Origin of the sequence: Actinoallomurus sp. NBC_01490 (assembly GCF_036227085.1) — a bacterium.
GTDB lineage: Bacteria > Actinomycetota > Actinomycetes > Streptosporangiales > Streptosporangiaceae > Actinoallomurus > Actinoallomurus oryzae.
Window position 1 is genome coordinate 10,695,445 of sequence record NZ_CP109433.1, and the last position, 55,993, is coordinate 10,751,437.

Sequence of the window (55,993 nt, forward strand, 5' to 3'; positions counted from 1 at the left end):
GGAGCGCCGCTCGCCGCCTTGTGATCGGAACCACCGCAGCCGGCCAGGGTGAGGCTCAGCACGACGCCGGACGCCACGACGGCCGCTCGCGTTCCCGGGCTGAATGACATCGATTCCTGCTCCTCGATGACGTCGGTGACGCGGCCGGCCCGGGAACGCCGTCGCTCCCGGGCCGGCCTCTTCGATCTTCGTCAGCCGGTGAACTGCGGCTGGGCCTTGACGGGAGTCGCGGGACGCGCCTCGCCGCTCGGCGGGGTGACGGGCTTGGGGGCCTCGCTGGTCTTGGTCGGCTTCGGGGACGGCTTGGGCTTCTCCGACGGCGGGGCCGAAGGCCTGGTGCCCTTGCAGTGCTGCTTGAGCAGGCCGATCGCACCGTGCCGCTGCCAGACCGGCAGGTTCCGCCGATCGGGTCGGTAGGCGGTGACGATCACCTTGGTGGCGTGCGTCGGGAGCAGCACGGTGCCGCGGGCGGGCACGCTGATCTTGCCCTGGCTGTGGCCGCCCTTGTTGTCGGCCCATGTGGCGGGCACGGAGCCCCAGCCGTTGGGGTTGCTGAGCAGCCAGGTCGCCTGGCCGTCCTTGCCGCAGAGCGAGCGGAGCCGGAGAGAGGGGTCGCTGTCGCTACAGGCCCAGGCGGGAGCGGCGGCCATCGTGGTGACGGCGACGGCCGCGGCGGCTCCGGCCAGAGTCAGACTCGCCTTTTTCAGGCGCATGGGAGAAATCCTCCTGCCAAGGAGTGGATTGAGACGCCGTGAGACGGAAACATCATCGGCGCATCCGGCACACTATCCCCCCACAAGCCACTTATGCCGCTTAAGTAACAAACCCTTACAGTCCAGTCATATTGCGCGCGATTCGCAGCAGTTCCACCACCAGCCTCTTTGCCCACGGTGACCGCCGGGCTCCCGCCCTGAGGACGGAAGATGGCGAGATGGGATACTTGGCGGCGCCATGATCTCTTTGCATGATCCCTCTGCTCGGGGTTTCCACAGCGACAACTGCGCCGGCGTCCATCCGGAGGTCCTCGCCGCGATCGGCACGGCCAACGGCGGTCACCAGCCCTCGTACGGCGGCGATGTCTACACCGCACGGCTGCGCGAGATGTTCAAGGAGCACTTCGGCGATCAGGCCGAGGCGTACCCGGTCTTCAACGGCACGGGCGCCAACGTGATCGGCCTGCGTGCGCTGACCGAACCCTGGTCGGCGGTGATCTGCGCCGAGACCGCCCACATCCACCTCGACGAGGGCGGCGCGCCGGAGAAGACGGCCGGCCTGAAGCTGCTGCCGGTGCCGACCCCGGACGGCAAGCTGACCCCCGCCCTGATCGACCGGCAGGCGTACGGATGGGGTGACGAGCACCGCGCCCAGCCACGCGTCGTATCCCTCACCCAGAGCACCGAGCTCGGAACGCTCTACACGGCCGAGGAGATCGGCGCGATCTGCGCGCACGCCCATAGGCTCGGCATGCTCGTGCACGTCGACGGCACCCGGCTCGCGAACGCCGCCGCAGCCCTCGACCTGCCCTTCCGCGCCTTCACCACCGACGCGGGCGTGGACCTGCTGTCGTTCGGCGGCACCAAGAACGGCCTGCTGTACGGCGAGGCCGTGGTGGTGCTCTCCCCCGAGGCCGCCCCGGGAATGCCCTATCTGCGCAAGGCCGCGATGCAGCTCTCCTCGAAGATGCGGTTCGTGTCCGCCCAGTTCATCGCGCTGCTGGAGGACGACCTGTGGCTCCGCAGCGCCCGGCACGCCAACGCGATGGCCGCCCGCCTGCATGAGGCCGTACGCGACCTGCCGGGCGTCACGGTCGTGCGCGTCCCGCAGGCGAACGCGGTGTTCGCCCGTCTCGACCCGCGGGTCGCCGAGCGGCTGCGCGAGCGGTTCCGCTTCGAGACGTGGGACCGGGCCACCGGCGAGGTCCGCTGGGTGTGCTCCTTCGACACGACCGAGGACGACGTCGACGCGTTCGCCGCCGCCCTCGGCGGAGAACTCCGCTGAGGACGACGGCCGGACCGCGCGTCAGGCGGCCTTTTTCAGACTGCCCGTCCCCGTGGGGTTCCACAGTCGCCGGCGTCGGTACCGCGGTGTCCACGCGAGCCGGTTGATCGCCCGTACGGGTGCGGGCAGGTGAGCCAGGAACCGGCGGCGGTCGGCGCGTGACATCCCGTCGATGATCCACGGCACGTACGCGGCGGCGCCCTTCACCCCCTGACGGCGGGCCATCGCGCTCCCGAACTCCTTCCAGTCGGCGGGCGTCATCACCTCCTGGATCAGCGGCAGCGCCTCGTCCTCCTCGTGTTCGAGGTGCCGGTCGAGCACGGTCGTGAGCGTCTCGACGCGCTCGGCCAGGTCGGCGGCGTTCGCCTCCAGTGCCCCGCCGAGCTCCTCCAGCAGCGGATCGAGCCGGGCGTGCTCGGCCTCCATCTCGGCCAGCAGCGCCGGCGCGCCGGGCCGGTCCCCGGCCAGTTCGGCGAGGCGGGGCCACAGCCACTCGTCCTCGACGGCGTGGTGGACGTGGAGCTGGGCGGTGAAGTTGTCCCAGCCCTCCCGTACCTCCTGTGTGACGGCGCGCCCGTCGGCGACCGCGGCCTCCAGGCGCACGAGGTCACGGCGGAACGCGTCGTGCGTGACGTACATCATGGTGAAGTCGATCTGGTCGGTCACGGAATCTCCTGAAGTTCGCCGTCGGTGAGGGGAAGGCCGTGCGGGTTGGGCGACGGCTCGCGGACGCGCCGGAGGGCCAGGCAGGCGAGCACGCCGGCGAAGAGCACGCCCGCGGCGACGAGCATCGTGGGCCGCATCGCGTCGACGAAGCCGTGCCCGAACACCTGCCCGGCGACCGTCTCGATGCGATGGGCCAGGTCCGCGGGCGCGCCGGCGGGCGGCTTCATACCGCTCTGACCGCCCGCCTCCAGGTGCCGGCCCGCGTGGTCGAAGCCCTGGAGGAACGGGCCGCGGGCGGACGGCGGGAGCTCGGCGGCGCGCTGGTGCGCCTGTTCCCGCAGCGCGGTGGCGAGGCGGCCCTGGAGCACGGCACCGACGACGGCCCCAGCGAGCACCGACCCGACCTGCCGCAGCGCGTTGTTGACGCCGGAGGCCGCGCCGGACAGCTCGGCCGGCACGTTGCGCATGACCTCCGAGGCCATCGGCGTGAACGTGCAGCCGGCGCCCAGACCGGTGAGGAACAGCGGCGCCAGGACGCTCACGCTGCTCCCGCCGGCGTCCGCGACCACGGCCACCCACACCAGCCCGCCCGCGAACGCCGTCATGCCGCTCATCAGCAGGTACTTGGCGCCGAGACGCTCGGAGAGCACCCCGGCCGGCCCGGCGCTGACGACCGACCCGGCGGCCAGGACGAGCATCACGAGCCCCGCCCGCTGCGCGCTGAACCCCAGCACCGACTGCAGATAGATGGTCAGGGGCAGGGACAGCCCGACGATGCCGAACGACACCGTGATGCCGACGACGTTGACGACCGAGAAGCCGCGGTCGCGGAACAGGGAGAAGGGGACCAGCGGCTCGTCGTCCTGCCGCCCGCGCTCGTAGCCCACGAACGCGGCCAGGAGCACGACCGACGCGGCGATCGTCGCCCAGATCCCGGTGTTCCAGTCGTACTTCTCCCCCTCGATCAGGCCGAACGCCAGACAGAACAGTGACGCGGAGGCGAGCAGCACGCCGGGCAGGTCGAAGCGGTGCCGGACCGTACGCCGCGCTCCCGGCAGGACCAGCAGGCCGGCGGCGATCACGACCACCCCGACCGGCACGTTGACGAAGAAGATCCAGCGCCAGTCGAGCCGGCTGACCAGCAGCCCGCCGAGGCTCGGCCCGGCCACCCCGGACAGGCCCGCGGTGGCGCCCCAGATGCCGAGCGCCGCACCTCGCTTCCCGGCCGGGAACACCTCGATGATCACCGACAGCGTCTGCGGAATGAGCATCGCCGCGCCGGCGCCCTGCACCGCGCGGAAGGCGATCAGCTCGCCCGGCCCCTGGGAGAGGCCGCAGGCCAGGCTCGCCAGGGTGAAGACGGCGACACCGGACAGGTAGAGGGTCCGCTTGCCCCGCAGATCACCCAGGCGCCCGGCGGTGATCAGCAACACCGCCAGCGCCAGCGCGTACGCGTTTCCGACCCAGAGGATCTGATCCAACGAGGCGCCCAGCCGGTCGACCATGTCCGGGATCGCGATGTTGACGATCGTCAGGTCCAGCAGCGTCATGAAGAACCCGAGCGCCAGCACCGCCAGGATCGCCCACGGATTCCCCCGCCATTTGTTCATCGGTTCCTCTTTCTCGAGACTCCGCAGCACAAGAGAGTCCGAGGGCCGGAGAGTGTGACGTCTCTCGACGTGACACGCATCACGTGGCCGGGGATGTCACATTTGGGGGGTGGAACGCCTCTCAGGGGGTGAGTGCACAGGAGGCGCGCGCATGAACCCTTCAAGCGGGGCGAATCGACCCGGGACGACTCCGGCGGAGCCGGGGGACGCGGCGACCGGGATGTTCGTGGACCACCGCGAGCTGCTGTTCTCCGTCGTCTACAACATGCTCGGTACCGTCGCCGACACCGAGGACGTGCTGCAGGAGACGTGGCTCGCGTGGTCGCGCGCCTGGCCCTCCCCGTCGATCAGCAGCCCGCGGGCGTACCTCGTGCGCATCGCGGTGAACCAGGCGCTGGCCCGGCAGGCGACCATCAGCCGCCGCCGGGAGAGCTATGTCGGCCCCTGGCTGCCGGAGCCGCTGGTCACCGACACCGCGGAGGACGCCGCGGAACAGACCGTACGGGGCGAGTCGGTCTCCCTGGCGATGCTCGTCGTACTGGAGACCCTGACGCCGCTGGAGCGGGCGGTCTTCGTGCTGCACGAGGTCTTCGGGTACGCCCACACAGAGATCGCCGAGATCCTGGACCGCTCACCGTCGGCCGTACGGCAGCTGGCCCACCGCGCCCGCTCGCACGTCCAGGCGCGCCGCCCGCGCTACCAGACCGACCCGCAGGTGCAGCGGCAGGTGACCGAACGCTTCGTGGCCGCGGCGTTCGGCGGCGACATCGGTGCCCTCATGGAGCTCCTGGCGCCGGACGTGACGATGTGGACCGACGGCGGCGGAAAGGTGGGCGGCCTCCGCCCGATCCAGGGCCGGGAGAAGGTCGCCCGCCTCATCGCGAACGTGACGTCGCGTCTGCCCGAAGACCTGGCCGTCCGCTACCGGGCCGTGAACGGCGACCCGTCCGCGGTGGTCTTCAACGAACACTCCCCGTTCGCGGTGATGGTCCTCGACCTGGCCCCGGGCGATGACCGGGTCCGCGGCATCTACGGCGTAACGAACCCGGACAAGCTGGCGCACATCGACGAGGACTGAGACGCGACGGGGAGGGTCAGACGCCGGGGGGCGGCGCGGAGGCGGCGATCGCCCGCGCGCGTCCGACCATGTCGTTCGCCCAGGCACCGGTCTGCTGGGCCGCCGGGAACTGCACCGTGTGGTACAGCCCCCCGGGGCCCGTGACGGTGATCGTGACGAACCCGGTGTAGCGCTTCTCCTTCATGAGCAGGAACAGCAACCCGAGCAGGCAGAAGATGAAGAAGAGGATGGCCAGCACGATCGCGACCGCCGGAATGCCCTCGGTGACCTGCGTCGAGTCCTGCACCGTCCACGTGGTTCCGTGAAGGGGATACCGCCCCTGAGGCACGATGACATGAGTCGGGGTGACCGAAATGTCACCGATCGACAGCAGCACTGGTTCATTGTCCGGCGGCGGCATCATGCCCGGCGGCGGAGGAGGGTAACCCATAGGGCATACAGTACGGCCTACAGCACTCCGGTCCTGCGTCTTTCCGCGGCCATTTCAGGGCAAGCTCGTCGCCGGAGGGGCCGTCGGCCGTCTTATGGCCGCCGAGGCGGTGCCCGTCAGCCCAATGACACCGCCCCGGCGGAGAACCGATGCGGTCAGGAACGCGCCTTGTCCTGCTTCCAGGACAGAGGGCCGGGCAGGTCGTATCGCTGCCGGCGCGACCTGGAGTTCCACGACCAGCGCCCGAACTTGATGGTCCACGACGAGAGACCGTTCTCGGTGAAATTAAAGATCAGTGGGCCGAATTTCTTACGCTTGCGGAACATCAGACCCATTGCCGTGCTCCCTCCAAATGTCAGACGCCCCGGCCGATGCCCCCTATACGGAGCACTAAACATGCCCCATACCGGGACCCCGAAAAAGGCGGCGTCGCCTGACCGGACCGGCCATGGTCACCATCCCGGAGGGAGCACGTCCGGTCGCCTGGTCCACCACCAGCGGGTCTCCTCCCCTTCCGCGAGGGGACGCCAGTACTGGGCGAGCTCGGCGCCGCCGTCATCGTGGGTGACGGCCTGGTACCGCCGGTCGAGCTCGTCGAGGCAGACGCGCACCTTCGCCCGCAGGCCCGGCGGCATGGCGTCCAGCACCTCCTCGATGCCGTCACGGACGGTCAGGTCATTGAGGTACTCATAGACCATGTAATGGTCCAGGCCCTGCCAGTCATCCTCCATATGCCCGGCCAGGATGCTCCAAAAGCGCAGGCGATCGAGCACGCCATAGGTAGGTTTCGTGGCCTGGAATTTCCGGCGGGCGTTCTCCACCTGCAAGCGCTGAAGGTCAAGGAAGGCGATGACCCGGCGATCCTCGGGTGTGAGCCGGCGCACCAGCCGATCGATCTCGTCCATGTCGGGTCCTGCTAGCTCGCCGTTCCGTCCGGATGCTCGGCGTCCTCCACGGTGGGCATCAGCGGAGAGAGCAGGGAGTCCGCGTGCTCGGTCAGCGTACCCCGGACCAGACGGAAGACTCTGAACACGTTCGCGTGCTCCGCGTCCTCGTCGTCCCAGACGTGGAGCAGCCCGAACGCCCCGGGAGCGATCTCACCGACCCGCCGGAAAAGGTCGATGATCCGCGTTCCCCATTCGCCCCGGTGGTTGGGCACACCCGCGACATGCAGAAAGGGAAAGCCGTTCATCCACCGCAGATCGAGCAGCCCGTACTCTCCCAGATCAGCGAGAAGTCGACGGATATCCTCCACCTGCGAACGCAGCCGCGCATCATCGTCGTCGAGGCCGGCCGTCTCCCGGATGTGCACCCACCCGTGATACTCGAACATCAGCCAAGGCTAGGGGACCTGGCTAGTGTTTCCCGGGTGACGGAGGCATCTGAGGATCTGGCCTTGCCGATCGCCCTGGCCGAGGTGGCGCAGGTCGGTTTCGAGTGGGAGTGGGACGAGGAGACCGACGAGGCCCGCGGCTGTGATTTCGAGCCGTACCAGCGGTTCGAGGCACCCGAGAAGACCGCGTGGTGGTTTCGCCTGTGGACCGGTAACGAAGAGGCCGACGGCAGCGAGTTCCGCTTTTTCGGCGCCACGGGGGCGGGCGACTACGCCGGATTCTGGCTGGTACGGCCCGGCGCGCCGATCACCGAGCAGCCGGTCATCTACCTCGGCTCCGAGGGCGAGCGCGGCGTGATAGCACGCGATCTGGGCGAGCTGCTCTGGCTGTTCGCGGCCGGTTTCGGCCCGCTGGAGGCGTTCACCGACCCGGATGGCAAGGCGGAACCGAACGAGGCCTTCCAGGCGATCGCCGAACGGCACGCGCCGGGAAGACGCCGTTCCGCCACGGAAATCGTGGCGGCGCGAACGGAGTTCCCGAACTTCTCTGAATTCATCGACGCGATGTGCCGCTGACAAAGGCGCGGGACGCCATGCCTGTCGCTTCTCGTGGCGAGGGGCGGCGCGCGGGAACCTACGCGAGTTGGCGTATCGCCGACGCCGTCATCTTCGCCCCCTGATGTAGTTCGAATCGCTACCGGCAGCCGACGACCGGACCCGGCGGTGGGGGCAATGTGGTTGAGGACTGGACGCGAAAGGAATGCACGAAAAGAAGGCAGGTACCGATGGACGCCGTTACACCGGTCGAGCAGCCGCGCGTGAGGCTGCTGCGGATCGTGCTCTATCTCGACGCGGCGGTCTTCTTCGGTGCCGCGCTGTTCAACTTCGGTCTCAAGGTCCCGCTGGGCTTCACCACGTTGCGCTTCACCGACGCGATCTGGCAGGCGGGAACGGGCGAGGCCGTCATCGCCGCGGTGCTGCTCGCAGCAGGGCTGACCGGAGGCCGCCGCTCTTCCTGGACGGCGTTGGTGATGTCGGCGCTGGGCATGGCCTTCGGGCTGTCGTCCGACCGAGTGCAGGGAGCCGCCCGCGACCTCCATGTCCTCATGATCGCGCTCGCCGTCCTCGTACTGGCGCTGCTGCTGGTCACCGGCCGGCGGTCCGTGGCGGACCGCGCCGCGTCCGCCGAGGAGGCGGGATGACCATCGACGGGCCGGACCGCCGGCGACGACAGCCGCCTGTGGCCGCGGGAGTGTTGATGGCGCTCGCGGCAGCGGCATTCGTCGTCGCCTCCGTCATCCATTTCGGAGCCGACATCCCGATCGGCTTCACCACCGTCAGCGATTCCTTCTCGGGCGCCGCCACTCCGGAGGCCGTCATCGCGGCCGTGGTGGCGATCGGAGCGACGGCCGTCCTCACCCGGCGGACGAGAAGCAGAGGAGTCGCGCTGGGGACGACGTCGTTCGCACTCCTGGGCACTGCCTACGGGCTGACCGTCACGCTGAACAGCACCCGTACCGGCGACGTCGCCTACCACCTCGGCATTCTGACCACACTGCTCATCATCCTCGGCCTGCTGCTCGCGCCCGGCAGGCCGGACGCCCGGGCGACCCGGGATGACGTTCGTTCATCGTCGTAACGGCCCTCTTCGAATCCCGCTTGGGTGATCCCGTCCGCGACCAACCGTCCACATTGACATGGATTCCCGGGAGCGGTCCCAGCCCGGCTTCTTAGGCTGACGGGCGTGAGAAACAAGATCTCGCCGATCCTCACGATCCTCTCCATCGCGCTGACGACCGTCTCGGCGTGCGGCACCGGACATCGACCCACACGATCGCCGGCCACCACGGCATCACCGTCGTCGAGCTCGGCTCAGTCGCTGGCGGACTTCTGCGGTGACCTGAACGCCTTCAGCACGGCGGCCGGCCCCACGTTCGACCTTGAGGCGTTCGGGATTCTGAACAAGCACCAGAAACCGTCACGTAAGGCGTTGAGCAGCTCCGTCACCCTCATCCTGCTGATAGGGCCACGGCTGATGACGAAGCTGCCGAGCGGAATACATGATGATCTGCGACTCGTCCTCGGCGCCGCATCCGAGGCAGCGAAGAAGCTGGCGACCGACACACCACCCGACAAGGCGGTAGCCGCCCTGACCACCGCCAAGGCGTCGGCGGCACGAAAAAAGATCACCGACTACAGAGGACCCTGCTGACACGTGGGGACACGCCCTGCGATGACGTGGTCACGTGCGGGTAGCGTGGTCAATGTGCGGATCGAGGACTATGCCCTCATCGGGGACACGCGGTCGGCCGCCCTGGTCGGTCGCGACGGGTCGATCGACTGGCTCTGTCTTCCCCGGTTCGACTCCCCCTCGTGCTTCGCCAAGCTCCTCGGCGACGAGTCGAACGGGTTCTGGCGGTTGGCCCCCGCCGGGCACGAGATGGCCGCGCGACGCGCGTACGCCGGCGACACGTTGATCCTCGAGACCGTATGGGAGACCTCCACCGGGGTCGTCAAGGTCATCGACTTCATGCCTCCCCGGCACGCCAACCCCCACCTGGTCCGGATCGTGGAGGGCGTGTCCGGGACGGTGGACATGACCGCAGAGATCAGCATCCGGTTCGACTACGGCAGGATCGTCCCTTGGGCCCGGCGCATCGGCGGCCGCCTCCACGCCATCGGCGGGCCCGACTCGGTCTGGATCGACGCCCCGCCCCACCTGGAAGACAGCGGTGACCGGCACACCGGCACCTTCACGATCGCCGCGGGGCAACGCCAGGCGTTCGTGTTCACGTGGCACCCCTCGCACCACCCGGAACCCGACCACATCGATCCCAGCGAGCAACTCACCGAGACCAGGCTGTTCTGGGAGGAATGGGTCTTCCGCTGCTGGCTCCCGAGCCGCTGCCGCGCCGCCGTGGTCCGCTCCCTCATCACCCTCAAGGCGCTCACCTACAGCCCGACCGGCGGCATCGTGGCGGCTCCCACCACATCGCTCCCCGAGCATCTCGGCGGGGTCCGCAACTGGGACTACAGATACTGCTGGCTGCGCGACGCCGCGATGACACTCGACGCCCTGACCGAATCCGGATACATCACCGAGGCGAGCGCCTGGCGTGACTGGCTGCTCCGCGCCATCGCGGGCCGCCCGGAGGATCTCCAGATCATGTACGGCGTGGCAGGCGAGAGGCGCCTGCCGGAGCAGACGCTCGACTGGCTTCCCGGCTACGAGGGCTCCAGGCCGGTGCGGATCGGCAACGACGCGGCCGGCCAGCTTCAGCTCGACGTCTACGGCGAGGTGCTCAACTGCTTCTACCGGGCCCACAAGCTGGGGATGCCACCCGACGACTACGCCTGGTCCACTATCTGCAGACTGATCGACTTCATCGAGCGCTGCTGGGACCAGCCCGACGAGGGCCTGTGGGAGATCCGCGGCCCGCGGCGGCACTTCGTCCATTCGAAGGTCATGGCCTGGGTGGCGGCCGACCGGGCCGTACGAATGGCCCGAAAGCTCGGCCACACCGATCCCGTCGAGCGCTGGCGGGCCATGCGGGACCGCATCCACGCCGAAGTCTGCGACAAGGGATTCGACCTCGAGCGCGGCACGTTCACCCAGTCGTACGGCTCTCGCGAACTCGACGCGGCCCTGCTCCTCATTCCGATCGTCGGCTTCCTGCCACCGGAAGACCCCCGGGTCATCGGCACGATCGACGCGATCAAACGCGAGCTGACGACCGACGGCCTCGTGCTGCGCTATCCGACCTCCGAGAGCAACGACATCGACGGGCTACCGGGAGCCGAAGGCGTCTTCCTCGCCTGCAGCTTCTGGCTTGCCGAGGCGCTCGCCCTCATCGGGCGCAAGCACGAGGCCATGGAGCTGTTCCAGCGTCTGCTGACCCTCACCAACGACGTGGGCCTGCTCGCCGAGGAGTACGACCCCGTCCACGCGCGCCAGCTGGGCAACTTCCCTCAGGCGTTCACCCACATCAATCTGATCCATACGGCCCAGGTGCTCAGCTAGTTTCACCGGGCTGATCGACAACTGGCGAATGCCCTAATCAGCTGCCCTAATCAGCGCGGGCGACGCCCACCGGACATGACACTCCCGTGCCGTCGACGCCGCAGTAGCCGTTCGGGTTCTTGGCGTCCGACAGGTACTGCTGGTGGTAGTCCTCGGCGAGATCGCCGACCATCCTGAGCCGGTCAACTCCGTCGTTTGTAGCGGTTGGTCCGGTACTGGTCCACCCAGTTCTTGTTGCTCCGCCAGATACCGTCATCTCCCTTGACCGCACGCAACCGACCACGGATGGCAGCCACTCGCAAGGCGTTCTCGCTGAGATCCGGTGCCGAGAGCGCGGCAAGAGGGACGAGGCGCGCAGGACCGGCCACCGCCGGGATGACGAACCTATGCAGGTTCGCAGTGACGCTCCGAGCGATCAGCTCGCCGAGAGGGCCGTGATCATCGCAGTCGGATCGTCGCATGGCCTTGAGGTACTTCTCGCGATCTCGCTTGTAGATGATCGCGGGCGGATACCCCAGACGGCCGAGGAGCAGGTTAAGCAGCAGGCGGCCGGTTCTGCCGTTCCCGTCCAGGAACGGATGGACGCGCTCGAAGGCGTTGTGTACACGCGCCAGCGCTTCAGGGAACGGTTCTTCGGTCGGCTCCCGTAGAGCGTTCACGTCATCGGTCCATTGACGCATGAGGGGATCGACCTCATTCCAGGGAGGCGGCTTCATCCCCCCGGGAAACTGGGCGATCTCGTGCCGGCGGAAGCAACCGGGCCCCTCGGCGTCCGTGGCGTGGGGGTGCGGGTCCACAGTCCATACGGGCGTCATCGCCATGTGATGGACCGAGCGGACCTCATGAAGTGTCAAGAGCTCGCCGTTGTTCCACTCCCCTGGTTCAAGTGCCTGTCCGTAGACCCAGCGCGCCGCATCCCCGTATCCGCGTACCTCCATGTAGTCGCGGAGGGGCTTGGAACCCACGGCCTTGCCCTCGTCCAGAAGGCACTCCACCTCTCGCAGAACAAGAGTGTTCCCCTCGATGGCGGTGCTGTTGTGTGCCTCCTGGTGCCAGATATCGGACCAGATGTCCTCTGCCTCAGTGGGCGTCGGCAGCCCACCGAGTCGCTCACGCAGTTCGACGACGGCTTCTTCCAGCCGCTGATACACCGTGACACGCGATGGACGCCCCCGCGGCATCGGCAACCCCAATTTTGTTCGGCTTCGGCGAAACTAAATGTACCGAACACTTTGGGACCACGACGGCCCGATCGACAGGCTCAGCCGTCCAGCTTTACAACCCCGACCGGGCAGGACACCCCGGTGCCATCGACGCCGCAGTAGCCGTTGGGGTTTTTATCGCTTGAAAGATACTGCTGGTGGTAGTCCTCGGCGAAGTAGAACTCCCCGGCCGGCTGGATGTCCGTGGTGATGTCGCCGTAGCCCGCCGCCGTCAGGACCTTCTGGTACGCCTCCTTGGACGCGAGGGCCGCCTCGCGCTGGGCGTCCGAGTGGGTCAGGATCAGCGAGCGGTACTGAGAGCCGACGTCATTGCCCTGCCGCAGGCCCTGGGTCGGGTCGTGGCCCTCCCAGAACACCTTCAGCAGCTGCTCGTACGTCACCGCCGACGGGTCGAACACCACGCGCACCACCTCGGCGTGGCCCGTCAGGCCCGAGCAGACCTCCTCGTACGTCGGGTTCGGGGTGTAGCCGCCCGCGTAGCCGACCGAGGTCGACACGACGCCCGGCACCTGCCAGAACTTGCGCTCCACGCCCCAGAAGCAGCCCGCTCCGAACTCGGCGATCTCCATGCCCGGGGGGTACGGCGGGGCGAGAGGGGCGTCGAGGACGGTGTGGCGCGGCGCGACCGGCATGACCTGGTCGCGGCCCGGCAACGCCTGCTCCGGCGTCACCATCGAGGTCTTTCCGAATCCGAACACCCTCCCAAGGCTATCCGGCCGACCCCGGCCCCCCAAGACATCACCAATAACAAATATGACTCCTTACGATACGATGACGTCCGTGTCTGAAATGCGGCGTGGGGTCCTGTACGGGGTCGCGGCCTACGTTCTCTGGGGACTGTTTCCGCTCTACTGGCCACTCCTGAAGCCCGCCGGTTCGATCGAGATCCTCGCGCACCGCATGATCTGGTCGCTCGTGGCGGTCGGTGTCATCCTCGCCGCGCGGCGCCACTGGCGCTGGATCAAGACCCTCAGGGCCGGACGGGTGGCGCTCCTCGCCCTCGCGGCCACGGTCATCACGGTCAACTGGGGCACCTACATCTACGCCGTGAACAGCGGGCACACGATCGAGGCCGCGCTCGGCTACTTCATCAACCCGCTCGTCAGCGTCCTTCTCGGCGTCCTGGTGCTGAGGGAACGCCTGACGCGGTGGCAGTGGGCCGCGGTCGGCACCGGCACGGCGGCGGTCGTCGTCCTCGCGATCGATTACGGCCGCCCGCCCTGGATCGCGCTCATCCTGGCCGGTTCGTTCGGCACGTACGGGCTGCTGAAGAAGTTCGCCGCGACGCCGTCGGCCGAAAGCCTCACGGTCGAGACGGCCGTCCTCCTCCTGCCCGCCCTGGCCTATGCGATCTTCCAGCCGCACCCGACGTTCACCGGCCACGGCGTCCCGCACATGGTCCTCCTCGCCGGCGCCGGCGTGGTCACCGCGGTACCGCTGCTGCTCTTCAACTCCTCCGCCACGCGCGTGCCGCTCACCGTCATCGGCATGCTGCAGTACCTCGCCCCGGTCCTGCAGTTCCTCATCGGCCTGGTGGTCCAGCACGAGGCGATGCCGGCCAGCCGCTGGATCGGCTTCCTGCTCGTCTGGGTGGCCCTGGTCCTCCTCAGCGCCGACGCCGTACGCACCGCGCGGAGGAGCCGCCGGGCCAAGCCCGAGCCCGAACCCGTCGCCGTCTAGGCGCGATCGTCCGCCGTGTTCAGGAGGCGGGCCGTGTCGGCGGTGAAGATCGGGCTGTAGGACCGCCACTCCTCGCTGCCGCCCTCCTGGTACCCGCCGATGACGCCGACGACGTGCCCGGTCTGCGTGTGCCCGTCGTAGTCGCTCAGCCAGGGGCTGCCGCTGGTGCCGCCGTAGAACCCGTGGCAGTCGAACCGCATCTGGGTCCTGCTCTGCCGGTACGCGCGGCCGGCGCAGCCGACCGGGCGGTCGGCCGGATAGTTCTCCTTCGCCGGATAGCCCGACACGACGACCTGGATGCCGGGCCCCTGGTTGATCTCCAGGGTGTTCGCCCCGACCACGTCGGCGATGCGGCGGCCGCCCATGATCTGTACGGCCGCGAAGGCGAAGTCGAAGTCCGGGTCGCCTCGCTGGAGCCAGCGCTTGTCCGCCACCATCAGCCAGATCGGCCAGGTGCCGTACGGCCGGTGCCCGGCGGCGTAGCGGGGCACGAACACGATGTGCCGGTGCCACGCGTGCGTGCTCTGGCTGTAGAGGCAGTGCGCCGCGGTCAGCAGCATGTTCCGTTTGGGGGTACGGACCACGCTCGCGGTGCAGTAGTGGCCGCCCGACCCGCTGTCGAAGAACAGCGCGCCGATCACCCGGCTGCCCGGCACCCCCCGCGCCACCGGCACCCCCGTCACCGGCCCGAAGCGGCCCGTACGGCCGCCGAGCGGCGTCGCGTGCGCCATCCGCTCCGGCGTCCAGTAGGCCACGGCCGCGGCCCCCCGGTCGGCCGACGTCACGACGCGCGCGGAGGCCTCCGGGACGTACGACAGGAGCGGCACGGCGGTCAGGACACCGCAGAGCAGGACTTTCACGAAGCCTCCGAGTGTGCGGCGGACACGAGCGCTTCCATCGTCGTTCACACGCACAGCGGATTCCCGCAGGTCAGAGGGCGTGTCGTGATCAGTTGAGGTCAACGGACGGACCGGAGTCGGCAAACACCCGTCCATCGGCGGGCCGCCGCGGCCGGAACTCGACTAGCGTGCGGAGCCAGACCAGAGGGGGGATGGTTGTGCGCGCTGCCCGTACGGCGGCTCTCGCCTGCGCCGCGACGCTCACCGGCGCCGGTCCCGCGGCGGCGCCCGCGACGGCCGACACCATCGCCGTGACCCCCGGCTCCGCCCACAGCGGCCAGCAGATCCACATCAGCGTCCCCGGCTGCGCCACCGGGCCGACCGCGCACGTCGCCGTCTCTCCGGCCTTCACCGCCAACGTCACGCTCTACGGCAAGGCCGACACCGGCGACGCCGACCCGACGATCCGTCAGGAGCTCAAGCCCGGCAGCTACCCGATCACTGCCTACTGCGGCGCCGGCACCGTCAAGGGCACGGTCTCCGTCGCCGCCGACGACACCCCCTCGGGCGGCCAGGGTGGCGACACGAACAACTGGCTGCTCATCGTGGTGTTCGTCGTGGTCGCCGGCGTCGTCGCCGCGTTCGTGCTCGGCCGGCGTGGCAAGCGCGTCAGCTAGTGCGCGTCAGGACGTAGTCGCACAGGGACATGAACGCCGCGCGGGCCGGCCGGTCGGAGAGCGTGGCCAGCTCCGCGCGCGCCTCGTCCACCCACGTGCGCAGGTCGGCGCGGGCGCGGTCCATGGCCGGGTTGGCGCGCAGCAGGGCGAGCGCCTCCGCGTGCCGCGCGTCGTCGGACAGGTCCGAGTCGAGCAGCTCGCGCAGGCGGGCGTCATCGGGCGACGTGGACCGCAGGGCGTGCAGGATCGGCAGAGTACGGACGCCCTCGCGCAGATCGGTGCCCGGGGTCTTGCCCGACTCGTCCGAGTCGGAGGCGACGTCGAGGATGTCGTCGGACAGCTGGAAGGCGATGCCGATCTTCTCGCACACCGACGTCAGCGTGCGGACGACGTCCGGCTCGGCGCCCGCGAGCAGGCCGCCCAGGTGGCCCGAGGCGGCGATCAGCGACCCGGTCTTGCCCGCCACGACGTCGAGGTAGTGCTGCAGCGGGTCGACGCCCTCGGCCGGTCCCGCCGTCTCCTCGATCTGGCCCTGGACCAGCCGGGCGAACGTGCGGGCCTGGATGCGCACCGCCTCCGGGCCGAGGTCGGCCAGGATGTCGGAGGCGCGCGCGAACAGGTAGTCGCCGGTGAGGATGGCGACGGTGTTGTCCCAGCGGGAGTTGGCGGAGGACGCGCCGCGGCGCATGACCGCCTCGTCCATCACGTCGTCGTGGTAGAGCGTCGCCAGGTGGGTCAGCTCGACCACGACGGCGGCCGGGACGACGCCCGGCGCCTCCGGGTCGCCGAACTCCGAGGCGAGCAGCACCAGCATCGGCCGGAACCGCTTGCCGCCCGCCTCGGCGAGATGGCGAGACGCGTCGCTCAGCAGCGCGTGGTCACTTTGCACCGAGCTCCGCAGCAGCTCCTCGACTGAGGACAACCGCTTCAACAGATCCGCTGCGAGTGTGTCATCGACGGCCGGAAGGCCCAGAAGGGCACTACTCACAGACTCTCCCGAGGGGTCAGCGAACGAAGAACTGGCTGGCTGCCGACTGGGCCAGATGAAGCGCAGGCCCCGGAACCACGCCGAGGACAACAGTAGCCAATGCGCCGACCGCCACCGCAGTCGTACTCGTCGGGCTGAGCACCACGGCGGGCCCGTCAGCCGCGGGATCGCTGAAGAACATCAGCACGATCACGCGAACGTAGAAGAACGCCGCGATCGCCGAGGACAGCACACCGACGATCACCAGAGGCGTCGCGCCGCCGGCCACCGCGGCCTGGAAGACCGCGAACTTTCCGGTGAAGCCGCTGGTCAGCGGGATACCGGCGAAGGCCAGCAGGAAGAACGCGAACGTCCCGGCGAGCACCGGCTGGCGCTTGCCGAGCCCGGCCCAGCGCGACAGGTGCCACGCCTCGCCGCCCGCGTCGCGGACCATCGTGATGACCGCGAACGCGCCGACCGTCGTGAAGCCGTACGCCGCGAGGTAGAACAGCGTGCTCGACAGGCCCGCCTTGTTCGTGGCGATGACGCCGGTCAGCAGGAAGCCGCCGTGCGCGATCGAGGAGTAGGCGAGCATCCGCTTGACGTCCGTCTGCGTGATCGCGACGACCGCGCCGAGGACCATGGTGAGGATGGCCACCGCCCACATCACCGGCCGCCAGTCCCAGCGCAGCGTCTCGAACCCGACGTAGAACACCCGCAGGATGCCGCCGACCGCCGACACGAGCGTGCAGGAGGCCATCAGCGCGGTGATCGCCGTCGGGGCGCCCTGGTAGACGTCCGGCTTCCACACCTGGAACGGCGCGGCGCCCATCTTGAACAGCAGCCCGACGCCCAGGAGCGCGACGCCGGCGAGCAGCATCGCGTCCATGCCGCCCTTCTGGCTGATCGCCGTCTGGATGTCCGACAGCCGCACCGAACCGGCGAAGCCGTACAGCAGCGCGGTGCCGTACAGGAAGAACGCCGAGGAGAACGCGCCGAGCAGGAAGTACTTGACCGCGGCCTCCTGCGAGAGCAGGCGACGGCGCCGGGCGAGACCGCACAGCAGGTACAGCGGCAGCGACAGGACCTCCAGGGCCACGAACATGGTCAGCAGGTCGTTGGCCGCCGGGAAGATCAGCATGCCGCCCACCGCGAACAGCATGAGCGGGAAGACCTCGGTCTGGATGATGCCCGCGACCAGGCTCTCGCGCTCCTCCGCGGTGCCCGGCACCGAGGACGCCTGCGCGGTGAACGGACTCGGCTCGTGCCGCCGCTCGGCGATGAGGAGCAGCGACATCAGCGCGAGCACGAGGATCGTGCCCTGGATGAACAGGGTCGGCCCGTCGACGCCGATCGCGCCCAGGGCCGCGACGTGGTGCGGGGTGTGCGAGAGGCCCATGACGAGCGTCCACACGAAGGCCGCGACCAGGCCGACCAGTGACACCAGCACCTGTGTCCAGTAGCGGTACGCACGCGACACGAAGGCCTCGATGAGCACGCCGACCGCTGCAGCGCCGAGCACGATCAGGATCGGGGCGAGCCGCCCGTACTCGATGTGCGGGGCCGTGATACTCCCGGCCGCAGTAATCACTGGTCGCCAGCCCTTCTCACTCGCTCCACCGACGGTCTCGTTGCCCGGCCGCCGCCTCCGCTCGCTCCGGCGGGGTCACTCCACCTGACCTGACTCACGGGCGGATTCCCTTCTCCGCGATGGTCGGCTGGGGGTCGTGCTTCTCGACCTTGACCATCGTCTGCTTCACGGACGGGTTGATCATGTTCAGCGCGGGCTTCGGGTAGAAGCCGAGGAGGACCAGGAGCGCCAGCACCGGCGCGATCACGACCAGCTCACGCTTGGACAGGTCGCGCATGCCGGCCACCTTCTCGGTCGGCGGGCCGCTCATCGTGCGCTGGTACATCCACAGGATGTAGACGGCGGCCAGGATGATGCCGCTCGTGGCGATGATCGCCGGCACCTTGTAGCGCGTGAACGTGCCCACAAGGACCAGGAACTCCGAGACGAACGTGGACAACCCCGGCAGCGAGAGGCCGGACAGGCCCGCGACGAGGAACGTGCCGGCGAGCAGCGGAGCGACCTTCTGCACGCCGCCGAAGGCGTCGATCCGCGACGAGCCGCGGCGGGCGATGAGGAAGCCCACGACCAGGAACAGCGCGCCGGTCGAGAAGCCGTGGTTGACCATGTAGAGCGTCGCGCCCGTCTGCCCCTGCGTGGTCATCGCGAAGATGCCCAGCGTGATGAAGCCGAAGTGCGAGACCGAGGTGTAGGCGACCAGGCGCTTGAGGTCGACCTGGCCGATCGCCAGCACGGCGCCGTAGACGATGCCGATGACCGACAGCGTCAGCACCACCGGCGTGAACCACTTGGCCGCGCCGGGGAACAGCTCCAGGCAGAACCGCAGCATGCCGTACGTGCCGACCTTGTCCAGCACGCCGACGAGCAGCACGGCCGCACCGGCCGGCGCCTGACCCGCGGCGTCGGGCAGCCACGTGTGGAACGGCACGAGCGGCGCCTTGATCGCGAACGCGATGAAGAAGCCGAGGAACAGCCACTTGGCCGTGGTCGGCTCGATGTGGAGGTTCCGCAGCTCGTCGAACAGGAAGGTGCCGTGGCCGGCGTTGGCCGACACGACGTACAGGCCGATCACCGCGGCGAGCATGAGGAGCCCGCCGAACAGGGAGTACAGCAGGAACTTCACCGCGGCGTACGAGCGCTGCGCGCCGCCGTAGGACCCGATGATGAAGTACATCGGGATGAGCATGGCCTCGAAGAACACGTAGAACAGGAAGATGTCGGTCGCCGCGAAGACGCCGACCATCATGGCCTCGAGGGTCAGCAGCAGCGCGAAGTACGTCTTCACCGACCGCTTCGGCGGGGCGTCCACACCGCCGGAGCGCTCCGCGTCGTTCCAGGAGGCGAGCACCACCAGCGGCACGAGGATAACCGACAGCAGGATCAGCACGAGCGCGACGCCGTCGACGCCGACCGCGTAGTGCACGTCGAACTGCCTGATCCACCAGTACTTCTCGGTGAACTGGAAGCGCGGTCCGCCGTTGTCGAAGCGGATCGCCATGACGATGGCGAGGACCGCGACGATCAGCGTGACGACGAGCGCGGTCACCTTGGCGAGCTCGTCCCGGCCCTTCGGCAGGAGCGCGAGCAGCAGCGCCCCGAGTGCGGGGATCGCGATGAGCGCCGTCAGCATGTCAGATCCTCACCAGGAGCAGGGCGCCGACGACGAGGGCGGCACCGAAGAACATGGACAGTGCGTACGAGCGGACGAAGCCCGTCTGCACCCGCCGCACCCGGCCGGACGTGCCGCCCACGAAGGCGGCGATGCCGTTGACGAGGCCGTCGACGCCGCGCCCGTCGAAGTAGACGGTCAGGCGGGTCAGCCACTGGCCGGGCCGCATGAACAGCGACTCGTTCAGCGCGTCGCCGTACAGGTCCTTGCGGGCCGCCACGACCGGGAAGCTGCCGGCCGGGGCGGTGCGCGGCACGGGGCGCCGCAGGTACTGCAGGTACGCGATGCCCACCCCGACGATCATCAGCGCGAACACCACGATCGTGTAGGGGGTGAACAGCTTGTGCGACGCCTCGGGCGCGCCGACGACCGGGGCGAGGAAGTTCGCGAACCGGTCGCCCGCGATCAGGAAGGCGCCGCCCGCGACCGAGCCGACGGCCAGCAGGATCAGCGGGATCGTCATGACCGACGGCGACTCGTGCGGGTGGACGGTCGTGCCGGAGGCGCGCCCATCAGACACTGTTTCCCAGCGCTTCTCGCCGAAGAACGTCATGAACATCACGCGCGACATGTAGTACGCGGTGATGCCCGCGCCGATCAGCGCCACCCAGCCGAGGATCTGGCCGGACGTGCCGCCCTTCTCGAAGGCCGAGTCGATGATGCCGTCCTTGGTCCACCAGCCGGACAGGCCCGGGAAACCGATGATCGCCAGGTAGCCGAGGCCGAACGTCGCGAAGGTGATCGGCATGACCTTGCGCAGGCCGCCGTACTTGCGCATGTCGACGTCGTCGTTCATGCCGTGCATGATCGAGCCGGCGCCGAGGAAGAGCCCCGCCTTGAAGAAGCCGTGCGCGATGAGGTGCGCGATCGCGAAGACGTAGCCCGCCTTGCCGATGCCGGCGGCGAGCATCATGTAGCCGATCTGCGACATCGTCGAACCCGCGAGGGCCTTCTTGATGTCGTCCTTGGCGCAACCGATGAGCGCACCGGCGATCAGCGTGGCCGCGCCGACGATCGTCACCAGCAGGCGCGCCTGCGACGACAGCTCGAAGATCGCGTGCGAGCGGACGACCAGGTAGACGCCCGCGGTCACCATGGTCGCGGCGTGGATGAGCGCCGACACCGGGGTCGGGCCCTCCATCGCGTCCAGCAGCCAGGACTGGAGCGGGAGCTGGGCGGACTTACCGCAGGCACCGAGCAGGAGCAGCAGGCCGATCGCGGTGATCGTGCCGTGGGAGGCCTCCGAGGCGTGCCCGAAGACGTCGGTGAAGCTGATCGAGCCGAACGTGAGGAACATCAGCATGATCGCCACCGACAGGCCGAAGTCACCGACCCGGTTGACGATGAAGGCCTTCTTCGCCGCGGTGGCCGCGCTCGGCTTGTGCTGCCAGAACCCGATCAGCAGGTACGAGGCGAGACCCACGCCCTCCCAGCCGACGTACAGGCCGAGGTAGTTGTCGGCGAGCACGAGCAGGAGCATGGACGCCACGAACAGGTTGAGGTACGCGAAGAACCTCCGCCGGTCCGGGTCGTGGGACATGTAGCCGATCGAGTAGATGTGGATCAGCGAGCCGACCCCGGTGATCAGCAGGACGAAGCTGATCGACAGCGGGTCGAGCAGGAGGTTCACATCGGCCTTGAACGACCCGACCGAGACCCACTGGTACACGTGGACCAGCCGCGTCCGGCCCTCCCCGGGCTGGCCGAGCATCTGCACGAACGCGGCGACGCCGACCACGAAGGACGCGAGCGACATCGCGACGCCGAGAAGGTGGCCCCACTTGTCGGTACGGCGGCCGCCGAGCAGCAGGATCACGGCGCCCGCGAGCGGGAACGCGATCAGCAGCCACGAGGCGGACTGCATCCCGGTGGCCGCCTGCGTGTGCAGCTGCGGGCCGGCTTCGGCTAGAAGGTTCGTCATCGAGTGGTCCTCAGTACTTCAGCAGGTTCGCGTCGTCGACCGACGAGGACTTGCGGCTCCGGAAGATCGCCATGATGATCGCCAGCCCGACGACGACCTCGGCCGCGGCCACCACCATCACGAAGAACGCGATGATCTGCCCGTCGAGGGCGCCGTGCATGCGGGAGAAGGCCACGAACGCGAGGTTGGTGGCGTTCAGCATGAGCTCGACGCACATGAAGATCACAATGGCGTTGCGGCGGACGAGCACGCCGACCGCGCCGATCGTGAACAGAATGGCGGAAAGAGCCAGGTAATGCCCGGTCATGAGTCCTCCTTCGTCGGGGAAGGTGACCACAGGGGCGCGCCTTTGATTCCCTCGCTCCGCTCGGTCATTTCTCCTCCTCCTTGGATTCGGAGGTCTCGGACTCGGCGCGTTCGACCTCGACCTGGCCTTCGACCTGGCCTTCCAGCACCGCCTTCACCGTCGCGGTGCCGTGGCGGAGCGCCGACTCGGGGCCCTCGCCGTGCAGGTCCTCGTGCGAGCCGCCCCGGCGGCGGGTGATGACCGGGCTGACCGACAGCTCCGACACCGATCCGTCCGGCAGCAGGGCCGGCATGTCCACCGCGTTGTGCCGGGCGTACGTGCCGGGCGGCGGCAGCGGCGAGACCTGGTCGCTCTTGATGCGCGCCTGGGAGAGCTCGCGCTGGGTCGGCTTGGGCTTGAGGCGCTCGCGGTGGGCCAGCACCATCGCCCCCAGTGCCGCGGTGATCAGCAGGGCGCTGGTCAGCTCGAAGGCGAAGATGTAGCTGCCGATGTGGTTGTCGGGCCGCGTGGCCTTGACGGCCTCGTTGTTGGTGTTGTCGCCGAACAGCAGCCGGGCAAGGCCCATGACGTTGCCGCCGTTCGAATTCGCGTCGGACAGGCCCATGGACTGCGGCAGCGTCGCGCTGCCGACACCGAGGATCAGCAGCACGCCGAAGCCGATGCCGACGATCGCCGCGGCGACCCGCTGGCCCTTGATCGTCTCGACCATGGACTCGGTCGAGCTGACCCCGACGACCATGATGACGAACAGGAAGAGCATCAGCACCGCGCCGGTGTAGACGATCACCTGCACGAACGCCAGGAACGGAGCCTCGTTCACGGCGTAGAACACCGCGAGGGACAGCATCACCACGGCGAGCAGCAGCGCGGAGTACACGACCTTCCGCATGAAGATCATGCCGAGCGCCGCGGCGACGGACACGATGGCCAGGACCCAGAAGATCCCCGACTCACCCGTCTGGTGCGCACCGGCCGCCAGGGTGGTCATTTGGCGCCCTCCTCGTGTTCCTTGGAGGCACCGAGGAGGTAGTAGTCCTCTTCGGTCTCCCCGAGCCGCATCTCGTGCGGCGGGAGCTCCATGCCCTCGGTCAGCGGCGCGAGCAGCATCTCCTTGGTGTAGATGAGGCTCTCGCGGCTGTCGTCGGCGAGTTCGTACTCGTTGGTCATCGTGAGCGCCCGGGTCGGGCACGCCTCGATGCACAGGCCGCACAGGATGCAGCGCAGGTAGTTGATCTGGTAGGTGCGGCCGTAGCGCTCACCCGGGGAGTAGCGCGCCTCCTCGGTGTTGTCGGCGCCCTCCACGTAGATCGCGTCCGCGGGGCAGGCCCACGCGCACAGCTCGCAGCCCACGCACTTCTCCAGGCCGTCGGGCCAGCGGTTGAGCTGGTGCCGGCCGTGGAAGCGCGGTGCGGTCGGCTTCTTCACCTCGGGGTATTCGACCGTCTCCACCTTCATGAACATCTGGTGGAAGGTGACGCCGAACCCCTTGACCGGGTTCAGGAAATCAAGCACGGGTGGCCTCCGTGGATTTGTTCGCACGGGCGTCTCCGGCACCGTGGTAGTGCGGCGCGTCGAGCGGGGGCACCGGGAACCCGCCCGCCATCGGATCCGGCTCCGACTCGGCCGCCTCCTGCGCCACCTCGGCCTTCCCCGAGCCCGAGACCCGTTCCCAGATCACCGAGATGATGAGCAGGACGATGATCACCGCTGCCGCGATGAGCATCACCGGCCGGGTGTCGTGCTGCTCGTTGCGGAGCGCGCGCACCGCCGACACGAACAGGATCCAGCCCAGCGACACCGGGATGAGGACCTTCCAGCCCAGCCTCATCAACTGGTCGTAGCGCACACGCGGCAGCGAGGCCCGGACCCAGACGAAGCCGAAGATGAAGAGCCACATCTTGATCAGGAACCACAGGATCGGCCACCAGCCGGAGTTGGCGCCGGACCAGATGCCGGTGATCGGCCACGGGGCGCGGTAGCCGCCGAGGAACAGCGTCGTGGCCAGCGCCGACAGCGTCGCCATGTTGATGTACTCGGCGAGGTAGAACATCAGGAACTTCAGCGAGGAGTACTCGGTGTGGTAGCCCGCGACCAGCTCGCCCTCGCCCTCGGGCAGGTCGAACGGGATGCGGCCCGACTCCCCCAGCATCGTGAACAGGTAGATCACGAACGAGGGGAACAGCAGGACGACGTACCACGACGGGTAGTGGCCGGTCATGCCGAGGAAGTGGTACGTGCCGCCGTGCGCCTGGGCGCCCACGATCTCCGACGTCGACAGCGACCCGGCGAACAGGAACACCGCAACGAACGACAGGCCCATCGCGATCTCATAGGAGATCACCTGGGCGCTGGAGCGCATACCGCCGAGCAGGGAGTACGGCGACATCGACGACCAGCCGGCCAGCACGAAGCCGTACACGCCCATCGAGGACATCGCCAGGACCAGCAGCACGGCGACCGGCAGGTCGGTGAGCTGCAGCGGCGTCTTGTGACCGCCGATGGAGACGATGCCGCCGAACGGGATGATCGAGAACGACACCAGCGCGGGCGCCGCGGCCATCACCGGGGCGAGGAAGAAGACGACCTTGTCCACGCCGCGGGGGACGATGTCCTCCTTGGTCGCGCCCTTGATGCCGTCGAACAGCGACTGCAGCAGGCCGAGCGGCCCGGCGCGGTTCGGGCCGGGGCGCAGCTGCATGCGGCCGATGATCCGGCGCTCCGCCCAGACGGCCATGAGCACCGTCAGCAGCAGGAACACGAAGATCACGATCGCCTTCGCGCCGACCAGCCACCACGGGTCGCAGCCGAACGAGCCGAGGCCGTACGGCTTGCCGGTGCACTGCTCGGTCCGCGGGGTGGCGGTCATCGCCTCCGCCAGGACGTGTGCGGCGATCATGCCACGCTCCCGTTCTGGATCTTCACGACTTCTCCGGCCTGGACGCCGAGGTCGCGGTAGACCGCCGAACCCGGCGAGTTGGCGGGTACCCAGACCACGCGGTCCGGCATGTCGGTGATCTCCAGCGGCAGGGTGATCTCGCCGCGCGCCGTGGCCACGGTGACCTTCCCGTCCGCTCCGATCTCCTTCGCGGTGGCCGCGCTCAACCGGGCGACCGGGGTCTTGGCGGTGCCGGCGAGGTAGCGCTCGCCGTCCTGCAGACGGCCGGCGTCGAGCAGCATCCGCCAGGTCGCCAGGACCGCCTCTCCGGCGCCGGGCTCGCTCGCCACCCTGGCCGCGACGCTCGGCAGACCCGGCCGCGTGCCCTTGAAGCCGCCCAGCGCGGCCAGCTCGCGGCGGGCCGACGCGGAGTCGGGCAGGCCGAGGTGGACGTCCATCAGGTCGGCGATCGTGGCGAGCACCTTGAGGTCGGGCATCGCCTGCCGGACCTTCAGCACGGCCTCGAACGGGCGGCCACGGCCCTCCCAGTTGACGAACGTGCCGGCCTTCTCGGTGACGGCCGCCACCGGCAGCACCACGTCGGCCCGGTCGGTGACCGCGGTCACGCGCTGCTCCAGGCTGACGATGAACGGCGTGGCCTCCAGCGCGGCCAGCGCGCCCTCCGGGTCCGGCAGGTCGTACGGGTCGACGCCGCCGATGAGCAGGGCGTCGATCTTCTCGTCGAGCGCGGCGGCGAGGATGCCCTCGGTGTCGCGGCCGAGGGTCTCGGGCAGTGCGGCGACGCCCCAGGCCCGCGCGACCTCGCCGCGGGCGGCCGCGTCGGCGACCGGGCGGCCGATCGGCAGCAGGCCGGGCAGCGCGCCCGCCTCGATGGCGCCGCGCTCACCGGCCCGGCGGGGCACCCAGGCGAGCCGCGCGCCGGTGGCGGCGACCAGTCGCCCGACGGCGGACAGCGCGCCCGGCACCGTGCCGAGCCGCTCGCCGACGAGAATGATCGCGCCTTCGCTCTTGAGCAGCTCCGCGGCGGCCTTGCCCGCGTCGTCCAGCCCGACGCCGGTGATCAGGTTGCCGAGCGTCTCGGCCTCGGCCCCGGGAGCGGTGGTCACCAGCGTTCCGCCGAGCTTGGCCAGGCCGCGGGACGCGAACGGGGCGATCGAGTACGTCTTTAGACCGTGCTTGCGGGCCGCCTTGCGGAGGCGCAGGAAGACGATCGGCGACTCCTCCTCCGGCTCGAAGCCGGCGAGGAGGACGGCCGGGGCCTTCTCCAGCTCGTCGTAGGTGACCGAGATGGGGCTGCCCGCGACGGTCGCCGCGAGGAAGTCCGCCTCCTCACGCGAGTGCGCGCGGGCGCGGAAGTCGACGTCGTTGGTACCGAGAGCGACCCGGGCGAACTTGGCGTACGCGTAGGCGTCCTCCAGCGTGACCCGGCCGCCGGTCAGCACGCCGGCCTTGCCGCGCGCCTTGGCCAGCCCCTCGGCCGCGATGGTCAGCGCTTCGTTCCAGGAGGCGGGCTCCAGCACGCCTTCTTCGTTGCGCACCAGCGGGTGGGTCAGCCGGTCCGGCGTCGTGGTGTAGGTGAACGCCCAGCGGCCCTTGTCGCAGTTCCACTCTTCGTTGACCTGCGGGTCGTCGCCGGCGAGCCGGCGCGTGACCTTGCCGCGCCGGTGGTCGGTGCGCTGGGCGCAGCCGGACGCGCAGTGCTCGCAGACGCTCGGCGTCGAGACCAGGTCGAACGGCCGGGACCGGAAGCGGTACGCCGCGCCGGTCAGCGCGCCGACCGGGCAGATCTGCACGGTGTTGCCGGAGAAGTAGGACTGGAACTCGTGGCCGGGCGCGAGGCCGACCTGCTCCTTGGCTCCGCGCTCCAGCAGGTCGATGAACGCGTCACCGGCGATCTCGTTGGAGAACCGCGTGCAGCGGGCGCACTGGATGCACCGCTCGCGGTCCAGCAGCACCTGGCTGGACAGCGCGATCGGCTTGGGGAAGGTGCGCTTCTTCTCCACGAACCGCGACTCGCCGCGGCCGTTGGACAGGGCCTGGTTCTGCAGCGGGCACTCGCCGCCCTTGTCGCAGACCGGGCAGTCCAGCGGGTGGTTGATGAGCAGCAGCTCCATCACGCCGTGCTGGGCCTTGTCGGCGACCTCGGAGGTGAGCTGGGTCTTGACGACCATGCCCGGCATCACCGTGACCGCGCAGGACGGCTGCGGCTTGGGCATCCCGCGGCCGTTGCCGGCGTCGGGGATCTCCACCAGGCACTGCCGGCAGGCGGCCACCGGCTCCAGCAGCGGGTGGTCGCAGAACCGCGGGATCTGGATGCCGAGCAGCTCGGCGGCCCGGATGATCAGCGTGCCCTTGGGCACACTGATCTCGAACCCGTCGATCGTCAGCGTGACCAGATCTTCCTTCTTGGCCACCTGCGCGTCGTCCGTGACGGTCACTTCTCACCTGCCCACACAGTCGAGGCGGCCTCGTCGAACGGGCAGCCGCCGTTCTCGAAGTGCCGGATGTACTCCTCGCGGAAGTGCTTGATGCTGGAGGTCACCGGGCTCGTGGCACCGTCGCCCAGCGCGCAGAAGGAGCGGCCGAGGATGTTGTCGGACAGGTCGAGGAGCGTCTCGAGGTCCTCCTCGGTGCCCTGACCCGCCTCCAGGCGCTTCAGCATCTGCTTGTACCAGTACGTGCCCTCGCGGCACGGCGTGCACTTTCCGCAGGACTCGTGCGCGTAGAACTCGCTCCAGCGCAGCACCGCGCGGACGACGCAGACCGTCTCGTCGAAGATCTGCAGCGCCCGGGTGCCGAGCATCGAGCCCGCCGCGCCGACCGACTCGAAGTCGAGCGGCACGTCGAGGTGCTCGTCGGTGAAGATCGGCGTGGAGGAGCCGCCCGGGGTCCAGAACTTCAGCCGGTGCCCGGCGCGGATGCCGCCGGCCATGTCGAGCAGCTCGCGCAGCGTGATGCCGAGCGGCGCCTCGTACTGGCCGGGCCGGGTGACGTGACCCGACAGGCTGAAGATGCCGAAGCCCTTGGACTTCTCGGTGCCCATCGAGGCGAACCAGTCGGCGCCGTTGGCGACGATCGACGGGACGCTCGCGATGGACTCGACGTTGTTGATCACGGTCGGCCCGCCGTACAGGCCGGCCACCGCCGGGAACGGCGGCTTGAGCCGCGGCTGGCCGCGGAACCCCTCCAGGGAGTCCAGCAGCGCCGTCTCCTCGCCGCAGATGTACGCGCCGGCGCCGCTGTGCACGACGAGTTCGAGATCGTAGCCGGAGCCGAGGATGTTCGTGCCGATGTAGCCGGCCTCGTACGCCTCCGCGACCGCCTGCTGGAGGCGGCGGATCACGTGCAGCACCTCACCGCGCACGTAGATGAAGGCGAGGTTCGCGCGGATGGCGTACGAGCTGATGATCACGCCTTCGACCAGCGCGTGCGGGTTGGCCATCATCAGCGGGATGTCCTTGCACGTGCCCGGCTCGGACTCGTCCGCGTTGACCACCAGGTAGTGCGGCTTGCCGTCACCCTGCGGGATGAAGCCCCACTTCATGCCGGTGGGGAAGCCGGCGCCGCCACGGCCGCGCAGGCCGGAGTCCTTCACCGCCTGGATGATGTCGTCCTGCGGCATGCCCAGCGCGGTGCGCAGCGCCTGGTAGCCGCCGTCGGCCTCGTACGCCGTGCGGGTGAAGGAGTCGGGCCGGTCCCAGGACTTGGTCAGGATCGGCGTGAGGGTGGTCACTCGGCACCTCTTTCAGGCTCAGGGGCCTCCCAGCCGGACTCCTTGGCGAGCTGGAGGCCGCGCAGCGACGCGTAGCCGGCCTGCGTGCCCTCTCCGGCACGGCCGTCGTTGAAGCCCGCGAGCACGCGGGACGCCTGCTTCCAGGTGCACACCGACTCCGCGCCGCGGCTCGGGGCGATCTGCTTGCCGGCCCGGATGTCGTCGACGAGCTGCTTGGCCTTGGCGGGAGTCATGTCGTCGAAGAACTCCCAGTTGACCATCATCACCGGGGCGTAGTCGCAGGCGGCGTTGCACTCGATGCGCTCGAGGCTGACCTTGCCGTCCTCGGTCGCCTCGTCGTGGCCGACGCCGACGTACTCGCTCAGCTCTCGCCAGATCTGGTCGCCGCCCATGATCGCGCACAGGCTGTTGATGCAGACGCCGACGTGGAAGTCGCCGACCGGCTGCTGCTTGTACTGCGTGTAGAAGGTCACCACGCCGGTCACCTGCGCCGGGGTGATGCCGACCGCGTCGGCGCAGAACTCGATGCCGTCGTCGGAGACGTATCCCTCCTCGGACTGCACCAGGTGCAGCAGCGGCAGCAGCGCCGAGCGCGGCTTGGGGTACCGCGCGATGATCTCCTTCGCGTCCCTTTCGAGACGCTCCAGAACCTCGGGCGCGAAACTCATCGGTCGACTCCCCCCATCACCGGGTCGATACTCGCGACCGCCGCGATGACGTCGGCGACCATGGAACCTTCGGTCGCGGCCGGGATCGCCTGCAGGTTGGTGAAGGACGGGTCGCGGAAGTGCGCGCGGTACGGGCGCGTGCCGCCGTCGCTCACCAGGTGGCAGCCGAGCTCGCCGCGCGGCGACTCGATCGCGGCGTACACCTGCCCGGCCGGCACGCGGAAGCCCTCGGTCACCAGCTTGAAGTGGTGGATCAGCGCTTCCATGGACTGGCCCATGATGTGCGCGATGTGGTTGGGCGAGTTGCCCATGCCGTCCGGCCCGAGCGCGAGCTGCGCCGGCCAGCCGATCTTCTTGTCCTGGATCATCACCGGGCCGGACTTGGCCGAGCCGGAGCTCAGCCGGTCGAGGCACTGCTCGATGATCTTCAGCGACTCGTCCATCTCCTGCATGCGCACGAGGTAGCGGCCGTAGACGTCGCAGGTTTCCTGGGTGGCCACCTCGAAGTCGTAGGTCTCGTAGCCGCAGTACGGCTGGGACTTGCGCAGGTCCCACGGCAGGCCGGTGCTGCGCAGCACCGGGCCGGTCACGCCGAGCGCCATGCAGGCGGTCAGGTCGAGGTAGGCGATGTTCTTGGTCCGCGCGAGGTAGACCGGGTTGGCGTCGAGCAGCTTGCGCAGCTGCCCGAACCGGTGCCGCTCGCGCTTGACGAAGTCACCGATCTTGTCGATCGCGCCCGGAGGCAGGTCCTGTGCGACGCCGCCCGGCCGGACGTAGGCCATGTTCATGCGCAGCCCGGCGACCATCTCGAAGATGTCCAGGGCGTACTCGCGCTCCAGGAAGCCGTTGAGCATGACCGTGGTCGCGCCCAGCTCCAGGCCGAAGGTGGCGATCGCGACCAGGTGCGAGGAGATCCGGTTGATCTCCATCATCAGGACCCGGATCACCTGCGCCCGCTCGGGGACCTCATCGGTGATGCCGAGCAGCTTCTCCACGGCGAGGCAGTAGGCCGTCTCGTTGAAGATCGGCGCGAGGTAGTCCATGCGGGTGCAGAACGTGGTCCCCTGGGTCCACGTCCGGTACTCCATGTTCTTCTCGATGCCGGTGTGGAGGTAGCCGATGCCGACGCGGGTCTCGTCGACGGTCTCGCCGTCGAGGGTGAGGATGAGCCGGAGCACGCCGTGCGTGGACGGGTGCTGCGGGCCCATGTTCACGACGAGGCGGTCGTCCTCGGTCTCCTGGGCACCCTTGACGACCTCGTCCCAGTCCTGCCCGGCGACGTTGAAGACGGTGCCCTCGGTGGCCTCTTCGGTCCCGTAGGCGTCGTATGTCGTGCTCATACGTAAGACCTCCGCTCGTCCGGCGGCGGCACCTTGGCCCCGCGGTACTCGACGGGGATGCCGCCGAGGGGGTAGTCCTTGCGCTGCGGATGGCCCATCCAGTCGTCCGGCATCATGATCCGCGTGAGCGCCGGGTGCCCGTCGAAGACCAGGCCGAACATGTCGTACGTCTCGCGCTCGTGCCAGTCGTTGGTCGGGTAGACCGGGACGATCGAGGGGACGTGCGGGTCGGTGTCGGGGCAGGTCACCTCGATCCGCACGCGCCGGTTGTGCGTGATCGACAGGAAGGGGTAGACCGCGTGCAGCTCGGCGCCGGTCTCGGCCGGGTAGTGCACGCCGGAGACGCCGAGGCACAGCTCGAAGCGCAGCCGCGGGTCGTCGCGCAGGGTCTTGATCACGCCGAGCAGGTGCTCGCGGCGTACGACGAAGGTCAGCTCGCCGCGGTCGACGACGACGCGCTCGATCGCCTCACCGAAGTCGGGGTAGGCCGCTTCAAGGGCGTCGGCGATCTCGTCGAACTCGCCCTCGGTGCCGGTGGTCTTCGGCCCGCCGTACGGGCGCTCGGCGCTGACCTTCGGCGCCTGGCGGACGACGAGCCCGCCGAAGCCGGAGGTGTCGCCGGTCGTCCGGGCGCCGAACATGCCGCGGCGCGCGATCGGCTGCTCGACCCGCTCCTCCTCGCTGTGCGCGGGAAGCTGGTCGGCGGCCTGCTCGGCCTGCTGTTCCGGATGCTGTGAACTCATGAACTGGTCACCTGCTGCGGCTGTTCGAGGAGGGGAAGCTGCCGGAGCCGGGCGCGCTCGAGTTCCTCGATCTCCTTCTTGCGGTGCGGCCCCATCTTGGTGTTCTGGATCTTGTCGTGCAGCTTGAGGATGGCGTCCAGGAGCATCTCCGGCCGCGGCGGGCAGCCGGGCAGGTAGACGTCGACGGGCACGATGTGGTCGACGCCCTGGACGATCGCGTAGTTGTTGAACATGCCGCCCGAGGAGGCGCACACGCCCATGGCGATGACCCACTTGGGCGAGGCCATCTGGTCGTAGATCTGCCGCAGCACCGGCGCCATCTTCTGGCTCACCCGGCCGGCGACGATCATCAGGTCGGCCTGGCGCGGCGAGCCCGACGCGCGCTCCATGCCCCACCGGGAGAAGTCGTGGCGCGGGTCGCCCGTCGCCATCATCTCGATGGCGCAGCAGGCCAGGCCGAACGTCGCCGGCCACACCGAACTCCTACGCGCCAGCCCGAGGACCTGCTCGACCGTGGTGAGGATGACCCCGCTGGGGAGTTTCTCTTCTAGACCCATCTCAGTCCCACTCCAGACCGCCGCGCCGCCACACGTAGGCGTACGCGATGAGGACGGTGACGATGAACAGCACCATTTCCACGAGACCGAACAGACCCAGGTGGTCGAAGGCCACCGCCCACGGGTAGAGGAAGATGATCTCGATGTCGAAAACGATGAACAGCATCGCCGTCAGGTAGTACTTCACCGGGAACCGCCCGCCGCCGACGGGCTGCGGGGTGGGCTCGATGCCGCATTCGTACGCCTCGAGTCGCGCGCGGTTCCAGCGTTTCGGGCCGGTCAAAGAACCCATAATCACCGAAAAGACCGCGAAACCAAGTGCTAGTACACCAAGTACGACAATCGGAACGTAGAGGTTCAAATCCCTACACCCCCCTCTCGGTGAAAGTCATCGAGCGCGCGTCTGACGCGGCACGGTCGTCGATCACGACCGGGATTTCCATCCTAGGCACGGCGAACATCACTTCTTTCCTCGGGGTGTCACGCCGCCGGCGCGAGTTTCGACATCGCGTTGATCACTCGGTCCATCGCGTCGCCGCCCCGCGGATCGGTGAGGTTGGCGAGGAGCTTCAGCGTGAATCTCATGAGCATCGGGTGCGGCAGGCCGTGCCGCGTCGCGAACTTCATCAGGCGCGGGTCGCCGATCGCCTTCACGAAGATCCGCCCGAGTGTGTAGTAGCCGCCGTACGCCTGCTTGAGGACCCGCGGGTAGTCGTGCAGCGCGCGCTCGCGCTGGGCCGCGGTCGGCCGGCCGAGCGCCTGCACGATGATCTCCGCCGCCATCTCGGCGGACTCCATCGCGTACGCGATGCCCTCGCCGTTGAACGGGTTGATCATCCCGCCGGCGTCGCCGACGAGCAGCAGGCCGCGCGTGTAGTGGGGCGTGCGGTTGAAGCCCATCGGCAGCGCGGCGCCGCGCACCGGGCCGGTGGCGTTCTCCTCGACGTAGCCCCATTCTTCCGGCATGCCGGCGAGCCAGCTCCGCAGCAGCGCGCGGTAGTCGACGTTCTTGAAGGCGTCGCTGGTGTTGAGCAGGCCCAGCCCGACGTTGGAGGTGCCGTCGCCGACGCCGAACACCCAGCCGTAGCCGGGCAGCAGGCGTTCGCCGTCCCACAGCTCCAGCCAGGACTCGAGGTAGTCGTCGTCGTGGCGGGGGCTGGTGTAGTAGCGGCGCACGGCCACGCCCATCGGGCGGTCGTCGCGCTTGCGCAGGCCGAGCGCGAGCGAGAGCCGGGTCGAGTTGCCGTCGGCCGCCACGACGAGCGGGGCGCTGAACCGGACCTCGCCGTCGGGGGTCTTGGCCACCACACCGGTGATCCGGCCGGTGTCGTCCAGGACCGGCTCGGTCACGGAGGTGTTCATCCGGAGCCTGGCCCCGGCGGCGACGGCGCGCTCGGCGAGGATCTGGTCGAAGTCCATCCGCGTGCGGACCAGGCCGTAGTCGGGGTAGCTGGAAAGCTCGGGCCAGGGCAGCTCCATGCGGACGCCGCCGCCGATGATGCGCAGGCCCTTGTTGCGGATCCAGCCGGGGGCGTCGAGGTCGACGCCCATCTTCAGAAGCTGCTTGGTGGCACGGGGCGTGAGCCCGTCACCGCAGACCTTCTCGCGGGGGAACACCGTCTTTTCCAGCAGGAGGACGTCGAGCCCGGCCTGGGCGAGATGGTACGCGGCGGCCGAGCCCGCCGGTCCGGCGCCGACGATGATCACGTCGGCCTCCGTCGCGGAGGCGTCCTGCGAAATTACGGCGGGTGTCTCGGTCACGAGAATCCTCTGTGGGCATACATATCGGTCGGTGGTGCCGCTCGGTCGGTGGTGCCGCCTGCTGGGGGTTGGCGGGGCTCGATGCCGTGCCGGATCGTACGGCCCTGGAGGAGGCTCGGTGCGACCCGGGGTGCCATCTTCGGGTCTTGTTCTTTTGTGAAGCGCTTCACAAGCTTGGCTACACGCTGAGTCTAAACCTTCTCAGAGGCTGCTCGGGAACCGCGAGGCGGCGTCGATCGTTCCGGATCATTCGGCGTGGCCCGCCTGCCGGGATGGGTCGCTCCTTGCGTAGGCTCGACGACCATGACGCGGGCATCTCTGGACAAGCAGCCGGCCGAGGTCGCGGCCATGTTCGACCGTACGGCGGCACGCTATGACCTGCTGAACGACCTGATGACGGGCGGCCTGGACCGCCGGTGGCGGCGCGAGGCCGTCCGCGCCCTGAACGCCCGGCCCGGCGAGCTGGTGCTGGACCTGGCGGCCGGCACGGGCACCTCGTCGGTGCCGATCGCCGAGGCGGGCGCGCTGACCGTCGCCTGCGACTTCTCCCTGGGGATGCTGCGCGAGGGCGTGCGCCGGCAGGGCGCGATCCGCGGCCTGGGCTTCACGGCGGGCGACGCGCTGCGCCTGCCGTTCGCCGACGCGTCCTTCGACGCCGTGACGATCTCCTTCGGCATCCGCAACGTCAAGGACACGGTGGCGGCGCTCGCGGAGATGCTGCGGGTGACCAAGCCGGGCGGGCGCATCCTGATCTGCGAGGTCAGCCGCCCGCCGAACCCGGTCCTGCGGCGGCTGCACGGCCTGCACCTGCGGGTCGGCCTGCCGATGATGGCCAAGGTCAGCTCGAACCCGGACTCCTACCACTACCTGGCCGAGTCGACCGCGGCCTGGCACGACCAGGAGGCCTTGGCGGCGCTGCTGCGGCAGGCCGGCTGGGAGTCGGTCCGCTACCGGAACCTCACCTTCGGGGCCGTCGCCATGCACCACGCCAGACGCCCAGCCGCCTAAACCGCGGGAGAGCAGGCCCGCCGGTGTCGGCGAGGCCCTCGATTGATGTGAGGGTCCCCTCACCCGGCCCTGGCATGGCGAGGGGACCCCTCACCCGGCCCTGGCATGGGGCCCGGCATGGCGAGGGGTCCCCTCACAGGCGCGGGTCTGGCTACACCGCGGGTCCGGCGGCCTCAGCGCCCGGTCAACGGAGGCTGGGCGCGCCGGGCTAGTCGTCTTCTCGGGCGGCGCCTTCGGCGAGGTTCTCGCGGATGCGGCTCGCTCGCTCGGTGACCGAGTTGGAGATCGCGTCGCGCTGGCGGGTCAGCAGCACGAAGCTGATGATGCCGCTGATCAGGATGGCCAGCGCGAGCAGCAGGAACCCGCGGGCCCCTGCCAGGAAGAGCACGCCCGCGGTCACGCCGAACAGCGCGAGCCGCGACAGGGTGTAGATGAGTACGGAACGCATGGCAGGTTCGAGGCTATCTCTCCCCCGCAAGTCCTTCGCCGAGGACCTCCGCGTACAGGGCGGGGTCGGCGTTGCCGCCGGAGACGACGGCGACGTACTTGCGCCGGTCGCCCGGCATTCCGTAGTGGGTGAGGTAGGCCGCGGTCGCCACCGCGCCGGCGGGCTCGGCGACGAGGCGGGCGCCCCGGGCGAGCCGCCGCATCGCCTCGCGGATCTCCTCCTCGCTCACGGTGACGATGTCGTCGACGTACCGCAGGTGCTCGAACGGCAGCTCGCCGACGCACTCGAGGCGGAGCGCGTCCGCGATCGTCCGGCGCGTGTCGGCGCTGGGCCAGGAGATCCGGCGGCCGGCGCGGAACGAGGCGCGTGCGTCGGCGGCCAGCTCGGGTTCGACGCCGATGACCCTGGTCTCGGGCCGCAGAGACTTGATCGCGGTGGCGATGCCGGCGAGCAGGCCGCCGCCGCTGATCGGCACGAGGACGGTGTCGACGTCCGGCGCGTCGGCGAGGATCTCCAGCCCGATCGTGCCCTGGCCCGCGATGACCCGGCGGTCGTCGAACGGCGGGATCAGCGCGTAGCCGTGCGCGGTCGCCAGCCGGTCGGCGGTCTCGACGCGCGCCTCGATGGTCGGTTCGACGTACACGAGCTCGGCGCCCAGCAGGCGGCACGCGTCCGCCTTGACGGCCGGGATGGTGGTCGGCACGACGAGCACGGCCGGGACGCCGACGGCCTTCGCGGCGTACGCGACGGCCTGGGCGTGGTTGCCGCTGGAGTGCGCGACGACGCCGTTCTTGCGGTCGGCCTCGGGCAGTGCGCTGATCGCGTTGTAGGCGCCGCGGAGCTTGAAGGAGCCGACCGGCTGCAGCGACTCCGGCTTGAGCAGAAGAGACGGACCCGACGGAGCCTGAGGAAAGGCCACCAGCGGCGTGCGGAGGATGACATCCGCCAGGCGCCGGGCGGCGTCCTCGATCTCCTGCACCGTAACAAGATCGTACATACCAGCACCCTATGGGCCCTCGCATGTCACAAGGAACTGCAACCAGGCGATCACATCTCGTTATTACCCCATGTCACAAAACTACGCAGCGTGATGTTTTCCGAAAACAAGGGAGAAACCGGTCTTCAACCGGCACACTGAGAAACAGTCCTTCCGCGACGAGAGCGGGACAAAGGGGGAGAGAAAACGTGGAGAGCACGAGCGAGCGCCTGCTGACCCCAGGCGAGGTCGCTGCCCTGTTCCGGGTCGATCCGAAAACCGTGACGCGATGGGCCGCCGCCGGCCGGATCAGTAGCATCCGCACGCCTGGCGGGCACCGCCGTTTCCGGGAGTCGGAGGTCCATGCACTACTGCGCGGCGAAGAGAACGCCGACTCTGCCGACCTCGGCCGCTGACCTCACCTTTCCCGGCCGACGCCCCGTCCCCCCGGGCGCCCTTGTCACTCTTCGGGCCTATCCGTCATTCGCCCTCTTCAATCGCTGCGCGGGCCGTCGCGCGCCTCGGTGATCCACTCCGTTCGCTCCGCCGGGCTCACTCGGGCTGCTCGGCCTTGAATTCCTCGAACTCCTGGCGCAGCGCGTCGTCGTCCGCGCGCCACCGCCGGCGCCGGTCCGCGAGTTCCTCCTCGGTGATGGACTGGTCGAGAAGCCGTTGATAATCGGGGTCATCGGGCCCGATCTCGACGTACGCCTGGCCGATCACGCCTCCGGTCTCGCCGTGCGCCACCTTTTCTCCACGCCCGGGTCCGACCACCCCCACGGGCACCCGGAGGTTCCCGTCGGGGAGTCTGATGACGTACATCGCCCCTCCCCTATATGCCGTATTTGCGATTGAAGAAAAGCATCACATTGAGCGCCGCACGGGTGTTCCCGCCGAGCATGTCCACAAGTGCGGGCCGCTGTCGCGATGCGATCGCCGCGAAGGCATCCGCGAAGAACTCGTGGCGGCCCAGATCGTCACCCTGAATGTGAAAATCACTCGCGAAATGCGGCACACATTGCTCGTACAGCGCGCGGAACTCGGGACTGTCAGACTGCCATTCCCGGGGCCCGTCCTCCACGAACTCGCCGTCGATGTCGTCCAGCGCGTGACCGACCTCGTGCAGCATGACGTCCGGAGTCGGTGAGGGTTGATCGCCCACGACGATCGTCCGGTCGCCGTACGCCCCGGCGCAGATGTCCCACGTCGCCTTTCCGCCCGGCAGCGGGGCGCCCCGCAGATACTGCATGTCGTCCAGGTCGGGCACACCGCCCGAGCCGACGTAGATGCCGTCCAGCCCGTCGGCCAGCTTGGTCTTGAGGGCGTCGGGCAGTTCGGCCAGGCTGTCGATGGCGCGTACGGCGTCGGCCGGCGCCGACCTGCCGTCGGCCGCCCACTGCCGGTAGAGGATGGTCTCGAGCGCCCCGCAGTTGCGACGCCCGTCCCGCAGGTCGACGGCGTCCGGCGGGTGCGGCGCGGCGCGCGGGAGGTCCTCGTCGAGCTCGAAGTCGCGCCAGGTGTAGTGCGGCTTGGCCCGCGCGTCCGCCGCGGCGTCGCCGGGGTGCTCGGCCGGCCGACGGTCCTCCGGCTCGATCTTGCGGAACCGCCCGAGCGCGTCGCGCGGCTGGAGCCGACGAGGCCGCTCGACGGCGGGCGGGGACGTGCGGTCGGCCCGGGACGTGCGGTCGGGCCCGCCGGCGTCCTTGGGCCGGCGATGCCGCCCGCGGCTGTCCGCGGCCGCCACCTCCGCCTGACGGCGGTTCCCCCGATAGCGCATCGAACGCCCCCTCAGCCCTCCACCGGGACTATCCAGGCCGTAGCGTAAGCCGGACCCCACGACCGCGTCATCTCCGCGTACGGACGCCTGTGGCGGCCGTGGGCGAAGGTGGGCAGGCCAGGGCACCGGCACCCCGGTTTCGGCCAGGATCCCGGGTCCGTCCGAAAGGCCCGGAGCTCAGTACGGAAGGCCCGGAGCGGCCACCGGACGTTCGGCGCCTTCACGGCGGCACTAGTCTGCGAAGCATGCTCGTCCTTGCCGCCGTGCTCGTCCTGGTCGCACTCGGCATCTGGCTCTACTGCCTCTTCGAGGTGCTGTCGACCAATGAGGGCGAAACGCGCCATCTGCCGAAGTTCGCCTGGTTTCTCATCGTGCTACTCGGCTTCGAGGTCGGTGCGGTCGCCTGGCTCCTGTTCGGGCGACGCCGGCGCTTCGTCACCGCCGACGTGACCGCCTGGCCCCCGGACTTCCTCCTGTCGGGCGAGGGCTCCCGGGGTGAACCGGCCGCGTCCGCCCCGCTCGGGCCCGATGACGATCCCGAGTTCCTCCGCCAGCTCGACGAACGCCTCCGCGGCGACGACCAGGACTGAGACGCTCCCACGAAAAGACGCCCCGGCGACGTGTCGCCGGGGCGTCTTCGCTGGGAGGCAGAAGGATCAGTGCGGCAGCGCGCTGCCCTTCAGCCAGGTGTTCCACGACAGGGTCCAGTACGTCCAGCCGTTGCCCTGCTCGTTGACGAGCTTGCGGTTGGTGCCGACGACGTCCACCACGTCGCCGCGCTGGGCGATGTTGTAGAACCAGCGGGCGCCGGTCGGCGAGGTACGGACGCAGCCGTGGCTGATGTTGTTGTGGCCCAGCGCGTAGTACTCACCGGGGCTCTGGTGGACGTACTCGCCGCGGTCACTGATGCGGACGGCCAGTGGGATGTCCTCGGCGTAGTAGCCCGGGTCACCCGGCTTGCGGCCCGGCGACACCATGTGCACCATCGTCGCCTTCTCCTTGGTGAGATGGATGCCGCTGGTGGTGGTGTACTCCTGGGTCGTCCCCATGCCCATGCTGATCGGGAACTTCTTGACCGTGCCGTCGTGGTCGACCTTCATGTAGTGGGTTTTGGCGTTGGCGACGGTGATGTTGGAGGCGCCGATCTTGAAGGACTTGGTCACGTCGGTCGTGCCGTAGACGCCCTTCAGCCCCCGCACGCCGGCCATGTGGGCGGTGAAGGTGACGTTCTGGTGCGGCTGCCAGTACTTCTGGGTGCGGTAGACCACCTGCGTGGGCGACGTCCAGTGCCACGCGCCCACGTCGCCCTTGTCGGACTTGACCTCCAGGGCCTTCTCCACGTACGCGCGGTTGGCGATCGCCCGGTTGAACGTCACGATGATCGGCATGCCCACGCCGACCGTCTCCTTCGGCATCGGCGTCACGTCGCTGATGCTGAACGTCTGCGTGGCCTTCTGCAGCGTGAACTGGCTCGCGGCGCTGATCGTCTTGCCCTTGGCGTTCTTCGCCGTGGCGTTGACCGAGTAGGCGGCGCCCGGCTTCAGCGTCCAGGTCGACTTCCACTGAGTGTGCTCGGCGTTGAAGGAGCCGGCCACCGGTTTGCCCGCCTGTACGGCGTTGACCTGTTCGAGCTTTCCGCCCGACGCGGTGACCGTGATGCCCTGGTCGGGCCTGGCCTTGCCGTCGCCGTTCGCCGGCAGGATCCGCACCTGCGCGTCGGGCGCCTTGGTGCCGTCCTTACCGTTCGTGCCCGCCTCGCTGCTCTGGCACGCGCACGCACCCGCCGCCACCAGAGCCGCCATGACCAGCGCGACGGCCGCCCGCCTATTACTCACCCGAGTCCTCCCAGCTTTGCCCACGCCGGATGAGACGCACCACGTGCGTAAAATGTTTGCCGGTTGGGATTAGAAAATCATGCGTACGAGTGCAACCCCGTCACCAGGTAGTTGATTCCGAAGAAGTTGAACAGCAGGCAGCCGAAGGCGATCAGCGAGACGAACGCCGCCTTGCGGCCTCGCCAGCCGGCGGTCGCGCGGGCGTGCAGGTAGCCGGCGTACCCCACCCAGGTGATGAACGACCAGGTCTCCTTCGGGTCCCAGCCCCAGTAGGTGCCCCACGCGGAGTCCGCCCAGATCGCCCCGGCGATGATCGCGAAGGTCCAGATCGGGAACGCGAACATGATCGCCCGGTGCGCCACCGTGTCGAGCGCCGGCATGGCGGGGACGCGCGACAGGATGCCGCCGGGCCGTACCGTGACGAAGGACTTGACCAGGTACAGCACGGTCGCCACACCGGCCACCGTGAACGTCCCCGTGGCCGTCACCGCGGCGGTCACGTGAATGGCGATCCAGTACGAGTGCAGGGCGGGCCGGAGCGGGCCCGGGTCGTTGTAAAGCCAGAGCACGGCGATGCCGAGCGCGATCACGACGGCCACCATGAGGAACGGGCCCAGCCAGTTGATCTTGTAGCGCCAGAGCATCACGAGGTAGACGGTGACCGCGGCGAACGAGATCGCGGACACGAACTCGTACATGTTGCCCCACGGCACCCGGTCCGCCGCCATGCCCCGCGTGACGATCTCCGCGCCGTGCAGGCCCCAGGCGACGACGTTCATGAGGATGGCGAACCGGCTCCAGTCGATCTGGCGCCGCTCGCTCGCGGGCTCGTCCGCGGTCTCCCCGGCCTCTCCGGCCTCGGCGTCGAGCGCCTCGGTCTCCGCGACCTCCGGGCCACCCGCCCCGACCAGCACCCGTGCGTGGTCGGCGGGCACCTCGGCGTCGGCCCGGCGGCGCGCGAACGACAGCTCGGCGGCATACGCCACCATGGTCACGACGTAGACCAGCACGGCACCGAGCATCAACTGGTTGCTCAGGTGCGCCAGATGGGGGTCGACCATGGCCGTCACTCCTCGTCAGGGGTTGGGGGAGCGGTCTCGCGGAGCCGCTCGGCGATCGCGTCGAACTCCGGCGTGGCGCCGCCGAGAGTCAGGCCACCGACCTCGACCACCGTACGCCCGCCCTCGCCGGCTCGTGCACGGACCCACACCCTGCGGCGCCGTACGAGGAAGGAGGTGATGATGGCGATGATCGCGATGATGCCGGCGATGAGCGCGGGCACGCGGCCGGGGTCGTGGTTGACCTGGATGGTGATGTACTGCCGGAAGCCGTTGAAGGTGATCGAGCCGGCACCGCCGGGCAGGGTCTCGGTCTGCCCGACCGCGAGCGGCTTGACCTGGTTGCCCATCAGCAACGGCTTCAGCTTGGCGGTGTCGAGCCGGTACACCGACTGCGGGGCACCGTTGGACAGGCCCAGGTCGCCCTTGAAGGCGAACAGCGCCACCTGGGGGTTCCAGGCGGCCGGGAACGCCGAGGTGACCTTGCCCTGCGCGTCGGGGACGGCGGTCGGCCAGAACAGCCCGATGAAGCCGAGCTGGTCCGGCTGGGCGTCGGGCACCTTGACGACGCCCTCGGAGGCGTACGTCGCCTCGCTCATCGGCAGGAACGGCACCGCGCCCTGGTAGGCGACCTGCCCCTTGCCGTCGCGGACGGTGAACTCCGGCGCGTAGCCGTGGCCGAGCAGGTAGACGCGGGCGCCGTCCACGTTGAGAGGGTGGTTGACCTGCAGGTTGTACGGCCGCACCGACGACTTCAGGTCCTTCTGGTAGCGGACCTTGGCCGAGAACTCGGTCGGCTGCCCGCGGTCGGGGCCGTCGGGCAGGTACGAGGCCTTGAAGGAGTCGAGCCAGACGGTGAACGGCGGCAGGCTCGAGGAGGAGAACGCCCGCCCGTTCTTGAAGGCGTCGTAAGAGGTCAGCGCGTTGGAGAAGCCCTCGCCCTCGGTCACGATGACGTTGCCCTTGTAGCCGAACGCCGACCCGAACCCCACCGCGAACAGCAGCACCAGCAGCGCCAGGTGGAAGACCAGGTTGCCGGTCTCTCGCAGGTAGCCCTTCTCGGCCGCGACGTGGTCGTCGTGGGGGTCGACGCGGAACCGCCGGTCCTTCAGCACCGTCGCGGCCTGGGCCAGCACCTCGTCCGGCGCCGCCTCGGTCTCGTACGTGGCGGTCTGCGGCAGCCGGGAGAGGTTGCGCGGCGCCTTCGGCGGCCGGGACCGGATGTGCCGGTAGTGCTGCCAGGACCGCGGCAGCACGCAGCCGGCGAGCGAGATGAACAGCAGGATGTAGATCGCCGCGAACCACGGCGCCGCGAAGACGTCGAACAGCGACAGCCGGTCCATCCACGGCGCGAGGGTCTTGTGGTCGGTGAAGAACTGGCTGACCTTCTCGGGAGCCAGCCCGCGCTGGGGGACGAACGACCCGGGCACCGTGCCGAGCGCGACCAGGAACAGCAGCACGAGGGCCGTGCGCATCGAGGTCAGCTGCCGCCATCCCCAGCGCAGCCAGCCGAGCGGGCCGATGCCCACGGGGCGTTCGCGCGGGGCCTGGGGCGAGGACTGCGCCTCGGGCGCGTCCGTGCTCGTCTCGTCCGTGCTCGTCGTCAATCAGATCACCGTCTTGAAGCCGGATACCCAGCCTTGCATTTTGATCGTCAGGTCGGTCCAGGCGCCGGTGACCAGGAGCAGCCCGATCGCGACGAGCATCCCCCCGCCGACGCGCATCACGGCCCGGTAATGCCGCTTGACGACGCCGAACGCGCCGAGCGCCCGGCGGTAGGCCAGCGCGGTGAGCAGGAACGGCAAGCCCAGCCCCAGACAGTACGCGAAGGACAGCAGCGCTCCGCGCGTGGCGCTCGCCTCGCTGTAGGCCATGGCCTGGACCGCCGCCAGGGTCGGCCCGATGCAGGGCGTCCAGCCCAGGCCGAACAGCATGCCCAGCAGCGGCGCGCCGGCCACGCCCGCGGCGGGCAGGCGGCTGGACTTGACCGTGCGCTGCAGGCCGGGGACGAATCCCATGAACGCCAGGCCGAGCACGACCGTGACCGCGCCGAGGATCCGGGTGAGCACGGTCGCGTGCCGCTGGAGCAGCGCGCCGAAGCCGCCGAAGGCCAGCCCGGCGCTGACGAACACCACCGTGAACCCCAGCACGAACAGGGCCACGCCCAGCAGCAGCCGCCCCCGCCGCTGCGCGGCCAGGTCGGCGCCGGTCATCCCGGTGACGTAGGACAGGTAGCCCGGCACCAGCGGCAGCACGCACGGGGACAGGAACGACACGAGCCCGGCCGCCCCGGCGACCGGGACGGCCAGCATGAGGGAACCGCTGGTCACCGTGCTCACGGAGCCTCCTTCGCCGGCCCCGCGAGCAGGCTGCCGCGCCTGATGGCTCGCTCGCTCCGCTCGGTCACGTGCCCATCACTTCTCCGCCGCCAGGCGGGTGACGATGTCCCTCAGCGAGGTGTAGGAGACGCTGCCGATGGCGCGGGCCGCGATCTGTCCCTTGCGGTCGATGATGAGGGTGGAGGGGACGGCGTTGGGCGGGATGTCGCGGAACGCCAGCGCGATCTGCCCCGCCTGGTCGTACAGGCTGGGGTAGTTGATCTTGTAGGTGCGCAGGAACGCCTGGGCGTTGTCCTTGCCGTCCTTGATGTCCACGCCGACGAACTGCACACCGGAGGCCTGGGTCTGCTCGTAGACCTTCTGCATCGTGGGCGCCTCGGAACGGCAGGGCGCGCACCACGACGCCCAGAAGTTCACCACGATGATCTTGCCGGTGTAGTCCGACAGCTTCAGCGGCTTGCCGTCGAGCGTGGTGCCCTGGACCGCGGGCGCCGGCTTGCGGTCTTTGACGATCTCGCTGACGTTGTCGCCGGCGACATAGCGCGAGTCGCCCGCGCCCGGGCCGTTCTGCACGGCGGAGGCGCCCGCGCAGCCCGCGAGAACGCCGCCGAGGAGAACCAGGGCCGGCACGGTCAGCACACGTCGGATCACGGTGAGACTCCTACTACTACAGGACGTAGTACTTATTGTGCCCGAGGGGTCAGGCGCCGGGCACATTGGGGCGCCGCGACAGCGCTCCCGCCGGCTCGGCGTAGTCGACCTTGACGATCCGGCCGTCGTCGTAGGTGAAGCTCGTGACGCTGGCCAGACCGCACTGGCGCCGGCCCGGGTGGTGCCACAGCGAGCGACCCTCGACCTTGCGGCGGGTCACCCAGATGGGCAGTTGGTGACTGACGCAGACCGCCTCGTGGCCCTCGGCCGCGTCGCGTACGTCGGCCATGGCGGCCAGCATGCGCCGGGCGATCTGCTCGTAGGGCTCGCCCCAGGAGGGACGAAAGGGGTTCCAGAGGTACGGCCAGTGCTGGGGACGGCGCAGCGACCCGTCGCCGACCCCGAACGTGTGGCCCTCGAAGTGGTTGCCGGCCTCGATCAGCCGCTCGTCGGTGCCGACCGGAAGGTGGAGCGTCTCGGCGATCGGCTCCGCCGTCTCCTGCGCGCGCTCCATGGGCGAGGAGCACAGCACGGTGATGTCACGCCCGTCGAGCCACTTGGCGGCGGCCTCGGCCATGAGCCGACCGTCGTCGCTGAGGTGATAGCCCGGCAGGCGCCCGTACAACACCCCTTCGGGGTTGTACACCTCACCGTGGCGCAGCAGATGGACGATGGTCTTCATGGCGCGCCCCAGACTACCGGCCGGCGCGCGCCCACGGGCCAGGCGGGTGGCGTGCCGCGGTGAAGTCTTCCCGGCTCCGCGGTCTCTCAGGCCGCCGGGTCCGCGGCGGCCTGCGCCGGAGCGGACGCGCGGAGGGCGGCGACCGCGGCGCGGATGGCCGGGCGGCGGGCGGCCTCGGCGCGCCAGATCGCGTACACGTGCCGTGTCAGCGCCGGGCGTACCGGAATGATCCGGACGCCTTCGGGGATGTCGCAGCGGCCCAGGCGGGGAAGGACGGCGGCGCCGAGGCCGGCCTCGACCAGCGCGAGCTGGGTGGCGTACTCGTCGGCGGTGTGGTCGACGCGGGGTTCGACGTCGACCGAGCGAAGCGTGTGGACCAGCCAGTCACGGCAGATCGCGCCCGGGGACTGGGCGATCCACGAATCGTCGTGCAGCTCGCCGAGGTCGATCACCGAGCGATCGGCGAGCGGGTGGTCCGCGGGCAGCGCCACGTCGGCGATGTCGTCGGCCACCGCCGCCTTGAGCAACCCGTCCGGAATGGCGAGCGGCACGTTGAACCAGTCCTGCACGACCGCGAGGTCGACCTCCCCGCGGACGGCCAGCGGCACGGCCGCGTGGGGCTCCTGCTCACGCAGGCACACGCGAAGGCGCGGATGCTCGCGTCCCAGCGCGCGCAGCGCCGGTGGCAGCAGGCCGCGCGCCGCGGTGGGGAACGCCGCCACGGCCAGCTCTCCGACGACCTGCCCGCGCTGGGCCTCCAGGTCGGACTCGGCCGCCTCGACCATCGCGAGGATGCGCTCCGCGTGCGAGGCCAGCAGCTCGGCGGCGTCGGTCAGGCGGACGCCGCGCCCGTAGCGTTCGAGCAGCTTGTGCCCTGTCTCCCGTTCGAGCTTGGCGACCTGCTGGGAGACCGCGGAGGTCGTGACGTGCAGGACGTCGGCGGCGGCGCTCACCGACCCGTACGTGGCAACCGCGCTGAGAGCGCGCAGACGGTCGAGATCGAGCATAAAGCGATACTACACATATGCCTTAATAAATAGTCGCTTGTCCTAAAACATCGCTAAGCGGAGCATCGGGCTCATGAGACCTCGCCACATCGCGGTCGCGGTGATGATCGCCGCGATCTGGGGCGTCAACTTCGTCGTCATCGACGTCGGGCTCGCCTCGCTGCCGCCGCTGCTCTTCGCCGGCCCGCGTTCATGGTCTGGTTGACGTGCTTCCCGGTTAAAAGCCGGGGACTCCGGCCTGGGCAAGGTGACCCTTCCGGTGGCTTCCTGCTTCAACGCGCTGTGCCGGGACGTGCGTCCTGGTCTTACTTGCGCTCGGCGAGGCGATTAGCGTCTCCGCCCGTCCGGCGGCGACGATTCGGCGCCCTTCGATGAGAATGTTCATGGCCGCATTGTGGTCGCGATCGTGACTCGCGCGGCACGAATTCCTCGGGCATACCCATGCGCGGACATCGAGGGACTTGGGCCCGTCCCGGTGGCCGCAGGCCGAGCAAACCTGCGAGGACGGGAAAGCACGGTCCACCTTGGCGAAGGTCCGGCCGTGTTTGCGGGCCTTGTACTCCAGCATGTTCACGAACTGTGCCCATCCGGCATCATGCACGGACTTGGCGAGCCGGGTACGGCCCAGCCCCTTCACCGCAAGCGTCTCCGCATACACCGCTTGGTTGTCGCGGATGATCTGCGTGGACAGCTTGTGGTGAAAATCCCGGCGCCGGTCCGCCACACGAGCATGCTGACGCGCGACCTTCTTGCGGGCCTTGTCGCGGTTGCGGCTGCCCTTGGCCTTACGGCTGAGGGCCTTCTGCAGGCGCTTAAGCTTCTTCTCCGCCCGCCGCAGGAACCTCGGAGAATCGACCTTGGTCCCGTCGGCCAACACCGCGAAGTGGCGCAGGCCGAGATCGATCCCGGTATCGCTCCCTGCCTCGGGCAGGATCTCGGGGGCGACCTGGATCACGAACGAGACCCAGTACCGTCCGGCAGCGTCCAACGTAATCGTGACGGATTTCGGCGCCGAGGGCAGGGTACGGGACCACTTCAGGCGCAGGTCGCCGACCTTGGTCACATGCAGCCGGCCGTTCGGCCGGATACTGAACCCGTTCGTGGTGAGCCGGATCGACTGCTTGGAGTCCTTGCGGGACTTGAATCGTGGGGCTGCGACCTTCGGACCCTTACGCTTTCCAGACACGCTCGCGAAGAAGTTCCGGTAGGCGAAGTGCAGGTCGCGCAGCGACTGGATCAGTACCACGGAGGACACCTCGGCGAGCCATTCCCGCTCGGGAGTCTGTTTGGCGGCGGTGATGATCTGCTTTTGCAGGTCGGTGTCGGAAATGTAGGGCCGCCCGGCGGCGTGGGCTTCCTGACGGGCGCGGAGCCCGTCGTTGTAGACCACGCGAGCACACCCGAACGCCCTCGCCAGCGCGATGCGCTGACTGGGTTTCGGGTACACGCGGTAGTTGTACCGAAGCTGCACAGCCGTGATTACATCAGTTCGTTCACGGCCGAGGAGACCGTTTACCTGCGCGGTTTCGCCGACGCAATATGCGATTTTGTCCTGGTTGCGAAGTAACGGCACCGGTGTGATTGATGAGGAGTACCGTCCGCCCAGCCTCACGACCACCCGGGGGTGCGCGCGCCGCTACGGCCGCCGACTCGCTCGGCGCGGCGATGGACGCCCTGGCCGCGTTGGAAGCAGGATGAGTCTCATGAAGATCGGATTCGGCGCCCCCGTCGCGGGCGCGTGGGCCGGCCCGGACAACCTCGGTTACTTCGCCGGCCGTGCCGAGGAGCTCGGGTACCACGAGTTGTGGTCGTTCCACCGCCTGCTGACACCGGCGGACAAGGACGCGATGGCACCGGTCTACCGCAGCGTCCTGGATCCGCTCGGCGCGCTGACCTTCGCCGCCGCGCGGTCCTCGCGGATCCGGCTCGGCGTCGCCGTGCTCAACCTGCCGTTCGTCTCGCCGGCCTACCTCGCCAAGCAGGCGGCGACGCTGGACGTGCTGTCCGGCGGACGGCTCGACCTCGGGCTGGGCACCGGCTGGCAGCGCGAGGAGTTCACCGCCAGCGGCGCGTCGATCGAACGCCGCGGCGCCCGCGCCGAGGAGTACGTCGCCGCGCTGCACACGCTGTGGACGGACGAGGTCAGCTCGTACGAGGGCGAGTTCTACACGATCTCCCCCAGCCGGATGGCCCCCAAGCCGGTGCAGAAGCCCGGACCGCCGGTGCTCCTGGGCGGCTCCGCCGAGCGCGCCCTGAAACGCGCCGGACGCCTGGGCGCGGGCTGGATCAGCCGCAGCGCCACCGACCTGACCAGGATCCACGAGCAGATCGCCGTCGTACGCAACGCCGCGGAGGAGGCGGGCAAGGACCCGAACGGGGTCCGTGTGGTCGTACGCGGTGTCGTACGGGCCGGTGAGGAACAGCGGGCCGAGAACGGCGAACGCGTCCGCCTGACGGGCTCGTACGAGCAGATCCGCGAGGACGTCGAATGGCTCGGCGAGCAGGGCGTCACCGAACTGTTCTACGACCTCAACTGGGATCCCCTCGTCGGCGACCCGGAGGTGACGGCCGAGTCGGCCACCGCGCGGGCCAAGGAGATCCTCGAAGCCCTCGCCCCCTGAGCCGCGGATCTCGGTGTTCGTCCATGGCGCTGATCTCGCCGGTCAGCTCCCTGGCCCCGGCGTTGAGCCTGGTGTACAGCTCGACGAACAGCGCGAGCGCCTCTTCGTCGTAGTCGCGTAGCAACTGGTCGACCGAGGCCCGCATGCGGGCGAATCCGTCCCTCCCGTGCACTGCGGATGCGGCGAAACGAACTCGAGTACCCATCGATGGCCGGTGACGCAGCGACCAATGAAGAGGTGGATGACGCGCTTGCCGACTCTGAGCAGATCATCGCTACAGCCGAGAAGTTACTGCCCCGTCTCGGTCTGTTCTGATCTGGGTACTGCCGATCAGGTCGCCTACGGCCCCACATCATCGGGCGGGACACTGGTGCGCCCGGACGGCGTCATCGCCTACCGGGGCCGCGACGAAGACGGCGCGGCCGGCCTGGAGGACGCGCTGCGCACGGTGCTGTGCCGGGCAGCCCGGTGACCGAGACCGTCTGAGCCCCCGGCCGGCGCGCCGAGTGTCCCGTCGACGGGAAGTGCGGCTCCATTCCGATGGTCGTCGTCACACCATGCGCTCGTACACACCGTCGCCGGCGAAGTCGTCGAAGTCCATGTTGCCGAGACCGAGGTTCGTGCTGATCTCGACGGCCGCGTCGGGCCGCAGGCGGAACTGCGTGACGAACTCCTCCTCGTCCTCCTCGAAGGGTTCGCCGTCCCACTCGGTCGTCACGGCCAGCAGCGGATGATCCGCCTCCCGCATGGTGGTGCCGTCGGCGATGAAGATCGCCCCCGGCAGGTCCGGATCGGGCATGGCCGCGCGGACGTCCTGGAGCACCCGTTCGGTGGAGGCTCCGGCGTACCTGGGCTCGGAGATCAGGTAGGGGTCCACCGGATCGTCCTCGAACCACGGCGTCCGCAGTTCCTCGATCACCCGCTGCCAGGCGTCCTCGTCGGTGAAGTCGGTGCGGATCACCAACGGGTTCATGCCGTCGTACTCCGCGACCGTCAGGGCCGGCTCGGCCGGACGCGTCGCGGACGGTGACCGCGCCGGTGCCAGGACGCCGCCGAGCAACGTGCCACCGAGGTCGGCGGCGCTGGGAATCGCCCCGGACGCGCGGAACACCAGCTCGTGCCGGTGCAACTCGTGCACGATGTCGTCCAGCGCGGCGGCGACCTCCGCCACCTTGGTCCCCTTGCGACGGCGCGGGTCGTCGCGCAGCTCGGTCACGAGCCCGCCGTCCCGATGGATGCTGAACGTCCCCCCGAAGCCGCTTCCTCCGGGCGGCCGGTGCAAGGCCACCACCGAGGGCGCCAGCTCCGCCACCGGCAGGGCGGGGTCGTCGCTCACGAGGAGAACGTCCGGCCCCACGGCGATCGCCGCCACCACGGTGCCCTCATCGGGACGTACGGTGTCCCGGTGCCGGGCGAGCCCGCGCCACGTGCTCCGCAGCACCGCGTCCGGCGCGACACCCGTACGCCGGAGCACCTCCTCCGGGTCGCCGTCCCTCACCACCGCGACGCAGTAGCCGCGGCCCTCCCCCACCAGGGCGCCGAACCATGCGGCCAGGTCGTCATTCGGCGGCATCGCCGGCTCGCGCACCGGGGCCGGGCGCGTCGAGCGGCCGGCGGACGCCCATACGACGGCGCCGGTCTCGTCACGGAGCTCCGCCGCGCCGCGGACGACGGTGAGTTCGGCGCCGGGCCCGGCGATCTCTTCCACCACGGCACCGTCCGGGGTCCGCGAGCGCAGGAACCCGTCGTCGTCGAGCACCAGGATGTTCTCCTGGTCGTAGAACCGGTCCCAGTGCGAGGTCCGCCCCCGCAGGATGAGGCGGGCCACGCGGCCGTCGTGGAACAGCACGGTCGACCGGTCATCGCTGGTCAGCGACTGTCCGTACAGGCTCTCGCCGCGGCGCATCGTCGAGCCGCGGGCCGCCGTCCGGTGGCCGGCCCCCGACGCCGCGGACACCTGGGGAGTCCCCGAACTCCACACCACGGCACCGTCCGCGCCGGTCAGGGCCAGCTCGCCGCTGTCCCGCATCTCCAGCCGCCGTACGCCCAGCCACCCCGTGCCGGTGCTCCACACCCGGCTGCCCTGGTGGTCCCAGGCCACGAGGTCGCCGTCGGGCCCGAGGCACACCATGTTCGAACTCGGCGAGTCGCTGACCCACACCCGCTCCCGGGTGACGTTGTCCCGTACCGCCAACGACGGTTCGTACACCGAGTGCAGCACCGTGAACCGCCCCGACGGTGAGGTCAGGGACTCCATCGACAGGCTGCCGCCCAGCGGCAGCCACGATCCTCCCGGCCGCCATTCCTCCCACTCGGCCGGCCGGCTCCCGCGGGTCCGGGGCGAGGGCGGAGAGCCGGGCTCCGGCGCGTCGACGGGCGGCGGTCCCGGTGGTGCCTGCGCGACACGCGTGCCCCGGTAGGCGACCGGGGCGTGGCCCGCACGCCGGCGGTAGCCGACGAAACCGCCGCTCCCGCCGGCCAGGAGCCGGACGGCCTGAAGTTGCAGGTGCGGGGAGCCGTGGTTGGCGGTGATGTCGAGACGGTAGTGGTCATAGGCGCCCGGGTCGGCGATCCGGTACGCCCTGGGCTGGTGCCGCCCGGCGAACGACTGACCGGAGCGGACATCGAGCGTTCGCCACGTCTGCCCGTCCGCTGAGCCGCGCAGGGTCCACGCCGCCGGGTCGCGATCAGGCGCGTCATTGGCGGAGGTGAGAACGTACCGGTCCACCGCGACCGGCCGGGTCAGCCGGAACTCCAGGGACGCACGGCTGTGCGGTGCGAACCACTTGCGGGTCGAGGCGTCCACGAGGTTCGCGGCCACCTCGCCCGCGTCGCGATGTTCGGCACTGGCCCACACGGCGCTCACCAGGTCGCCGACGTCCGCGTTACCGGACGGGCTCACCGAACGCAGCGCGACCGAACAGGCGTCGCCCGATCGCTCCTGCCAGGCCGCCCACCGCACCGGCGCCTCGCCGCCGTCGTCGATCAGCAGCCGCAGCCGCCCCGCCGGGCGCCGGCCCCCGGCCTCCTCGGCCTCAGTGTCGAACTCCTGCCCACCGGCTCCGTCCGGGTACTCCCGCCGGTGGTCGAGTTCGCCCCGCATCTCCACCACGTCGCCGCCGGTCGTACGGCGATGGCCGTAACAGCTCGCCATGTCCGGCGAGAAGCCCAGCGAGGACTGCGTGCCGTCCTCCGTCATCCAGGACAGCTGCGCCGGCACCGCGTCCCCGCCGTCGCTCACCCGCACCAGCAGCCGCGAGGCCGGAAGCCACTCCGCGGAGCCCCACTCCCGCCGCCACATGCGAAACGCGAACACCGGTGCCCCATTGGGCACCACCGTCGACTCCGCCATCTCTCCGCGCCCCTGTCCGTCTCCATCGGCCACTGAAACCCCTATAGGGGCCTACGGCCACCGCCGGGGATGGTTCATCCGGCGACGGATCAGGCCTCGCCTGACGCGGGTGAGGGCCTGCCGGACGCGGCGGGACGGCCTTCAAGCCTCCGCGGCGGCCCTCGCCGCGTGGGGCAGCGCGTCGGCGATGCGTTCGAGCGCCGCGTCGTCGTGCGCGGCCGACAGGAACCACGCCTCGTACGACGACGGGGGCAGGTGGACGCCGTGCTCCAGCGCGGTGTGGAAGAACGCCGCGTACCGCTTGGTGTCCTGGCGCTGGGCGGCGGCGAAGTCGCGCACCTCGCCGTCGGCGAAGAAGATCGAGAACAGGCTGCCCGCGGTCTGGAGCCGGTGCGGCACGCCCTCCTTGGCCAGCGCGGCGGTCGCGAGGCCGGCCACCGTCTCGGCCGCGTGGTCGACCCGGGCGTACACCTCGTCGGTCGCGCCGCGCAGCGTGGCCAGGCCGGCCGCCGTGGCCAGCGGGTTACCCGACAGCGTGCCGGCCTGGTAGACCGGGCCGGCCGGGGCCAGCTTCGCCATGATGTCGGCCCGGCCGCCGAACGCCGCCGCGGGCAGCCCGCCGCCCATGACCTTCCCGAACGTCACCAGGTCGCCGGCCACGCCGTCGATGCCGTACCAGCCCGACCGCGACACGCGGAAGCCGGTCAGCACCTCGTCCATGATCAGCAGCGCCCCGTACTGGGCGCACAGAGCCTTGAGCCGCAGGTTGAAGTCGTCGCGGGGCGGCACGATGCCCATGTTCGCCGGGCACGCCTCGGTGATGACGCAGGCGATCTCGTCGCCGTTCGCGGCGAAGGCCTCCTCGACCGCGGACAGGTCGTTGTAGCCGAGCACGATGGTGTCCGCGGTCGCCGCGCCGGTGACGCCCGGCGAGTCGGGCAGGCCGAACGTCGCCACGCCCGAGCCGGCCGACGCCAGCAGGCCGTCGGCGTGGCCGTGGTAGCAGCCGGAGAACTTAACGATCTTGGATCGGCCGGTGAAGCCGCGCGCCAGCCGGATCGCCGACATGGTGGCCTCGGTGCCGGAGTTGACGAGCCGGACCTGCTCGACCGGCGCCCGGGCGACGATCTCCTCGGCCAGCTCGACCTCGCCCTGGGTGGGCGCGCCGTACGACGTGCCGAGCGCGGCGGCGCGCTGGACGGCCTCCACCACGGCCGGGTGGGCGTGGCCGAGGATCATCGGCCCCCACGAGCAGATCAGGTCGACGTACTCGTTGCCGTCGGCGTCGGTGAGGTACGGCCCGCGAGCGGACGCGATGAAACGCGGCGTGCCGCCGACGGCGCCGAAGGCACGCACGGGCGAGTTGACTCCGCCCGGCACGACCGCGCCCGCTCGCGCGAAGAGTTCCTGCGATATCCGATCCGAAGTCACGCCATCGAGTCTCCCAGACCGGAATCCGCCCGACGACGGGCCCCACCCCCGCCCACGGTGTCACTCGCAGACGTCGGCGAGGATCTCCAATACGCGGAGGGGGTCGGGCAGAGTGGCGTTCTCCGGGAAGGCGACCCAGCTCACCTCGCGGCCGAACGGCAGCGCCGACGGCGGTGCCACGACGTAGCTGTCACGGCAGTGCCAGCGCATGCCCGGGGTCTCCTCGACGCTCTCCGGCACCGTGTCCAGGTGGCAGGACCACCACTCGTCCTCGTCCTCCGGTGCTCCCCTCGTCGCGACGAAGAACAGATAGCGCTCGTCGCCCATCGCGGCGACCGGGCCGATCGGTACCTCGTCGCGCTCCATCCGGGCCAGCGCCAGCCGCCCGGCCTCCGCCGGCACGTCGAAGACGTCGAAGACCCGGCCGGTCGGCAGGATGATGTTCGCCTCGGGCGTGGTGTTCCACCACTGGCCGACGCGGTCGGTGTCGACCGTGGCCTGCAACTTCCATACCTGCGACGACGGATGAGCGCCCGGCGACGGGCAGCCGATCCGGTCGCACGAGCAGGCGCGCGTCCCGTCGGTGGCCGGATGCGCGCCGGGACAACAGGGCCAGCCGAGGGCCGCGTACTGCTGAGCCGCGGCCCCCATATGCACTTTTTGCCGCTTCGCCGACTGTTTGCCGGAATGCCTGCCACCAGACCGCGCGACGGACTTCTTGACGGATGTGTCCAACATCGCTCCCCCTCCACCCTCTTACCTTCGATGATGACGTGGCGGTGTACGAGCGGTTGCGACAACCCCGGGATAGCCGCGAACACGTGACCTGAGCACGATGGCCGGGCACGCCTCATAGCCGCATGAGAGCGGCGTGATAGAGGCGTGCGGAACGATGCAAGGACGCTCTGGGTTCGGGTCGTCACGGAGGCCGACCCGGCCTCTCAGCGACCCTCGATCCGGTGATGCGACGTACGCCAGGCGACCGTCAACGCCCGGCGAGCGACCGGCCGAACTCGGTGGCCCAGTAGGTCAGGATGATGTCCGCGCCGGCGCGGCGGATCGAGGTCAGCGTCTCCTCGATGATGCGCCCGCGGTCCACCCAACCCTGCGCGGCGGCCGCCTCGACCATGGCGTACTCGCCGCTGACCTGGTACGCCGCGACCGGAACGCGGACCGAGTCGCGGACCCGGCGGATGATGTCGAGGTAGGTCAGCGCGGGCTTGACCATGACCATGTCGGCGCCCTCGTCGAGGTCGAGCAGCACCTCGCGCAGGGCCTCCTCGGCGTTGGCCGGGTCCTGCTGGTACGCCGCGCGGTCGCCGAACTGGGGCGCGCACTCGGCCGCCTCGCGGAACGGCCCGTAGAAGGCCGAGGCGTACTTCGCGGCGTAGGCCATGATCGACACACCGGAGTAGCCGGCCTTGTCCAGGGCGGAGCGGATCGCCCCGACCTGCCCGTCCATCATGCCGCTCGGCGCGACGACCTCCGCGCCCGCGGCGGCCTGCGCCGCGGCGATCGAGGCGTAGCGCTCCAGCGTCGCGTCGTTGTCCACCTCGCCGGAGGAGGTGAGGATGCCGCAGTGCCCGTGGTCGGTGTACTCGTCGAGGCACAGGTCGGCCATGATCACGGTCGCGTCGCCGACCTCCGACGACAGGTCGCGCAGGGCCTTCTGCACGATGCCCGCCGGGTCGTCCGCGCCCGAGCCCCGGCCGTCCTTGACCGCCGGGATGCCGAACAGGATCAGTCCGCCGACGCCGGCCTCCACCGCCTCGTGGGCGGCCTTGCGCAGGGTGTCGCGCGTGTGCTGCACCACGCCCGGCATGGAGCCGATCGGCTGCGGCTCGGCGATGCCCTCCTTGACGAACAGCGGCAGAACTAGGTCGCTGGGCCGTACCTGGGCCTCGGCGACCAGCCGGCGCATCGCGGGGGTTCGGCGAAGCCGCCGGGGACGTACGACGGGGAACTGCGCGGACACTGCGACCTTCTCTCGAGCGGCTACTTTCGGCGACGCGCTCCGCGCCGCATCTCACTGGGCTTGCGCAGCGGGTCGCCGGCCTCGACCTGGGCGGCCCGGCGCTTGGCACCGTACTCCGCCAGCGCCTCGGCGAGGGCACTGGCCGACGGTTTGTCCGCGGTCACGTCGACGCGCAGGCCGTACTCCTCGGCCGTCTTGGCCGTCTGCGGGCCGATCACGGCGATGACGGTCACGTTGTGCGGCTTGCCGGCGATGCCGATGAGGTTGCGGACCGTCGAGGACGAGGTGAACAGCACGGCGTCGAACCCGCCGCCCTTGATCGACTCACGGATCGGCTGCGGCGGGGGCGCGGCGCGGACGGTGCGGTAGGCCGTGACGTCGTCGCACTCCCAGCCCAGCTCGGTCAGGCCGGCGACGAGCGTCTCGGTCGCGATGTCGGCGCGCGGGAGCAGCACCCGGTTGATCGGATCAAGGTCCTTGTCGTACGGCGGCCAGACCTCCAGGAGCCCCTCGGAGGACTGCTGACCGGTCGGCATCAGGTCGGGCCGTACGCCGAACTCCACCAGCGAGGCGGCCGTCTGCTCGCCGACCGCCGCGACCTTGAGGCCGGCGAAGGCACGGGCGTCCAGGCCGTACTGCTCGAACCGCTCGCGCACGGCGCGCACGGCGTTGGCCGAGGTGAACACGACCCACTCGTAACGCCCGGTGACGAGACCCTTGACGGCACGTTCCATCTGTTGCGGAGTGCGAGGGGGCTCGACGGAGATCGTCGGCACCTCCTCGGGCACCGCGCCGTACGAGCGGAGCTGTTCCGACAGCGAGGCGGCCTGCTCCTTGGTGCGGGGCACGAGCACGCGCCAGCCGAACAGCGGCTTGGTCTCGAACCAGGACAGCTTCTCCCGCCAGCCGACGACGTCGCCGACGACGATCAGGGCGGGCGCGTCGAGGTTCTTGGTGGCGGGGGCCACGCGGGCGAGCGTGGAGGCCACGGTGTACTGCTCGGTCGTGGTGCCCATGGAGGTGACCGTGACCGGCGTGGTGTCGGGCCGGCCGGCGGCGACCAGGCCCTTGGCCACCTCGCCGATGGTGTTCTCCGCGCCGAGGATGACCAGGGTCGAGGCGCTG

Annotated in this window: 59 protein-coding genes and 1 pseudogene (2 of these 60 running past the window's edge); 15 read left to right on the forward strand and 45 right to left on the reverse strand. The window is 69.7% G+C overall.

All coding sequences use genetic code 11. The features are described from left to right. Positions 1-110, reverse strand: the 5' end (the start) of a protein-coding gene (locus tag OG417_RS49265) for a L,D-transpeptidase (protein ID WP_329245234.1). 655 nt of this gene lie to the left of the window's left edge; 110 of the gene's 765 nt are visible here — the first part of the coding sequence; its start codon is at positions 108-110; its stop codon lies beyond the left edge, outside the window. A gap of 81 nt (positions 111-191) precedes the next feature. After that, positions 192-713 (reverse strand): hypothetical protein, encoded by a 522-nt coding sequence (locus tag OG417_RS49270; protein ID WP_329245237.1) that lies wholly within the window; start codon positions 711-713, stop codon positions 192-194. 238 nt (positions 714-951) lie between these two features. Between OG417_RS49270 and OG417_RS49275 the strand changes: the two genes are divergently transcribed. Beyond that, complete coding sequence (locus tag OG417_RS49275) at positions 952-1,998, forward strand: threonine aldolase family protein (RefSeq protein ID WP_329245240.1); 1,047 nt, start codon at positions 952-954, stop codon at positions 1,996-1,998. 21 nt (positions 1,999-2,019) lie between these two features. Here OG417_RS49275 and OG417_RS49280 read toward each other — a convergent pair whose 3' ends face one another. Continuing rightward, positions 2,020-2,664: a hemerythrin domain-containing protein gene (locus OG417_RS49280; RefSeq protein ID WP_329245243.1), complete on the reverse strand. Its 645-nt coding sequence runs from the start codon at positions 2,662-2,664 to the stop codon at positions 2,020-2,022. Continuing rightward, entirely contained in the window at positions 2,661-4,274 is a 1,614-nt protein-coding gene (locus tag OG417_RS49285) for an MFS transporter (protein WP_329245246.1), read from the reverse strand. The genes OG417_RS49280 and OG417_RS49285 overlap by 4 nt, the downstream gene beginning before the upstream one ends. 151 nt (positions 4,275-4,425) lie before the next feature. Here OG417_RS49285 and sigJ point away from each other — a divergent pair, with 151 nt between their 5' ends. Further along, a complete protein-coding gene (sigJ, locus tag OG417_RS49290) occupies positions 4,426-5,352 on the forward strand; it encodes an RNA polymerase sigma factor SigJ (protein WP_329245248.1) in 927 nt (308 codons plus the stop codon). Between the two features lie 16 nt (positions 5,353-5,368). On the opposite strand, the gene OG417_RS49295 is transcribed toward sigJ, so the two are convergent. The 4 genes from OG417_RS49295 to OG417_RS49310 all read right to left on the reverse strand — a co-directional run bounded on the left by OG417_RS49295 (position 5,369) and on the right by OG417_RS49310 (position 7,115). Next, positions 5,369-5,782 (reverse strand): hypothetical protein, encoded by a 414-nt coding sequence (locus OG417_RS49295; protein WP_329245251.1) that lies wholly within the window; start codon positions 5,780-5,782, stop codon positions 5,369-5,371. A 155-nt stretch (positions 5,783-5,937) separates the two neighbouring features. Continuing rightward, the gene (locus OG417_RS49300) at positions 5,938-6,117 is read right to left on the reverse strand and encodes a DUF4236 domain-containing protein (RefSeq protein WP_329245254.1); all 180 of its coding nucleotides are present in this window, start codon (positions 6,115-6,117) and stop codon (positions 5,938-5,940) included. A 117-nt stretch (positions 6,118-6,234) separates the two neighbouring features. Then, the gene (locus tag OG417_RS49305) at positions 6,235-6,687 is read right to left on the reverse strand and encodes a hypothetical protein (protein WP_329245257.1); all 453 of its coding nucleotides are present in this window, start codon (positions 6,685-6,687) and stop codon (positions 6,235-6,237) included. Between the two features lie 11 nt (positions 6,688-6,698). Then, a complete protein-coding gene (locus OG417_RS49310) occupies positions 6,699-7,115 on the reverse strand; it encodes an Imm7 family immunity protein (protein ID WP_329245260.1) in 417 nt (138 codons plus the stop codon). Between OG417_RS49310 and OG417_RS49315 the strand changes: the two genes are divergently transcribed. From OG417_RS49315 to OG417_RS49335, 5 genes are all read left to right on the forward strand, one after another. Continuing rightward, the gene (locus tag OG417_RS49315) at positions 7,101-7,691 is read left to right on the forward strand and encodes an SMI1/KNR4 family protein (protein WP_329245263.1); all 591 of its coding nucleotides are present in this window, start codon (positions 7,101-7,103) and stop codon (positions 7,689-7,691) included. The genes OG417_RS49310 and OG417_RS49315 overlap by 15 nt on opposite strands. A 209-nt stretch (positions 7,692-7,900) precedes the next feature. Next, entirely contained in the window at positions 7,901-8,317 is a 417-nt protein-coding gene (locus OG417_RS49320; RefSeq protein ID WP_329245265.1) for a hypothetical protein, read from the forward strand. Then, positions 8,314-8,754 (forward strand): hypothetical protein, encoded by a 441-nt coding sequence (locus OG417_RS49325; RefSeq protein WP_329245267.1) that lies wholly within the window; start codon positions 8,314-8,316, stop codon positions 8,752-8,754. Before OG417_RS49320 ends, OG417_RS49325 begins: the two co-directional genes overlap by 4 nt. A gap of 105 nt (positions 8,755-8,859) precedes the next feature. Beyond that, positions 8,860-9,327, forward strand: coding sequence for a hypothetical protein (locus OG417_RS49330; RefSeq protein ID WP_329245270.1), 468 nt, complete (start codon positions 8,860-8,862; stop codon positions 9,325-9,327). A gap of 21 nt (positions 9,328-9,348) precedes the next feature. Beyond that, positions 9,349-11,136 carry a glycoside hydrolase family 15 protein gene (locus tag OG417_RS49335; RefSeq protein WP_329245273.1) on the forward strand — a complete coding sequence of 596 codons (1,788 nt, stop codon included), beginning with the start codon at positions 9,349-9,351 and terminating at the stop codon, positions 11,134-11,136. A gap of 46 nt (positions 11,137-11,182) precedes the next feature. On the opposite strand, the pseudogene OG417_RS49340 reads toward OG417_RS49335, so the two are convergent. The 3 genes and pseudogenes from OG417_RS49340 to msrA all read right to left on the reverse strand — a co-directional run. Continuing rightward, a pseudogene (locus OG417_RS49340) lies at positions 11,183-11,293 on the reverse strand (peptide-methionine (S)-S-oxide reductase MsrA); the annotation flags it as partial. Between the two features lie 25 nt (positions 11,294-11,318). Beyond that, positions 11,319-12,287: a Fic family protein gene (locus OG417_RS49345; RefSeq protein ID WP_329245275.1), complete on the reverse strand. Its 969-nt coding sequence runs from the start codon at positions 12,285-12,287 to the stop codon at positions 11,319-11,321. A 110-nt stretch (positions 12,288-12,397) separates the two neighbouring features. Next, entirely contained in the window at positions 12,398-13,057 is a 660-nt protein-coding gene (msrA, locus tag OG417_RS49350; RefSeq protein ID WP_329245278.1) for a peptide-methionine (S)-S-oxide reductase MsrA, read from the reverse strand. A 91-nt stretch (positions 13,058-13,148) separates the two neighbouring features. On the opposite strand from msrA, the gene rarD reads away from it, so the two are divergent. Next, on the forward strand, positions 13,149-14,039 hold the full coding sequence (gene rarD, locus OG417_RS49355) for an EamA family transporter RarD (protein WP_442875793.1): 891 nt from the start codon (positions 13,149-13,151) through the stop codon (positions 14,037-14,039). Here the strand turns inward: rarD and OG417_RS49360 are convergent. Continuing rightward, positions 14,036-14,899 (reverse strand): trypsin-like serine peptidase, encoded by an 864-nt coding sequence (locus OG417_RS49360; protein WP_329245283.1) that lies wholly within the window; start codon positions 14,897-14,899, stop codon positions 14,036-14,038. The two genes, rarD and OG417_RS49360, sit on opposite strands and share 4 nt — an antisense overlap. A gap of 191 nt (positions 14,900-15,090) precedes the next feature. On the opposite strand from OG417_RS49360, the gene OG417_RS49365 reads away from it, so the two are divergent. Continuing rightward, entirely contained in the window at positions 15,091-15,555 is a 465-nt protein-coding gene (locus tag OG417_RS49365; protein ID WP_329245285.1) for a hypothetical protein, read from the forward strand. Here OG417_RS49365 and OG417_RS49370 read toward each other — a convergent pair. The 16 genes from OG417_RS49370 to OG417_RS49445 form a co-directional block, all read right to left on the reverse strand. Beyond that, complete coding sequence (locus tag OG417_RS49370; RefSeq protein ID WP_442875794.1) at positions 15,548-16,486, reverse strand: polyprenyl synthetase family protein; 939 nt, start codon at positions 16,484-16,486, stop codon at positions 15,548-15,550. The two genes, OG417_RS49365 and OG417_RS49370, sit on opposite strands and share 8 nt — an antisense overlap. A 73-nt stretch (positions 16,487-16,559) precedes the next feature. Continuing rightward, positions 16,560-18,113 (reverse strand): NADH-quinone oxidoreductase subunit NuoN, encoded by a 1,554-nt coding sequence (gene nuoN, locus OG417_RS49375; protein WP_329245293.1) that lies wholly within the window; start codon positions 18,111-18,113, stop codon positions 16,560-16,562. A 94-nt stretch (positions 18,114-18,207) separates the two neighbouring features. Further along, positions 18,208-19,743: an NADH-quinone oxidoreductase subunit M gene (locus OG417_RS49380; RefSeq protein WP_329245295.1), complete on the reverse strand. Its 1,536-nt coding sequence runs from the start codon at positions 19,741-19,743 to the stop codon at positions 18,208-18,210. Position 19,744: 1 nt separating this feature from the next. Further along, a complete protein-coding gene (gene nuoL, locus OG417_RS49385; protein WP_329245298.1) occupies positions 19,745-21,703 on the reverse strand; it encodes an NADH-quinone oxidoreductase subunit L in 1,959 nt (652 codons plus the stop codon). 10 nt (positions 21,704-21,713) lie between these two features. Beyond that, a complete protein-coding gene (nuoK, locus tag OG417_RS49390; protein WP_329245301.1) occupies positions 21,714-22,010 on the reverse strand; it encodes an NADH-quinone oxidoreductase subunit NuoK in 297 nt (98 codons plus the stop codon). 64 nt (positions 22,011-22,074) lie between these two features. Beyond that, on the reverse strand, positions 22,075-22,998 hold the full coding sequence (locus OG417_RS49395) for an NADH-quinone oxidoreductase subunit J (RefSeq protein WP_329245304.1): 924 nt from the start codon (positions 22,996-22,998) through the stop codon (positions 22,075-22,077). Next, positions 22,995-23,522, reverse strand: a complete 528-nt coding sequence (gene nuoI, locus OG417_RS49400) for an NADH-quinone oxidoreductase subunit NuoI (protein WP_329245307.1) — start codon at positions 23,520-23,522, stop codon at positions 22,995-22,997. Before nuoI ends, OG417_RS49395 begins: the two co-directional genes overlap by 4 nt. Further along, a complete protein-coding gene (gene nuoH, locus OG417_RS49405) occupies positions 23,515-24,876 on the reverse strand; it encodes an NADH-quinone oxidoreductase subunit NuoH (RefSeq protein WP_329263078.1) in 1,362 nt (453 codons plus the stop codon). Before nuoH ends, nuoI begins: the two co-directional genes overlap by 8 nt. Positions 24,877-24,902: 26 nt before the next feature. Then, positions 24,903-27,344 (reverse strand): NADH-quinone oxidoreductase subunit G, encoded by a 2,442-nt coding sequence (locus tag OG417_RS49410; RefSeq protein ID WP_329245311.1) that lies wholly within the window; start codon positions 27,342-27,344, stop codon positions 24,903-24,905. Further along, positions 27,341-28,639 carry an NADH-quinone oxidoreductase subunit NuoF gene (gene nuoF, locus OG417_RS49415; RefSeq protein WP_329245313.1) on the reverse strand — a complete coding sequence of 433 codons (1,299 nt, stop codon included), beginning with the start codon at positions 28,637-28,639 and terminating at the stop codon, positions 27,341-27,343. Before nuoF ends, OG417_RS49410 begins: the two co-directional genes overlap by 4 nt. Next, on the reverse strand, positions 28,636-29,307 hold the full coding sequence (nuoE, locus tag OG417_RS49420; RefSeq protein WP_329245315.1) for an NADH-quinone oxidoreductase subunit NuoE: 672 nt from the start codon (positions 29,305-29,307) through the stop codon (positions 28,636-28,638). Before nuoE ends, nuoF begins: the two co-directional genes overlap by 4 nt. After that, entirely contained in the window at positions 29,304-30,647 is a 1,344-nt protein-coding gene (locus tag OG417_RS49425) for an NADH-quinone oxidoreductase subunit D (protein WP_329245319.1), read from the reverse strand. Before OG417_RS49425 ends, nuoE begins: the two co-directional genes overlap by 4 nt. Next, the gene (locus OG417_RS49430) at positions 30,644-31,390 is read right to left on the reverse strand and encodes an NADH-quinone oxidoreductase subunit C (RefSeq protein ID WP_329245322.1); all 747 of its coding nucleotides are present in this window, start codon (positions 31,388-31,390) and stop codon (positions 30,644-30,646) included. Before OG417_RS49430 ends, OG417_RS49425 begins: the two co-directional genes overlap by 4 nt. Next, positions 31,387-31,947, reverse strand: a complete 561-nt coding sequence (locus OG417_RS49435; RefSeq protein WP_329245325.1) for a NuoB/complex I 20 kDa subunit family protein — start codon at positions 31,945-31,947, stop codon at positions 31,387-31,389. Before OG417_RS49435 ends, OG417_RS49430 begins: the two co-directional genes overlap by 4 nt. Before the next feature lies 1 nt (position 31,948). Then, positions 31,949-32,308: an NADH-quinone oxidoreductase subunit A gene (locus tag OG417_RS49440; RefSeq protein ID WP_329245327.1), complete on the reverse strand. Its 360-nt coding sequence runs from the start codon at positions 32,306-32,308 to the stop codon at positions 31,949-31,951. A 119-nt stretch (positions 32,309-32,427) separates the two neighbouring features. Beyond that, positions 32,428-33,708, reverse strand: coding sequence for a geranylgeranyl reductase family protein (locus OG417_RS49445; protein WP_329245330.1), 1,281 nt, complete (start codon positions 33,706-33,708; stop codon positions 32,428-32,430). 303 nt (positions 33,709-34,011) lie between these two features. On the opposite strand from OG417_RS49445, the gene OG417_RS49450 reads away from it, so the two are divergent. Next, complete coding sequence (locus tag OG417_RS49450) at positions 34,012-34,716, forward strand: class I SAM-dependent methyltransferase (RefSeq protein ID WP_329245332.1); 705 nt, start codon at positions 34,012-34,014, stop codon at positions 34,714-34,716. Positions 34,717-34,924: 208 nt separating this feature from the next. On the opposite strand, the gene OG417_RS49455 is transcribed toward OG417_RS49450, so the two are convergent. Continuing rightward, the gene (locus tag OG417_RS49455; protein ID WP_329245335.1) at positions 34,925-35,164 is read right to left on the reverse strand and encodes a DUF4229 domain-containing protein; all 240 of its coding nucleotides are present in this window, start codon (positions 35,162-35,164) and stop codon (positions 34,925-34,927) included. 13 nt (positions 35,165-35,177) lie between these two features. Next, on the reverse strand, positions 35,178-36,161 hold the full coding sequence (locus OG417_RS49460; RefSeq protein WP_329245338.1) for a threonine ammonia-lyase: 984 nt from the start codon (positions 36,159-36,161) through the stop codon (positions 35,178-35,180). Positions 36,162-36,349: 188 nt separating this feature from the next. On the opposite strand from OG417_RS49460, the gene OG417_RS49465 reads away from it, so the two are divergent. Beyond that, on the forward strand, positions 36,350-36,556 hold the full coding sequence (locus OG417_RS49465) for a BldC family transcriptional regulator (RefSeq protein ID WP_329245341.1): 207 nt from the start codon (positions 36,350-36,352) through the stop codon (positions 36,554-36,556). Positions 36,557-36,692: 136 nt separating this feature from the next. Here the strand turns inward: OG417_RS49465 and OG417_RS49470 are convergent, their stop codons facing one another. After that, on the reverse strand, positions 36,693-36,962 hold the full coding sequence (locus tag OG417_RS49470) for a hypothetical protein (RefSeq protein WP_329245344.1): 270 nt from the start codon (positions 36,960-36,962) through the stop codon (positions 36,693-36,695). Positions 36,963-36,972: 10 nt separating this feature from the next. Then, entirely contained in the window at positions 36,973-37,917 is a 945-nt protein-coding gene (locus tag OG417_RS49475; RefSeq protein WP_329245346.1) for a hypothetical protein, read from the reverse strand. Between the two features lie 245 nt (positions 37,918-38,162). On the opposite strand from OG417_RS49475, the gene OG417_RS49480 reads away from it, so the two are divergent. Further along, on the forward strand, positions 38,163-38,507 hold the full coding sequence (locus OG417_RS49480) for a PLD nuclease N-terminal domain-containing protein (protein WP_329245349.1): 345 nt from the start codon (positions 38,163-38,165) through the stop codon (positions 38,505-38,507). 66 nt (positions 38,508-38,573) lie between these two features. Here OG417_RS49480 and OG417_RS49485 read toward each other — a convergent pair whose 3' ends face one another. From OG417_RS49485 to OG417_RS49515, 7 genes are all read right to left on the reverse strand, one after another. Continuing rightward, positions 38,574-39,752 (reverse strand): L,D-transpeptidase, encoded by a 1,179-nt coding sequence (locus OG417_RS49485; protein WP_329245351.1) that lies wholly within the window; start codon positions 39,750-39,752, stop codon positions 38,574-38,576. A gap of 77 nt (positions 39,753-39,829) precedes the next feature. Further along, on the reverse strand, positions 39,830-40,813 hold the full coding sequence (gene ccsB / locus OG417_RS49490) for a c-type cytochrome biogenesis protein CcsB (RefSeq protein ID WP_329245354.1): 984 nt from the start codon (positions 40,811-40,813) through the stop codon (positions 39,830-39,832). Between the two features lie 5 nt (positions 40,814-40,818). Beyond that, positions 40,819-42,417 (reverse strand): cytochrome c biogenesis protein ResB, encoded by a 1,599-nt coding sequence (resB, locus tag OG417_RS49495; RefSeq protein ID WP_329245357.1) that lies wholly within the window; start codon positions 42,415-42,417, stop codon positions 40,819-40,821. Further along, complete coding sequence (locus OG417_RS49500) at positions 42,418-43,122, reverse strand: cytochrome c biogenesis CcdA family protein (protein WP_329263082.1); 705 nt, start codon at positions 43,120-43,122, stop codon at positions 42,418-42,420. 102 nt (positions 43,123-43,224) lie between these two features. Next, complete coding sequence (locus OG417_RS49505) at positions 43,225-43,800, reverse strand: TlpA family protein disulfide reductase (protein WP_329245359.1); 576 nt, start codon at positions 43,798-43,800, stop codon at positions 43,225-43,227. A 49-nt stretch (positions 43,801-43,849) separates the two neighbouring features. Then, on the reverse strand, positions 43,850-44,482 hold the full coding sequence (locus OG417_RS49510) for a histidine phosphatase family protein (RefSeq protein WP_329245361.1): 633 nt from the start codon (positions 44,480-44,482) through the stop codon (positions 43,850-43,852). A gap of 86 nt (positions 44,483-44,568) precedes the next feature. Beyond that, complete coding sequence (locus OG417_RS49515; RefSeq protein ID WP_329245363.1) at positions 44,569-45,489, reverse strand: LysR family transcriptional regulator; 921 nt, start codon at positions 45,487-45,489, stop codon at positions 44,569-44,571. Positions 45,490-45,562: 73 nt separating this feature from the next. Here OG417_RS49515 and OG417_RS49520 point away from each other — a divergent pair, with 73 nt between their 5' ends. After that, positions 45,563-45,694 (forward strand): hypothetical protein, encoded by a 132-nt coding sequence (locus OG417_RS49520; protein ID WP_329245366.1) that lies wholly within the window; start codon positions 45,563-45,565, stop codon positions 45,692-45,694. A 12-nt stretch (positions 45,695-45,706) separates the two neighbouring features. Here OG417_RS49520 and OG417_RS49525 read toward each other — a convergent pair whose 3' ends face one another. Next, entirely contained in the window at positions 45,707-46,960 is a 1,254-nt protein-coding gene (locus OG417_RS49525; RefSeq protein WP_329245369.1) for an RNA-guided endonuclease InsQ/TnpB family protein, read from the reverse strand. Positions 46,961-47,192: 232 nt separating this feature from the next. On the opposite strand from OG417_RS49525, the gene OG417_RS49530 reads away from it, so the two are divergent. Then, positions 47,193-48,110: a TIGR03619 family F420-dependent LLM class oxidoreductase gene (locus OG417_RS49530; RefSeq protein WP_329245371.1), complete on the forward strand. Its 918-nt coding sequence runs from the start codon at positions 47,193-47,195 to the stop codon at positions 48,108-48,110. Positions 48,111-48,426: 316 nt separating this feature from the next. After that, positions 48,427-48,582: an aromatic-ring hydroxylase C-terminal domain-containing protein gene (locus OG417_RS49535; RefSeq protein ID WP_329263084.1), complete on the forward strand. Its 156-nt coding sequence runs from the start codon at positions 48,427-48,429 to the stop codon at positions 48,580-48,582. 78 nt (positions 48,583-48,660) lie between these two features. On the opposite strand, the gene OG417_RS49540 is transcribed toward OG417_RS49535, so the two are convergent. The 5 genes from OG417_RS49540 to OG417_RS49560 all read right to left on the reverse strand — a co-directional run. Continuing rightward, positions 48,661-51,462, reverse strand: a complete 2,802-nt coding sequence (locus OG417_RS49540) for a DUF6924 domain-containing protein (RefSeq protein WP_329245374.1) — start codon at positions 51,460-51,462, stop codon at positions 48,661-48,663. Positions 51,463-51,603: 141 nt separating this feature from the next. Further along, the gene (gene hemL, locus OG417_RS49545) at positions 51,604-52,893 is read right to left on the reverse strand and encodes a glutamate-1-semialdehyde 2,1-aminomutase (RefSeq protein ID WP_329245376.1); all 1,290 of its coding nucleotides are present in this window, start codon (positions 52,891-52,893) and stop codon (positions 51,604-51,606) included. Positions 52,894-52,953: 60 nt separating this feature from the next. After that, positions 52,954-53,544 carry a bifunctional DNA primase/polymerase gene (locus OG417_RS49550; RefSeq protein ID WP_329245379.1) on the reverse strand — a complete coding sequence of 197 codons (591 nt, stop codon included), beginning with the start codon at positions 53,542-53,544 and terminating at the stop codon, positions 52,954-52,956. A 334-nt stretch (positions 53,545-53,878) separates the two neighbouring features. After that, positions 53,879-54,868, reverse strand: a complete 990-nt coding sequence (hemB, locus tag OG417_RS49555) for a porphobilinogen synthase (RefSeq protein WP_329245383.1) — start codon at positions 54,866-54,868, stop codon at positions 53,879-53,881. Between the two features lie 20 nt (positions 54,869-54,888). Further along, a protein-coding gene (locus OG417_RS49560; protein WP_329263087.1) for a uroporphyrinogen-III synthase crosses the window boundary here: on the reverse strand, positions 54,889-55,993 show its 3' portion. Its footprint extends 416 nt past the window's final position; the window shows 1,105 of its 1,521 coding nt (coding positions 417-1,521); the start codon falls outside the window, past its right edge — the gene reads right to left on this strand; its stop codon occupies positions 54,889-54,891.

Coding starts and splice junctions, on each gene's coding strand:
- OG417_RS49270 (WP_329245237.1), bottom strand. CDS start 713: ATGCGCCTGAAAAAGGCGAGTCTGACTCTGGCCGGAGCCGCCGCGGCC.
- OG417_RS49275 (WP_329245240.1), top strand. CDS start 952: ATGATCTCTTTGCATGATCCCTCTGCTCGGGGTTTCCACAGCGACAAC.
- OG417_RS49285 (WP_329245246.1), bottom strand. CDS start 4,274: ATGAACAAATGGCGGGGGAATCCGTGGGCGATCCTGGCGGTGCTGGCG.
- sigJ (WP_329245248.1), top strand. CDS start 4,426: ATGAACCCTTCAAGCGGGGCGAATCGACCCGGGACGACTCCGGCGGAG.
- OG417_RS49295 (WP_329245251.1), bottom strand. CDS start 5,782: ATGGGTTACCCTCCTCCGCCGCCGGGCATGATGCCGCCGCCGGACAAT.
- OG417_RS49300 (WP_329245254.1), bottom strand. CDS start 6,117: ATGGGTCTGATGTTCCGCAAGCGTAAGAAATTCGGCCCACTGATCTTT.
- OG417_RS49305 (WP_329245257.1), bottom strand. CDS start 6,687: ATGGACGAGATCGATCGGCTGGTGCGCCGGCTCACACCCGAGGATCGC.
- OG417_RS49310 (WP_329245260.1), bottom strand. CDS start 7,115: ATGTTCGAGTATCACGGGTGGGTGCACATCCGGGAGACGGCCGGCCTC.
- OG417_RS49320 (WP_329245265.1), top strand. CDS start 7,901: ATGGACGCCGTTACACCGGTCGAGCAGCCGCGCGTGAGGCTGCTGCGG.
- OG417_RS49325 (WP_329245267.1), top strand. CDS start 8,314: ATGACCATCGACGGGCCGGACCGCCGGCGACGACAGCCGCCTGTGGCC.
- OG417_RS49335 (WP_329245273.1), top strand. CDS start 9,349: ATGACGTGGTCACGTGCGGGTAGCGTGGTCAATGTGCGGATCGAGGAC.
- rarD (WP_442875793.1), top strand. CDS start 13,149: ATGCGGCGTGGGGTCCTGTACGGGGTCGCGGCCTACGTTCTCTGGGGA.
- OG417_RS49365 (WP_329245285.1), top strand. CDS start 15,091: ATGGTTGTGCGCGCTGCCCGTACGGCGGCTCTCGCCTGCGCCGCGACG.
- OG417_RS49380 (WP_329245295.1), bottom strand. CDS start 19,743: ATGCTGACGGCGCTCATCGCGATCCCCGCACTCGGGGCGCTGCTGCTC.
- nuoL (WP_329245298.1), bottom strand. CDS start 21,703: ATGACGAACCTTCTAGCCGAAGCCGGCCCGCAGCTGCACACGCAGGCG.
- nuoK (WP_329245301.1), bottom strand. CDS start 22,010: ATGACCGGGCATTACCTGGCTCTTTCCGCCATTCTGTTCACGATCGGC.
- OG417_RS49395 (WP_329245304.1), bottom strand. CDS start 22,998: ATGACCACCCTGGCGGCCGGTGCGCACCAGACGGGTGAGTCGGGGATC.
- nuoH (WP_329263078.1), bottom strand. CDS start 24,876: ATGACCGCCACCCCGCGGACCGAGCAGTGCACCGGCAAGCCGTACGGC.
- nuoE (WP_329245315.1), bottom strand. CDS start 29,307: ATGAGTTTCGCGCCCGAGGTTCTGGAGCGTCTCGAAAGGGACGCGAAG.
- OG417_RS49425 (WP_329245319.1), bottom strand. CDS start 30,647: ATGAGCACGACATACGACGCCTACGGGACCGAAGAGGCCACCGAGGGC.
- OG417_RS49430 (WP_329245322.1), bottom strand. CDS start 31,390: ATGAGTTCACAGCATCCGGAACAGCAGGCCGAGCAGGCCGCCGACCAG.
- OG417_RS49435 (WP_329245325.1), bottom strand. CDS start 31,947: ATGGGTCTAGAAGAGAAACTCCCCAGCGGGGTCATCCTCACCACGGTC.
- OG417_RS49450 (WP_329245332.1), top strand. CDS start 34,012: ATGACGCGGGCATCTCTGGACAAGCAGCCGGCCGAGGTCGCGGCCATG.
- OG417_RS49455 (WP_329245335.1), bottom strand. CDS start 35,164: ATGCGTTCCGTACTCATCTACACCCTGTCGCGGCTCGCGCTGTTCGGC.
- OG417_RS49460 (WP_329245338.1), bottom strand. CDS start 36,161: ATGTACGATCTTGTTACGGTGCAGGAGATCGAGGACGCCGCCCGGCGC.
- OG417_RS49470 (WP_329245344.1), bottom strand. CDS start 36,962: ATGTACGTCATCAGACTCCCCGACGGGAACCTCCGGGTGCCCGTGGGG.
- OG417_RS49475 (WP_329245346.1), bottom strand. CDS start 37,917: ATGCGCTATCGGGGGAACCGCCGTCAGGCGGAGGTGGCGGCCGCGGAC.
- OG417_RS49480 (WP_329245349.1), top strand. CDS start 38,163: ATGCTCGTCCTTGCCGCCGTGCTCGTCCTGGTCGCACTCGGCATCTGG.
- ccsB (WP_329245354.1), bottom strand. CDS start 40,813: ATGGTCGACCCCCATCTGGCGCACCTGAGCAACCAGTTGATGCTCGGT.
- OG417_RS49500 (WP_329263082.1), bottom strand. CDS start 43,122: ATGCTGGCCGTCCCGGTCGCCGGGGCGGCCGGGCTCGTGTCGTTCCTG.
- OG417_RS49510 (WP_329245361.1), bottom strand. CDS start 44,482: ATGAAGACCATCGTCCATCTGCTGCGCCACGGTGAGGTGTACAACCCC.
- OG417_RS49515 (WP_329245363.1), bottom strand. CDS start 45,489: ATGCTCGATCTCGACCGTCTGCGCGCTCTCAGCGCGGTTGCCACGTAC.
- OG417_RS49520 (WP_329245366.1), top strand. CDS start 45,563: ATGAGACCTCGCCACATCGCGGTCGCGGTGATGATCGCCGCGATCTGG.
- OG417_RS49530 (WP_329245371.1), top strand. CDS start 47,193: ATGAAGATCGGATTCGGCGCCCCCGTCGCGGGCGCGTGGGCCGGCCCG.
- OG417_RS49540 (WP_329245374.1), bottom strand. CDS start 51,462: ATGGCGGAGTCGACGGTGGTGCCCAATGGGGCACCGGTGTTCGCGTTT.
- OG417_RS49550 (WP_329245379.1), bottom strand. CDS start 53,544: ATGGGGGCCGCGGCTCAGCAGTACGCGGCCCTCGGCTGGCCCTGTTGT.